Genomic DNA, 57,051 nt, shown 5'->3' with positions numbered 1-57,051 from the left:
TGTACATCAGTAAGTCCTTAATGGATGTTTTCTCACCCCCTATACAAAAACCACCCTCACGGATGGTTATAGTCTGAAATCTTCAATTGATGCGTCCATTTCATCTTGTTCGATACCTATGTAACGAAGTGTCACGGACGGTGCGGAGTGATTAAAGAGTTTCTGCAGCATGGCAACGTCTTTGTTCTGTTTGTAGTGATGGTAGCCGAATGTCTTCCTCATGGTATGAGTCCCGATCTCTTCCACCCCGACCTTCTCAGCAGCAGCGTTCAGGATTCGATATGCCTGTACCCTCGAAATTGCTTTGTCACCCTTCCTAGATGGGAATAACCATGCTTCATCGTCCATCCTCTCAATATACTCGTCAATGCACTCACGCAAAGCCCCGTTGATTCTAAATCTCTTGTCTTTGTCTGTCTTACTCTCTTTGATGGTGATGTGTGTTTGATTGCGTACATTCTTAACCTTCAAGGTGAGCTCATCACTTACACGTAATCCTGTATTGATCCCAAGGACAAACAGAAACCAGTCACGAAGCGATTGTTTTCTGAGTACCTTCTTCATCTCGTCGATCTGCTTTTTGTCTCGAATTGGCTGTACGAGTTCCATATATATACCCCTTTTTCATACGTTTTGTTACATTCAATGTAACTCGATCATACGATATGTAACATTTATAAGCAACAAAAATTTCCAAAACTGATAAAACCCTTATATATCAAGGGCTGGCGTCATTTTCCTGAATGTTACTCTTTTCTTATTGTGTTACATTCAAGATGTGACGCGCTTTTGAAATCGCATTCGGTAGAATCCCTATTTCTCTACGATCTAAGCCCAAAACAGCCTTAAAACGCCCCAATTTATCGGAATCGGTGAAAAACAAATTACTCCAAACAGATGTGTTCTTTTGCTACTTTTGACCTCTTATCCGATCACCACCCTGCAAAATAGAAAAGGCAACCCCCTCGGGTCGCCCAATAGCCGCTCATGTATCCTTGCTCAAACTTTGCAAATGCTCCTTCGCCATCTTCTCTGTCTCCGCTTCAAACTCATGCCCACACCATACCCAACCACCTTGTCTCGTCTTGCTCTTATACAAGTATCCCCAGATGCCATTCACTCCAATCATTGCCCCAACTCGCTCCCACAATGCGCCGTCTGATAATCCTTCTACTTCGAAAATACTCTCTTCAAGTTTGGCCATGGCTTGATAGAAATTTTGTGCTTCCACTCGATGACCGCGAAAGTACCAACGATCATGGCGATTCTTGTGGATGAACAGGTAGCCTGCTGCATTTCCTACCCGCACCATTGTCCGGGAATACCTCTCCCAATGCTGCCGCTCGTACACACCCATAAATTGGACTTTCAAAGCACGATCCCACGCTGCTCCAATTGTCCTGTCATATACGTGTGAAGCAGCTCCATCCGCTCGAATGCTTCCCGGTGCTCCCCCTTTTCATTCAGATACCGGCACATGTGTAGCGTTACCTCTTCAAGCTCCGCAAACTTGCCATGTCGCTTATAAATCTTGACCGCATTATCGAGATGCCGTTTGCCTTTCTCCTCATCTTCACGGTGAAAATAGACAAACGACAGAACACGGTGGACTTGCCCCATAGTAGGGGAAGTATCCGAGAGACTCATTCTTGCTTTTTCAGCGTAAGCCCAGGATTCATCAATTTCGCCATTCTCAGAACAGATGAGCGCGATGTCAGCGAAGACTTCACCAGCTTTTGATTTGTCACCGATCTGCTCATACTGCTCTGCAAGGTTCAACAGTTTTTGGACACTCACTTTCCAATCGCTCTTCTCACGCTGCAGCATGATCAAACGATGTTTCATTTCTCGTTTCTGTTCGGCATTCGCTTGTTCTTGCAGAAGCACGGTTGCTTTCATTGCATATTCTTCTGCTTGCTCAAACTTCTTTTGCCGATCATAAACCTCTGCCAAGCGGAGAAAAGTCTTCCCTCGATCTTCACCGTTATACGGATTGAGCAACAATGCCTTCTCGTAATACTCGGCCGCCTCCGCAACCTTTCCGACCCGCTCATGGAGACTGGCTAACTGAATGAGAATCTTCGCTTGATTATCTGCGTCGATCTCTTCTACCTTTTGTAATTCATTCCAAGCCCGGTTCGTGTGGAAAAGAGCGATTGGATATTCATTTTTCAACTCCGCGACTTTCCCAAGCAGCAACAACACTTCAACGTGTAAATGATCGTTCCGTTCCGTGAAGCAGATTTGATCCAACTGTTGTAAGACCTTTTCAGCTTCAAGGACATTACCTAACTCAACGAGGCAGCGTGTAAGTTCCAACAGCAACGATTCTCTTTGTATTCTGTGCTGTTGACTTTCCAAGAGGTCATTCAACAACGGGACGGCTGTTTGGAACTCATTCCCTCGAATCATTCCCATTGCCAACTTGTACTTACTTGAAAACTCAAGATCCAGATTCACCTCTTGTAAGAGATGTTCAAGAGGAACATCGAGTCTAGTTGCCAGCGCAACCAGAGTTTTGTAAGAAGGTCGCGCCCTGTCACTTTCAATTTGGGAGATAAGCGATGGAGTACATAAGCCAGAAGCAAGCTCAATTTGAGTGATTCCTTTTTTAAGTCGTATTTCTCGAATTCTTTGCCCAAGAGACGATATGTTCAAATTCAACACTCCCATCTTCGTCATTGCGACTTGATTATAGAAGTGTTCGTTTGATTACATCAATTCTTGATGTAAAGTATTAACCGATAGAGAGTTACAGAAATTTGTATACTTCATTGCTGATTTATGACAAGATCTGTATAATATTCAATAAAGTCCAGTAAATTGGGTGATATAGATGAATGAATCATTAGGTCAAAGACTACGGAGACTTAGAAAAGAACGAAACTTATCACAAACCGACCTTGGGAATCTGGTTGGGGTAACGATCTCGTGGATTAGTACAATTGAACAGGATCGTGCAATGCCATCTGCAGATCTTCTAAATAAGATTGCTGATGCCTTTTTGATTCCAATAAAAGAATTGCTTCAAGATGAAGACAAAAACATGGAATTGCACGCCCGGATCAAACTTGTTGAGCTGCTTATAGAAAAGAATCAGCCAGCCGAAGCAGAGGAACTGATCGTTAAGCTACAGAATGAATTGGTTTCCGAATATGATAAGTTAAGATTATCGGTTTTTCTTGCTGACTGTAAATATCAACAAGGACGTTTTCAAGAAGCTCTGTCTATTTTGCAACCAATGATTCAGAGTCTTGAGTCTTCCAATTTTCACGACGCAAATTTACTGGCATGGATCAGAAACAAGATCGGCAACAATTATACCGAATTGCAAGAAACCGAAGAAGCACTTTACAACTACAAACGCGCCTACGATTATATAAACCGGTTCATTGAATTTGATCATCTCGCTGCCTACATTTCATTCAATGTAGGGTTAACCTTACGAAAAAAAGGGTGTATTCGTGAATCCCTCCCGTACATTGAAAAGGCAGGGGCGTATTACGAAAAAATCAATGACATAAGAAAACTAGCCGATGCATTATATGTATTAGGTATTGCGTACAAAAACACAGATGACTTTCAAAGGGCATCTGAATTCTTTGATCAGGCAAAGACCTTATATCAAACTCTGAACAACAATTCATTGTTTAGTCGTGTTCAGGTGACAATGGCTGCATCTATCACCTACAAAGAGAATCCAGACCAAGCAATTCAGGATCTAATTCAGTGTGCAAACCAATTTGAATTGGACAATTATCATGCAGGAGTGGTTTTTGTTTATGCTAAAATTGCAGAAATCCATCTGCTTACCGAACAAGTTGAAGAAGCGTATGAGTATCTTTGCCAAGCGCAACACATAGCATCATCAATTGAAATATCTACAACGCTTGAATTAGGGGAACTATATGCTGTTTTCGCAAAATACCACTACAAAATTCAGAATTATATTCAAGCCCAAGAACTCGCTATAAAATCTTCTAACATATTTGCTATAATAGGTTTTGTGAGAGATCAAGCTGCTGCCCTCCAAATTGCCGTTGACGCCTGTCGTAAGATCGGGAATTTAGAAGAAGCTCTTGACTTGCAAAGCAAAAGAAGTGATCTTTTTGAATCCTTAGCAAGGGAGTAGAGAGTCGAAATGAAAAAGATCCTGGCACTATTAGTGTTATGTGCATTTGTTGTTCTCGTCAGCAATGGAAGTAATCTTTCAAACGTTGCAGCAGACCTCGACCCAAAGCCACACGGGATTATTTCTAATTCTTGAACTTGAAGTAGTAATCTTGCACCCCTATGGGTGCATTTTTTGTTTCCTATGAAATCGCCATTTCATTTGATAACAGTAGAACTGTCTCTCATACCCTATCTCAGAGCCCCGTATATGCCCTGTATCGCATTATTGAGTGGAGGGGCTATACTTTGTCAGGGGTGAATTTAAAAATCGAATACAAGGCAAAAATTGGTCATCTTCGATGCGAGCTGCTGCTGGGCATATGTCAGTATGCTGAAAATCTTGACCGTAGCTACTGAATCTATATTTACCGCGCCAGATATGAAAAAAGGAATGGCATTTTGCCACTCCCCTACTCCCATAGAGTTGAAAGGTCAATCCTTTCATCATTTGTATCTTCATTCTGATTTCGAACTCGTTCATTGACTTGCTGATTGATCCTTTGAAATTCGATTATTTGCTTCAATTTTCTTTCTGGATTACCAAAGTATTCATCATATGCCCGATTATTGGCTTCTGCTTCTTTTAGCATACGATCAATAAATTTCTTTCCTGCTTCAGTTTGACGTATGGCTTCGATCCGCTTTTCTGCATGGCTTATCTGCTTCTCATCGTCAGTCTGTAGATAATACTCAAAATCCTTAACACTTAGTTTAGCATCCCGATCATACCAATTGTGTTCTGGCTCATCATCCTTCTCTTCGCTGTTGATAGTTTCAAATTGTGAACTTTCCGCCTTGATATTTCCCGAATTTACAGAGTATTTATTTTTCTCTCTTCGAGGCAATCCTTCATCGTTAATGAAAAACTTCCCTTGTATTATCTGTATCAGTCCCTCTGTCTCCATTTCAGAAATAATATTTTTGGCATGAGTAACAGAGCAAATAAGTACATCAGCAAGCTCATAATACGAAATGCTTCGCTTAGTTTTTGTAATATAACAGAGGATCATGTACTTCTCGGAATTGTCAGTCATCCGAGAGTATGCAACTGGAATTTTTTCATAACCATCAACTTTTGGAAAAGAAATGTCGAGCCGCTTGTCTTTTTTTAAATCAAGATAAGTACATACGATGTGGCCTCTCGTAATCAGGCATTCCAAGGCTTGCAGGATATAGTTTCGATTGTCTTGACCTTTCTTGACAAACTTTATTTCCGATTCAATCAAACTTAGGTTAGTCTTTGTTGTATCTGTAAGATAAGTCCTCCCTTGGTATAGATGAGCATACAAGTACAACGCATGAGAGGATAGCTTATCTGTACCGTAAAACGAATTTGGAATAGGGACTATAATATTGTTTGCTCATGATGTGTTTTTCCTTTCCTAAAAAAACAAGACTCCAATTCTTTGTAGTAGTTTTCTTTGCTAATAGTTTTCTTTGTTAACAGTATATATTAGGGTGATATTTTACCGAAAAATTATCTCAACTGGTACTATAGACACCGCTAATAATTGCGAAAAGGGTTATTTCCCACCTCTTCGATGAATGACATCAATCCCTTCCTAGATATGACTTGGTGAATCATATGATACAACAGATATATAGATTTGTAAAATATCACTTTATGTATAGTCAATAGTTTTTTATTCGACTTTTTATTCCCTCTCAAAAACAAAAAGCAGGTCAGATTGACCCGCATTCTGGACTATAATCTTATGTTTTTTAACGGCGAAAATATATTATGCTGCCGTTTCACGTCCGCACTGGTCATCTGGATATATTTCCTGACCATCGACATGTCCGTGTGACCCAGAATCTTTTGCAAACTAAACGGGTCGCCTCCATTGAGGATATAAAACAAGGCTCCCGTATGCCGAAAAGTATGAGGAGATACTCGTTTATTTCGAATACCAGCCAGTTCCCCGTATTCCGACAATCTCCTCCTCCACGAATTAGGCAAAATCGAAGTTCCACTATACGACAGAAATAATAACTCTTCCGCAAAGTCCTCTGATTCACTCATGTAATCTGCTAATAGCTTGCTTGTGGGACAGTCCTTAGCACGTCGAGATTTTGTTTCATGGGCTTCGAGCTTAATTTATATTGACATTGCTTCGCTTGAGGGCGACAAGCTCCGATATTCGAGCCATCGTGTCCAATAGCGTGCAGATCATCACGAAGTCACGAAATCCTGCAAATGTTGAAGTGTCTACCTTATCGAGAAGTGCCTTGACCTCTGCGGTGGTAAACGATTCAAGCGTGTCTTCTTCGGTTTTAAGCAGCTTGATTTTTTCATGTAACGGTGATTGAATGTAGCCTTCTACAAAGGCGAAGCGTATAAACGCCCTCATTGTTCTGATCCTCACGTTTGCCGTTACAGGGGAAAGACCCTTGTCATGGATCATCCAGTCGATATAGGCTCTGAACAGATCGGCAGTGATGTCTTCCTTGGCGATGTCACCGCCTAAGTACTCAAACAGGTATCTAAAATGTACCTCATAGTCTTCTAGGGTTACCTGTGCCAAGCCCTCCGTCCTTTTCTGCGACATTTATCTTTCGAACATTTCGACCAGCGATAACTCTCCCACGAAAGAACGGTCATTTGTGGTGGTGGGAGTTCTTGCAACCTTGCGTTTCGTCTTCGCTCCAAACATTAAAATAACCCCCTATGATTGTCATAGAGAGTTACGAACAGACCCGATTTAGCGATTGGACACACCCGAACACCCAAATAGGTCACACTCGGACTGCATCAAATTCGCGTAAAATACTAGTGTGTTTTCCAAGTCAAGAAAAACGCGATACCTAGCAAGTTCCCTTGCCCTACTTACATTTTTGGCGGAAGCACGTGGGAATCGAACCCACCCAGCCGGGTCCACCGGCCGCGCTCGGTTTTGAAGACCGGGAGAGACACCAGTACTCCATCTGCTTCCATATGAGAATAGAATCATTATAACCTAAGATCGGCTGACTTCAAACCCCTTTTTTGCTGGTATGTTTAACAAAGGGGAGGAAAACAGAAACACCCCTCCCCGCCAAAATCACCAAAAACTACGCCTCTTCACCCGGCCACGTCACCTTCGGCTCGACGATCTTCCCATCCTTCAGCGTATACTGCCCCAAGCTGCCTTGCTTCGCTTGAATCACAATATAGTGCAGTTCCTCCGTCGAGTTGTTCCGCCACGCCCGCACACCTTCTGTGCCCACGCGAATCGCAGTCCCTTCGCGAACGTCAATCACTTCGCCATCGATCAAAAACTGCCCTTGCCCTTTGATAAAAATATAAAGCTCTTCATTCTCCACATGCTTATGCGAATACGGAATTCCCGTGCCGGGGAACATCTTTCCGAAGCTGACTTCCATTCCGGTCAACCCGAGCAGGTCGTTCAAAAACAGCTTACCCGGGAACTGATACGGGCCGACTTCGAATTTATACTTCCCCAGCTCCGTAAACGGACCGGCATCGACCAGTGTATAGTGGGTGCCTTTTTTCGCTTCCAGTTCGTTAGACATGTGCGAAACGCTCCTTTGTCGTACGAGAATGTTGGAACCAGCAACAGAATAGCATACCCGCTTCCCCGCATCTGTAACTCAGCTGACGAAACTCCGGTCCTTCCGCCCCTGCATATCCTGCATCAGCTTCTTCCAGTCCACCCAGTTCACAATCGCCACCGCGGCCAGCACGATCACGCCGCCCAGCGCTGACAGCACGGTGAACGACTCGCCCATCCACAGCGCGCCGACGATCATCGCGACGACCGGCGACACGTAGCTCCATGTCGAGGCGAGCAGCGGGCTGGTTTTCGCGGTCAACAGATAATATAGCCCCCAGCCCAAGATTGAACCGACAAAAATTAAGAACAGCAGCGACCCGAAGGCGCCCCACGGGTCGGTCACCTCTGTGAACGACTCTCCGCGCACCGCCGCTGCGAGCAGCAGACCTGCGCTGCCAAACAGCATCTGAAACCCGTTCGCCACCCAGGGCGACACGCCCGCGGCAAACAGCTTCCGCGTCTCCAGCGCGCCCCACGCGCAGACCGTCTGGGACAGAGCTGCGATCACGACAGCCGTCACCACGATGCTGCTCGTCTCCACCGTCCCTTTGCCAACGATCAAATACACGCCCAAGATCCCCAGCAGCAGTCCGCTCAGCTGCGTCAGATGCAACTTTTGCCGCAACTGCAGTGCCCCGAGCAGACACACCATCATCGGCGTTCCGGCGTTGATCAGTGCGGCCAGGTTGGACGGAATATACTGTTCTGCCCAGTACATGACACCGAACAACACTGTGGTCTGGCACACCCCCACTTTCGCCATCTGCCAATACAGGTGCGTCTGCCGCGGAAATTTGTGCTTGCGCCACGCCAAAAACGCCAGCACCAACAACCCAGCACACGAAAACCGTAGCCCTGCAAACAATAAAGGCGGCCCGCCTGCAACAATCCCTACTTTTATCGCCAGAAAGGTCGTGCCAAAGATCAAACAGATCAGGACATAGAAAAACACATACATCCCATTTCACCCCAAACCGTTATAGTGTGTTATACTGACACCAAGGAAATTACCACGGAACACACCATAACAGTCAACGGCATTTTAGAACACTTCAGGAGGCTCCCACTATGCAGATCGAGCTGCAGCGTCAAACTGGCCTGTCTTATGTGCAACAGATCAAATCGGCCATCGCCGAGCGCATCCGCTCCGGCTTGTTAGAAGAGGGCAGCACCCTGCCATCTGTCCGCCAGCTCGCCAAACAGCTCTCCGTCAGCCTGATGACCGTCGTCCAAGCGTATGACGAGCTTGAAAAAAGCGGATTGATCGAACGCATCCAAGGCAAGGGCACCTATGTAAAAACACACCTCACCACCCTTTTTGAACATCCATCAGACGACTCTCCCCTCGGGCACGAGAAGCAGAACGCAAACTCATCGCGCCAACGCCAAGCCCATGCCAACTACCAGTGGCAGTTCGCCGTCACCGACTACCTGCCCCGCGCTCAAGTCTGGAACTTCGAACCGCACGGCCCGTTTCCCGGCGGCATCAACCTGTCGACGGCAATCATCGATCCGGACTTGCTGCCACACGCCGAGCTCAACAAGGAGCTGGAAAAAGCCCTCCGCGAGTCTCCGCATCTCCTGACCCGCTACGGACCGATCGAGGGAGATCTCGAACTTCGCACGGAGATGGCCCGCTACCACAAGGAGCGCGGCATGAACGTCACCGCCGAGGACGTTCTGATCACCAGCGGCGTGCAGCAAGGCATCGACCTCGTCGCGCGCTGTTTTGTCGGCAAAGGCGATGTCGTCATCGTTGAAGCCCCGACCTACCCTTCTGCGCTCGATGTCTTTCGCGGACGCGGGGCGACGATCATCCCGGTCCCGGTGGACAGCGAAGGGATGCGCCTCGACATCCTGACCGCGCTGTGCGACGTGCATCCGCCGAAGATCATCTACACCATCCCGACCTATCACAACCCGACCGGCACGGTGATGAGCCTGCGCCGCCGTCAGCAACTGCTGGAGATCGCGGAGAGCTACCACAGCCTGATCATCGAAGACAACCCGTGGGGCGACTTGAGCTTTGAAGCTTCACCTCCGCCGCCCTCGCTGATGCAGCTGGAAACGGACGGCCATGTCATCCATCTGAGCGGGTTCAGCAAAACGATCGGTCCCGGCTGTCGCATCGCCTGCCTGCTCGCCAAAGGCACCGTCCTCAAACGGTTGATCGGCGCGAAATCGACGGTCGACTTAGGCTCCCCGCTGCTCACTCAGCGCGCGGTGCTGGCCTACCTCCGCTCCAAACACGCCAAAACGTTTCCGAAGCAGCTCTCCCAAGCCCTGCTCACGAAGCTCCAAGCCGTGCTCACCGCTTTGGAGCAGTATGCCCCGCCAGGCGTACGCTGGACGGTGCCGCTCGGCGGGGTCAACATCTGGATCACGTTGCCGGAACGCCTGCGCGCCGAAGACCTGCTCGCCGCCTCCCGCGCCCAAGGTATCTCCTTCCTGCTCGGGTCGGCCTGCTATCCGGGCGAGCCGGAGTTCAACCACCTGCGCATCTCCTTTGCCAACGCCAAAAAAGAGGAGCTGCATCGCGCCGTGCGTACACTTTGCGAGACGATCTCCTCTCTCTTGCAACAGCCGCGTGATCGTTGGGGACAGGAACCAATCCTCTGATCCTGTCTCAACCACTCTCGCACAACTGTGATTCATTTCTTGACCGTTGCCAAACGTCAGCTTTCCACCTCTGCATCCCTGCCAGAATCGCAGGCTCCATGCAACTCGATCTTACATATCGTTCGCTACCTTTGGCCTGATTTTACTCCGCAATCACCGTCAGCAGCTCTTCAACGCCTTTTCTCGGACGGGCTTCCGGCATGTGGTCCGGGTAGCCGACATGGAGACTGCCGACGATCTTTTCGCCCGGTTGGACGCCGAGCGCTTCACGAAACGCCGGCTGGTGCAGCAAGCCGTAGGTCTCCCAGACCATGCCGATGCCTTGCTCCCACGCGAGCAGGCTGAAGTTGTGGATCAGACAGGCGGTCGATGCGTAGTCCTCTTCCCGCGTCGCCAGCTGCGTGTCCTCTTTCATCAGCACGGCGACAAACATCGGCACGCCCATCAGCTTGTCGTAAATCTTCTGCCCGATCGCCTGTTTCTTCTCCGGATCGGTCTCGCGCTTCTCGTTCACCGCGCGGGCAACCTCGGCGAGTTTCTTGCGACCTTCACCGTGGACGATCACAAAGCGCCATGGCTGGGTCATCTTGTGGTTCGGCACCCACACTGCCGTATCGAGCATCTCTTTGACCAGTTCCAGCGACACCGGGCGGTCTTCAAAACGGTGGATCGAACGTCTTGCTTTCATCAACTGCGCCAATTGCATGTATGATTCCTCCAATATAATGAGAATGATTATCATTGTCGTAACAACAGTATATCACCGTACGCTGGAAAAAAGAAAGAGCTCACGAGCGAACTCGTGAGCTTTTTCCTCACTTTATGCTTTTTTCCGGGCCAACAGGTAGCAGACCACCGCGCCGACTTCGGCCACCGCGATGATCACGCCCATCGGAATGGCCGTCTCGCTGCCGCCGATGCCGACCAAAGGCGCGACCAGCCCGCCGATGATAAACGTCAGCACCCCGAGCAGCGCCGAAGCGGTGCCGGCCGCATGGCCCTGGTCCTGCATCGCCAGCGAAAAACTGGTCGTGTTCACGATCCCGACACTGGCGACGACAAAGAACAACGGCACCAGCACCGCCCACAGGCCAGCCTCCATCAGCAAGGCGGCCAGCAGAACCATGCCGCCGAGGAAAGCCAAGGCAAGCCCCGTGACCAGCAACTTCGTATCGCTGACCCGGCCGGACAGCCGACCGGTCACCTGCCCGGCGATGATGATCCCCAGCCCGTTCATGGCAAAGATCAAGCTAAAAGTTTGCGGCGTCACGCCATAGATGTCCTGCAGGACAAAAGGCGACCCGGAGATGTAGGCAAACATCGCCGCCGTCACCAGCCCGGAAGCCAGTGCGTAGCCCATAAAGACGCGGTTCTTCGCCAGCTCGCGGAACGTTTTCATCGTGCTCTGAAACCCGCCCGTCACACGGCGATCCGGCGCCAGCGTCTCCGGCATCCCGAACAGGACCAGCACCAGCATCACCACGCCGATCAACCCGAGGACGAGGAACACGCCTTCCCACGAGGTAAAGCGCATCAGCTGCCCGCCAAAGATCGGAGCCAGAATCGGCGCCGCTCCGTTGATCAGCATCAGGAGCGAGAAAAACTTGGTCAGCTCCGTCCCCGAATACATATCGCGCACGATCGCCCGCGAGATCACAATCCCCGCCGCCCCGGCCACGCCTTGGATGAACCGCAAGATCACCAGCACCCCTACCGATGTCGCCATCGCGCAAGCAAACGACGAGAGCGCATAGACCAACAGCCCGATCAGCAGCGGCAGGCGCCGCCCGCGCACATCGCTGACCGGCCCTGCGACCAGCTGTCCCAGCGCCAGACCGAGCAGACACGCCGTCAAGCTCAGCTGCACCATTGATGCGCTGGTGCTCAGATCATCGGCCAGCGCGGGCAGTGCAGGCAGATACATGTCGAGCGACAATGGTCCAAACGCCGACAGCGACCCCAAGATCACCGCCATCCAATACCTACGCGTCCGTGCAGGTGAGGCCACAATCTCCGTACCTTTCATCTCCAACAACTCCATCTTCAAAATACTTGTTGCAACAACTATTCGCTAAAATACGCATAATACCTTTCTCGCTATTCTACACAATACCACTCCCGAAAAGAGTAACCGCCCTGACAAATGATCAAAAAGAGTTCTCGACCCGCACGAGGTGAGAACTCTTTTCAGCCGCCTTGCTTCCCTACAGCCACTTCATGTAATGATAATGCGTGTGGCCGTCCGGGAAGTTTTCGATCTTGCCGAATACTTCATAGCCGTGCTTCTTGTAAAACTCGGGCGCTTGAAAGGAGATCGTGTCCAGTTCGATCAGACGCGCGCCTTTCTCCCTCGCCAACCGCTCCATCTCCTGCAAGAGACGGCTGCCCTGCCCTTGACCGCGCAAGTTTTCATGCAGCCAGAGGATCTCGATCTTCAATCTCCGCCAGTACAGCATGCCGACCAGACCGCCGACGACCGCGCCGGCTTCATCGCGCAGCACCAGCGAGAAATTTTCTTCCGGTGCCTGCAGGTCTTCCGGCGCGATATTTTGCTTGTTGAAATCGACCAGATTGCGGATCACCTCGCGGGCCGCCTCTTGATTCCACTCTGTCTCCAACTTCAAAGTCATCGTTCGCTCACTCCCCATGGTTTGATTTGGCGATCGCTGCGGAGCTCTCTTCGATCGAATGCACTTGGCGCTTCGCCCTTTGGGACATTGATTAAACATAAATTTAGCTAAAAGTAAACCAACCGCTTGTTCCCGATTCAATTGTAGCTCTATTATAAGCTGTACTGATTGTTCCGACAATCAATTTTTCCAGAAAAAAACACCGCCTCGTTCTGCAGGCGGTGTTAGGGGTTATTGCTGCTTTTTCTTGCGGTTCGGGGTGAGGTCGGGCTTCAGCGCCTGCACCATGTTGTCCCAGATCGTCATGTCCTCTTCGCCGGGCACCGACATGTCATACGGGACGTTGACGTCTTGGCCCATCATCACATCTTCGGTCGGAAACCGGCTCTTGCCGTTCTGTTGCTCTGCCATTGTATGCAACCTCCTTACGTGAGCAATTCCTTCACTAGGATCGCCCAAGAGGCACTCGTTTGATTCGCCTGACCACTTTTCGGTATAATCACTTGTGGAGAGTTACCCCATGATGGGAATGGAGGAGCAAGATGAAAAGAAAAAACACCTTGTCGCTGCTGCTGATGCTGGTGATGGCGCTTGTGATCGTCGGATGCGGCGGCACGACCGAGCCGAAACAAGAAGAAAAAAACGGCCAAAGCGCAACACCGACCACGCTCAGCGTCGGTCTGATCCCGGCAGAGACGAAGATTTCGGCGGAAACGCTGGAAAAATTCCGCGCCTACTTAGAACAAGAGACCGGCCTGAAAGTGACGATGAACAACTATCCGGACTACAACGGCGTCGTCGAGGCGCTCAACTTTAACAAGCTTGATGTGGCCTACCTCGGTCCGCTGACGTACGTCATCGCCCACAAAAAAGGCGGCGCTCAAGCGATCGTGGCAAAAACGGCAAAAGGCGTGCCGTTCTATTATTCGTACATCCTGGTACATAAAGACTCGAAATACAACACGCTGGAAGACCTGATCGCCGACAAGCAAAACGTCGATTTTGCGTTTGGCGATCCGAACTCGACCTCCGGCTCGCTGATCCCGGGCATGGAATTGAAAGCGCGCGGCGTCTACCGCGGCAAGCAAGACTCCGATTTCAAAAGCATCACCTTCACCATGGCGCATGATGTGACGGCGCTGTCGATTCAGAACAAAAAAGTGACCGCCGGTGCGATCGACTCCGCCTATTTTGACAAGCTGGTCGAAAAAGGTACCGTTGACGGCACCCAGTTTAAGAAGATCTGGCAGTCGGAAAAACTGTTCCAATACCCGTTTGTCGTGAAAAAAGACATGGATGCAGCGACGATCGAAAAGCTGCAGACCGCTTTCCTGAACCTGAAAGACAAAGAGATTCTCGATGCCTTCGCAGCGGACGGCTTTGTAAAAGCAACACATCAAGACTACGAAGCGATCGAAAAAGCGGCCGAGGCGGATGGCCGTCTCAAATAAACGGTTGCACGGTATCGGCCGCGAATAATCGGACGGTGATTTCAAATGTCCTACTTTTGGCGGAAAAGAGTGCGGCGAATGGTGTCATTCGCCGTGCTCTTCGCGCTTCTTGTGTGGAGCATGTTCGCCACGGGCGTCGACCTCAGGCAGTTGCTGGGGCTTGGCAGCACGTGGAGCTTTATCGCCGGCCAGTGGTTCCCGCCGCAGTGGGATGTCCTGCAGGAGGCGCTGAAACAATCGCTGTTGACCTTGCAGATCGCCTTCGTCGGGACGACGTTCGGCTTGCTGTTTGCACTGCCCTTGTCCTTTGTGGCGGCGCGCAATACGCCGCTGCCACAGGCGGTGCACGGGCTGGTGCGCACGTTTCTGAGCTTTCTGCGCTCCGTACCGGAGATCGTCTGGGGCTTGATTCTGGTGCCGACGATCGGGCTGGGCCCGTTTGGCGGCGTGCTGGCGATCATGCTGCACAACATCGGGGTGCTTGGCAAACTGATCGCCGAAATGATCGAAGCGTCCGACAAAGAGCCGCAGCAAGCGATCATCGCCACCGGAGGCAACCGCTTGCACGTGTTGGGACTGGCGATTCTCCCGGATATTATCCCGCACATCTTTTCACAATACTTTTATCGGATGGAAGTGGCGACCCGCACCTCGCTTGTGCTCGGCTTCATCGGCGCAGGGGGGCTTGGCAACATGCTGTTTATCGATTTTAAAGTGTTTGCCTACCAGGCGGTGGCCGTGGAAGTTCTTGTGATCATGCTGCTCGTCATTCTGATCGATACGGTCGGCAGCTTTGTCCGCAGACGCATGCTGTAGTTTTTTGAAGGAGAAAGGAGCGGACCCTCCATGACCGCGAAACGCTATTTTACGGTGCAGGAAGCGAATGCGCTGGTGCCGGAACTGGAGTCTCTGCTGCGCGAACTGCAAGGAATGAAGCGCGAGATTCAGCGCCGCCACCAACAGCTGCAAGAGGCGAAGCTTCAATTTGCCGGCAATGTGTCGGCGAGCGGGGATGCGTTTTTCGCAGAAGAGGCGGAGCTGGAATTCCTGCTCTTCAGCGCCAACTCGCTTTTGGGTCAGATCCAAGGCACCGGCGTGGAGATCAAAGACATCGACACCGGGCTGTGCGACTTCTATGCACTGCGCGGCGGCGAAGAAGTTCTCTTGTGCTGGCGGCTGGGCGAGGCGGAGATTCGCTATTGGCACGGACTTTATGAAGGCTTTATCGGCAGACGGCCGATCGATTTTTAACATGTACAAAACAGCCGGGACTCCGCAGAGGAGCCCGGCTGTTTCTTTATCCGCGCACAGTTTTGATCTTCAGTTTGGTGATGCGCCCGACCGGCACTTTCAGTTGCGCGAGGCGCAGCCCTTCGTGTTTCAGATCGTCGACGATCAGATGGCGAAAATATACATAGTCCACTTCCAGCGTATCTTTTTGCCCGTCCAGCAAGTCCTGCAGCCCGCTGCGCAGTGCCTCGTCGAGAAACAGTTCCAGCTTGAGCTCTTTGATCTTCGTCTTCCCGCTTGTCTCAGCCACGAAACACCCTCCTTTTTCACATACCTACTCCATACCGAAACAAAAAAGACCGCCGGGATCGGCAGTCTGTAGGTTCAGATCAGGAATGATTATAAGGTGCGCTTGCTTTCCAAGAGCAGGGTGACCGGGCCGTCATTGACCAGCTCGACGTCCATCATGGCGCCAAACACGCCCGTTTCCACCTGTACGCCATGCTGGCGTAACTTGTCATTCAACGCTTCATATAATTGATTTGCATCATCGGGCTTGGCCGCCTCCATAAAGTTGGGACGGCGCCCTTTGCGGCAATCTCCATACAAGGTGAACTGCGAGACGGACAGCAAAGCGCCGCCGATGTCGAGCAAGGACAGGTTCATCTTGCCTGCTTCGTCTTCGAACACACGCAGATTGACCACTTTGTCGACTAAGTACTCAACATCTGCCATCGTGTCGTCGTGCGTGACGCCGACGAGCAAGACGAAGCCGCGTCCGATGCTGCCCGTCACTTGACCGTCGACCGTGACTTGGCCGCGGGAGACCCGCTGGACTACGATTCTCATCAGATAACGCCTCCTGCTGCTACTGCATGATCCGGCGCACGGTGTAGATGTCTTTGATCCGCTTGATCCGCTCGACGACCGTATGCAGGTGGTCGACGTTGCGGATGTTGATCGTCAGCGAGATCGTCGCCATCTTGCGCTTGTCGGCACGGCCGGAGACGGCGGTGATGTCGGTCTTCGATTCGGCGACGGCCATCATCACTTCGTTGATCAGGCCGCGGCGGTCGAGCGCCGTGATCTCGATCTCCACGCTGTAGGAGACGGTCGGTGCGCTTTCCCACTCCACCTCGATCAGGCGGTTGTCTTCATTTTCCTCCACTGCATGCAAATTCGGACAGTTTGTGCGGTGCACGGAGACCCCGCGCCCTTTGGTCACAAACCCCTGAATCTCGTCGCCCGGCACCGGGTTGCAGCAGCGGGAGAAGCGGATCAGCATGTTGTCGATGCCTTTGACTTGCACGCCGAGGTTGCTCTTCTTTTTCTTCTTCGGCTCCTGTTTGACTTCCGGGATCTTCGCGACTTCCGCCGGCGGCGTTTCGCGCTTGATCTTCTCAACGATGCGGGTGATCACCTGATGCGCCGAGAACCCGCCGTAGCCGACAGCGGCCAGCATGTCGTCAACTTTCGGGAAGTTGAACTTGTTCGCCACTTCTTCGAGGTTCTTGTCGGTCATCCACTCGAGGTTGATGTTATGCTTCTTCGCCTCTTTTTCGACGTTTTCACGCCCTTTGGCGACGTTCTCCTCGCGCTTCTCCTTCTTGAACCACTGGCGGATCTTCGACTTGGCCTGCGAGGACTTGACGACTTTGATCCAGTCGAAGCTCGGCCCGTAGGAGTGCTTGCTGGTCAGCACCTCGACGATGTCGCCCGTCTTCAGCTTGTAGTCGAGCGGCACGATCTTGCCGTTGATCTTCGCGCCGATCGTGCGGTTGCCGATGTCGGTGTGAATGCGGTAGGCAAAATCGATCGGCACCGAGCCTGCAGGCAGCTGAATGACGTCGCCTTTCGGGGTGAAGACAAACACTTCGTCGGCGAACAGGTCGAACTTCAGCGTCTCCATAAACTCCTGCGCGTCTTTGAAATCCTGCTGCCACTCCAGGATCTCGCGGAACCAGGCCAGCTTTTGCTGGAACGAAGCGTCTTTCGCCTGGGCGATGTTGCCCTGCCCGCCACCTTCCTTGTCTTTCTCCTTGGCGGAGGGGCCTTGCGCGTTCGCCTGCTCTTTGTACAGCCAGTGCGCCGCGATGCCGTATTCGGCGGTGCGGTGCATCTCCCACGTGCGGATCTGGATCTCCAGCGGTTCGCCGCGCGGGCCGATGACGGTGGTGTGCAGAGACTGGTACATGTTCGCTTTCGGCATGGCGATAAAGTCTTTGAAACGGCCCGGCATCGGCTTCCACATCGTGTGCACGATGCCTAGAATCGCATAGCAGTCTTTGATCGAATCGACGATGATCCGCACTGCCAGCAGGTCGTAGATCTCATTAAATTGTTTGTTAAAGTTGACCATTTTGCGGTAGATCGAATACAGGTGCTTGGCGCGCCCGGAGATCTCCGCTTTCAGTTCGAGCTCGCCAAACTTTTCTCTGAGGCCGTCGATGACTTCCTGCACGTATTCTTCGCGCTCTTTGCGCTTTTTCGCCATCAGGTTGACGATGCGGTAGTACTGCTGCGGGTTCATGTAGCGCAGTGCAATGTCTTCGAGCTCCCACTTCATCGTGGAGATCCCGAGACGGTGTGCGAGCGGCGCATAGATCTCCAACGTCTCCGTCGCCGTCTTGACTTGCTTCTCGACCGGCTGGTGCTTCAGCGTGCGCATGTTATGCAGCCGGTCGGCCAGCTTGATCAGGATGACGCGGATGTCCTTGGCCATCGCCATGAACATCTTGCGCAGGTTCTCCGCCTGCGCCTCTTCTTTGGAGTTGAACTTGATGCGCTCCAGCTTGGTGACGCCGTCGACCAGCGTCGCCACTTCCGGGCCGAATTGCCCGACGAGCGTCTCCTCGGTGACGTGCGTGTCTTCCACCACGTCATGCAGCAGGGCTGCCGAGAGCGTCACCGCATCCAGTTCGAGATCGGCCAAGATCTCGGCAACAGCAACCGGATGCATGATGTACGGTTCGCCCGAGGAACGGGTCTGACCCCGGTGAGCTTCTTCGGACATATCAAAGGCGCGGCGAACCATCGCCACATCTGCTGGAGATAGATATTTGCTGATCTTCTCGATCAAGCGCCCGATGCCCACCAGATCAACCACCCCCGTTGCTACTTTGTCCGGACTAGTACTGGACGAGTGAGAAGACGTCATACCCGTTCAGCTTCTCCCGTCCGTTGAGATACGACAGCTCAACCAGGAAACACACGCCGACCACTTGCGCGCCGAGGCTTTCCACCAGTTTGATTGTCGCTCCGATCGTCCCTCCTGTCGCGAGAAGGTCGTCGGCGATGATCACGCGCTGACCCGGCTGCACTGCGTCTTTGTGGATTTCCAGCGAGTCTTTGCCATACTCCAGCGAGTAGTCGGCCGAGATGGTCTCATGCGGCAGTTTGCCCGGCTTGCGGATCGGCACGAAGCCTTTGGACAGCGCGTACGCCATCGGTGCTGCCAGCACGAAGCCGCGGGATTCCGGGCCTGCGATGATGTCGGCGTTGCGCTCCGCTGCAAATTTCGAAAACTCGTCGATCGCCGCGCGGAACGCTTCGCCGTCTTTGAGCAGGGTGGTGATATCTTTAAACCGGATCCCCGGGGACGGGAAATCGGAAATCACGCGAATTTTATCTTTGTAGTTCATGTAGTTTGTCCTCCTACGCTCGCACGGCCAAACGCTCGGCGAGCCAATGTCTCATAGTGTCGGAAGAAGCGGAAAGCAGCAGATCGCCGACTTGTTTCAGCGCCTGCACCCGCTTCTCTTGCTCCTGATAGTGCTGCGATTCGGTTAAGGCGCGCTTCGGAGCGTCCATTATCACATAATACGTGTCATCCTCGCGATTCGCAAACCCTAATTCGGTAAATACGTGCAGAATGTGTGTCAGGCTGACCGGATTTAATGGCCCCTGCATCACCGACAACAGCCCGTCGACCGTTCCCTGTCCCTGTTGGCGCAGCACGCGGAAGACGTACGCAAACGCTTCACGCTCCGGCAGCCCGTCGAACAGGGACTGACGCAGCCAGTCGCGGTCGGCGTCCCCTTGGATCAAATGGATCCGCTGCGAGGGGATCAGAACCTGCAAGGACTGGGCGAACGTTTCGATGTGCGCGGGCAAGTCGTAATAGACGACGTTGTCGGTTGGCTCGTCTTCGCCTGCGATGTGGCGCCAGTCGCCCGAAGGTTCCACATGGTAGAGGCGATACTTGCCTTCATTCCAAGGATACCCAAACAGGCGTTTTTCGATCTCTTCCACGTTGCGTTTTTGGAAGCAGAGCACCGTCAATTCTTCCTTGCGCACTTCGAGCCAGGCGAACTTGTCCCGGCAGCCGCGGGCATCGAACGACTGCAAGGGGCTTGGCTTCCAGTCGCCGAGCACCATCTGCAGGCTCTGCCGGCCGCGCCACTCGTTGACGGCAAGCTCACCGGCCAGATCGATCGCGGCCAGCGCGTCGAGCAGATGCTGCTCGTCGCTGCGGCGGAAGGCGATGCAGTCGAGCTGACGTCCGTTTTGCCGCACGCGCAGTTGCAGGTGCGCTGCGTCTTTGCCGACCACCCGCGTGCTTTCCAGCGCCAGCCCCCGCACGGCGAAGCGCGGCGACGGGTTGCCGAAGCCAAACGGCGCCAACGCTTGGATCTGCTCGACGAGGCGCAGGTCGACGTCGCGCAGATCGACTTCCATGTCGATGTCGAGCGCCGGCGTCATGTCGTCTTCGGTCAGCACTTCCTGCGCGATCTCGTTCAGGCGGGCGCGCAGTTCGTCGAGCTTCTCTTCTGGCAGGGACAAGCCCGCCGCCATCTTGTGACCGCCGTAGTGGTCGAGCAGGTCGGCACAGCGGGTCAGCGCCGCGTAGAGGTCAAATCCGGCGATGCTGCGGGCGGACGCTTTGCACTTCTCATCGCTGACCGAGAAGATGAGCGTCGGACGGTGGTAGCGCTCGACGATGCGCGAGGCGACGATGCCGATCACGCCTTCGTTCCAGCCCCGGTTGGCGACGACCAGCACGCGGCCGTCCAGCCAGTGCGGATTGGCTTCGATCAGCTCGACCGCCTCTTCAAAGATCGTCTCGCACAGCGCTTGGCGCTCTTGGTTGCGCTCCTCCAGAAACTGCGCCAGCTCGCCCGCCTTGACCGGATCTTCCGTCGTCAACAGCTCGACGGCGTATGTTGCCGAATCGAGCCGTCCGCTGGCATTGATGCGCGGGCCGAAGGAAAAGCCGATGTGCCCGGCGGTGACCTTCTTGTCGGTCAGCCCGGTCGCTTCGATCAGCGCTTTGATGCCCATGCGCGGCGACTCGTTCATTTTCTCCAGACCGAACAAAGTGATCAGGCGGTTCTCATCCTGCAGCGGTGCCAAGTCGGCCACCGTGCCCAAGGCCGCCAGATCCAAAAACTCATCGGGCAAACGCCCGTACAGCGCCTGCACCAGCTTGAACACGACGCCGACACCTGCCAGCATCGAATCCGGATAGGTGCAGCCCGGCTGCTTCGGGTTCAAGATCGCATACGCGTCCGGCAGCACTTCAGGCGGCGTATGGTGGTCGGTGACGATCAGGTCCAGCCCAAGCTGATTGGCCAGCGCCACCTGCTCGACCGCCGAGATTCCGTTGTCGACGGTGATCACCAGCCGATAGCCTTTTTCCTTCGCCTGCTCGATCGCCGGACCGTTCAGCCCGTACCCTTCCGAAAAGCGGTCGGGGATATAGTAATCGACTTGAGCGCCAAGCGACCGCAAGGCGAGATACAAGACGGAAGTGGCCGTCGCGCCGTCCGCGTCATAGTCGCCGTAGACCATCACCGGCTCCTGTTCATCGATCGCCCGGCGAATCCGCTCCACCGTCTTGTCCATATCTTTCATCAAATAAGGATCGTAAAAGCCGCTGAGACCCGGGTACAAAAAACGCTGTGCAGTCTCTGTCGACCGAATGCCGCGGCGCCACAGAAGTCTCGCCAGAATCGGGGGCACGCCAAGCGCCTCCGCCAAATTCTGCACCTCTGTATCTGCCGCCTCCGACACGACCCAGCGTTTCGTCTGTTGCATATTGAAAATCCTCTCTATATGACGATATACATAATTTTTATTATAGCAAGAAAGCCGCCGGGTTCTCCACCCTGCGGCTTTCTTTTTCTGCAGAAAACTACGCTTTTTTCAGTTCGCGGCTCTTCCAGGCCACCCACAGCTGGGAAGCGATAAAGATGGAGGAGTACGCGCCGGTCACGAGACCGATCAGCAGGGCCAGCGAGAAGTGCTTGATCGCAGCGCCGCCGAGCAGGTACAGCATGCCGGCCGAGAAGATTACCGTGAGGACGGTGTTGATCGAGCGCGCCATCGTCTGCCAGATCGAATCGTTGACGAGGTGCTCGAGATCGGAGACCGTCTTGACCTTGTAATGCTTCAAGTTCTCGCGGATGCGGTCGAAGATGACGATCGTATCGTGGATCGAATAACCGACGATCGTCAGGATCGCTGCGATGAACGTGATGTCGATCTCAAAGCGGAACAGCGCGAAGAGCGAGACGACGACCAGCACGACCTGCAGCACGGAGACGACGCCTGCGATCGCAAAGCGGTATTCGAAGCGGACCGCCATGTACAGGATGATCCCAAGCGAAGCGTACAGAATCGCGTAGATCGCTTTCTGCGCCAGCTCGCGCGCCACGACCGGGTCGATCGAGGAGATCTGCGGGCTGGCGTCCTTGTAGGTCTTGTTCAGGTATTCGTTGATCAAGTTCTCTTCTTCCGGCGAGATCTTCTTCGCGATGCGTACGACCGCACCGTAGTTCTCGATCTCTTGAACACCGGAGACCTCAATCGTCTCCAAGTTCGCTTCGAACTGCTCGGCGATCTCTTTTTCGGTAAATGCTTGTCCAACGTTAAACTGCACGCGGGAGCCCGCTTCGAAGTCGGTGCCGAGGTTCAGACCCATCAGCAGCATGATCAGGACCCCGGCGAGCGAGATCAGGATGGAGAAGCCGAAGTACCATTTGCGGTTCTTTACGATATCAAATTTCACTTCGCAGCCCCTCCCTTCGCTTCTCTCGGCGCACCGTACCACCATTTGTTCTTAATGATGTTGGAGCGGACGAGCAATTGCATCAGCAGGCGGGAGATCAGCACAGCGGTGATGAACGTCGCCAGGACGGAAATGATGTGCGCCACAGCAAAGCTCTTGATCTGGCCGGTGCCGAACCAGTACATCAGGATACCGGCGATGATCGAAGTGATGTTGGCGTCGATGATCGTCGGCATCGAGCGCTTCTGCCCCATGATAACAGCAGAGAGCGTGGATTTGCCGTTGCGGAATTCGTCTTTCATCCGCTCTGTTGCGATGATGTTGACGTCGACCGCCATCCCGATACCAAGCACCAGCGCCGCCAGACCCGGCAGGGTCAGCGTGATGCCCATGAATTTGACCGTCGCGAACAGCAGATATGCGTACATGACCAAGGCGATCATCGCGATCAGACCCGGGAGACGGTACCAGCCCACCATGAACACAAAAATCAGGATGAACGCAATGCCGCCGGCCATCAGCGTCGTGCCGAGAGAGCCTTCGCCGAGGGACGGCGATACGCCGAACGAGGAGATCTCTTTCAGCGGGAACGGCAGGGAGCCTGCGTTGAGCAGGTTCGCCAGTTCGATCGCTTCTTTGGCGTCCTTCTGACCGTTGATGACCGCCTTGCCGTCATAGATGACGACTTGGATAGTCGGAGCGGTGATAATCTTGCCGTCCAGCTCGATTGCGACTGGTTGGCCAAGGTAGGTTTCTGTGATTTTTTTGAACTTGTCCGGATTTTTAAACTCGACCGCCACCTGCGGAGCGCCGGTGTTCTGGTCGGAAACATACTTCGCATTCGGCTTCAAGTCGCTGCCGTTTGCCAGCTCGGTGGTGCCGTCGGGAGCCAGGAAGCGGAGCTGAGCGGTCTGCACAAGCAGCTTTTTTGCTTCATTCTGGTCGAACACGCCCGCGAGTTGAACGCGGATGCGGTTCGCCCCTTCTTTTTGAATGTTCGGCTCGGATACGCCTTCTTTGTCGATGCGGCGCTCGATCGCTTTGATCGTCGAGATGACGCCTTCATCCGTTACTTTTTCCCCACTTGGTGAATCCTGCACTTCATACAGAACGTCAAAGCCGCCTTGCAGATCGAGTCCGAGCGTGATGCCATTCCAGATTCCCTTATAAGTCGGAACCGCGAGGGCAAAAAACAGGACCACGATCAAAAGGAAGCCAACGAAACGACTCCACTTGATCATGACAATCCTCCTAAATAGTCGTTGAATTAGCTCATCTTAGTATATCTCCTAAGCGATTAATAGGTCAATGAAGAAAGGATCCAATCAAAAAGGGGCCTACAGAATGTCGGCCCCGTTAATGTTTAAGCGAAAGCGGGCATCCAGCATCTTCGCCGCCCGCTGGCACATCAGCATTCGTTCCATAAAAATTTCAAAATACTCCATCACAGATGAGATGCTGTTGTCGATCTCAATCTTCAGCGTCACTTCGCGCGGCTCGGCGCTGACGTGGAGAAACGAGGATGTCGCCGCGTAGTTGACCCGGTCGTGAATGTCGAACTGGGACACGTCGCGCCGTCTGACCCGCGTGCGGTGCACGTCCGACTTATCGGCGAGGATCAGCGCCGCCGCCACCGTGTTCACCGCTTCGCCGTACTGCTCCTCGTGATTGCCAACCGCGCCGACGATACAGGCGATCTCGTCATACGGCATCCCGATGCCTTCCAAGATATGAAAGCACATGATCGCACCGGCCTTGCCGTGGTCGTGGCGGCCCGTGATGTTGCCGATATCGTGGATGTAGCCGGCGATCGCCGCCAGTTCCCGTTCGCGCTCCGAGTAGCCGAGGTGCTCCATCACATGCTCGGCGATCTTCGACACCAAGGTCACATGGCGAAATCCGTGTTCGGTGAAGCCCATCGCTTTCAGAAATTTGTCGGCCGATACGATATATTGCTGAATCTGCGGCAGCTGTTTGACTTCGGCCAGCGTAATTCTCCGCTCGTTCTTCGTTTCCTGCATCCGTTTCGAACCCTCCCATCGCGCTTGAAGTACCTGATTATTGTGCGCGGTGGGAGGATTTTCTATGCTTGGTCGCCTTTTAAGGTGCGCACCATCAGCCAGTTCATGAACGTGTGCGCTTTGAGCGACAAGACGTCGTTGACCAGCTGATGCAAGGGAGGAAGGCCGCGCTTGTACTTGCCGGACACACACTCCCAGACATCCTCGCCGGTCACCTGTTCGTAGCCGTGCAGGTTCAACTCTTCCGCTTTGCTGATACAAAGCTTGCGCACAACCTCATTCAATTCCGCTTCCTCCATGATAGGCGCTGTGTGCTCGGTCTGCTCTTCCATCATCTGTGCGCCCTCCTCCCTCTTGATCTGTGCGTGAACAATTCGTGACCGGGTCCCGCAAATCCTCTTTTTGGACTACTCCCTGCATGTCCGGCATAGAAGTGAAGAAGAAGACAACCTGTACGGAGAAGGAGAGGGACCCCTTGAGCAAACAATCCTTTTTAAAAGGAGCTGTCATCCTCGTCGCTGCCAGTCTCGTGACCCGCGTCCTCGGCTTTGTCTACAAGATCTTCCTCTCCCGGTTGATCGGAGCCGAGGGCATCGGTTTGTTTTATACTGTGTTCCCGATCTTGATGTTCCTGATCACGCTGACGACGGCCGGTCTGCCGATCGCGATCTCCAAGCTGGTCGCCGAAGCGCTGGTCGAGGAAGATACGCGGCGCGTCAAGCGGATCGTCACCGTATCAATGAAGGCGGTGATCACGCTGTCGGTCATCTTCACCGCCTTGATGCTCGTCTTGGCGCCTTGGATCACCACCAACGTCCTGACCGACCCCCGCGCCTACTACACGCTGCTCGCCATGGCGCCGATCATCGTGATCATCGCCATCTCCTCGATCCTGCGGGGCTACTTCCAAGGCCTGCAGAACATGACGCCCAACGCGGTCGGCTCGATTCTCGAGCAGATCGCCCGCATCGGCGCGGTGCTGGTCTTCGCCACCTATCTGCTCCCGTACGGCCTCGAATATGCAGCCGCCGGGGCGATGATCGGCATGGTGATCGGAGAACTGGTCGGCCTGCTCTATCTGGTCTATGTCTACTACTCCCGCTATTCGCTGCGCAAGATGCCGCACGTCCCCTCGAACAAGCCGCTGGAACCGTTTCGCAAGATGCTCTCCTCAGTGCTGGAGATCGCGATGCCGGTCACGTTGTCACGCATCGTCGGTTCGATCGCCTATACGCTGGAGCCGATCCTCGTCACTCGCTGTCTGGTGATGACCGGGCTCTCCGCCGCCGTTGCGACCACGCTGTACGGGCAGTACTCCGGGATGGCGATCTCGCTGCTGGTGCTGCCGACCGTCTTCACCTACTCGCTGCAGACCACGCTCGTCCCCTCGATCTCCGAAGCGGTGGCGGCGGGCGATCAGTTGGTCGTGCAGCGCAGGCTCTATCAGGCCTTTCGCTTGACCGCCTTGATCGGCTTCCCGACCTCGGCGATTCTCACCTTGTATGCGACCGAACTGTCCCACGCGATCTTTAATGACAAAGCAGTGGGGCCGATCCTCGCGATCATGGCGCCCGTCGGCTTCCTGCTCTACCTGCAAGGGCCGCTCTCCGGGATCTTGCAGGGGCTGAACCGGGCCGGGGTGGCGATGCGCAACTCGATCGTCGGCTCGATCCTGAAACTCGGGATCATCTATTACCTCGTCTCCAATCCGGCGTACGGCATCGCAGGCGTCGCCTGGTCGGTCGTCATCTCGGTTGCCGTCGTCACCATCCTGCATTTCTTGTCGGTGACTCGCTTGCTCGGCTTTTACGTCAACCTCGTCGAGACCGTGAAAATTCTCATCTCCACCTCGCTGCTCAGCGTCTGGCTGCTCGAATTCCGCAGCTTCACGCACCTCAGCGACGTCTGGCTGGTCACCTATGGCACGATCTCCGGGTTCGCCCTGTACTTCTTCGTCTTGAACATGATGGGCGTGGTGACGCTGCACACCGTCTCCAGACTGCCCAAAGTCGGCAAGCCGCTCGCCGGGATTTTGCGGCTCGTGCCATTTTTCCGCTAGCGAAAAACCGTCTCAGGAGCTGAGACGGTTTTCTTCAACTGTCCTCGAACGTATCGACGAACAGCGCTCCCTGGTTGTCGATCGAGCAGTAGAACACTCTTCTCAATTCGTGGTACCCGGCTTTCTGCAGCTCGTTTTTCAGCCAGAATCGGGTCTTGCCGATCCGCTCCAGATTCTCATCCATCACATTCCCGTCCACGATCAGCGGCATCGGCAGCCCGGTACGCGGCACCGACAGGCCGATGTCCTCCGGGGTCAACGGCCGTTTTTCCGCTTTCGGGAACACGCTGAGCTTGCCGCTCGTCTCCAGGATGGCAAATTCCACATCGGAGACGGACGCCACATCTTTTTCGCGCAGCTGGGTCATCAGGTCGCTGATCGAGTATCTGGTGCGGCGCATTTCATCATCGCGGATCTTGCCGTTGGCGATCAGCAAGGTCGGCTGCCCCTCGAACAGGTTGCGCATCGTGAGCGATTTTAACGTCAGCCACGACATGCCGATCTGCAGCATGACGAGCGTGCCGATGACCAGCACCCCCTCGCCGATCTTAATCTGATGGTCCATCAGGGACGTCGCTGAGACTTCGGCGATCATGACCGAGATGACGAGGTCGAATATCGAGAGCTTACCGATCTCCCGCTTGCCCATCAGGCGCATCGAGATGAGGGTGACAAAGTAAAACAACGTAATGCGCAAGAGCAGCCCCCAGATCTGTTCCAACCCTGTTCCTCCTTTCGCACATACGTACTCTGTTGCTAGTATGAACAAAAGCATCCCCTCCATACCCGGAGGGGATGCTCTTTATGCTTTCTGCTGTTGCTCCAGCCAGCTGGAGGAAAGCCGCAAAAACATCTCGGCGATGCGCGAGACCAGCTGTTGTCCTTCGGAGACGTCATCGGGGAAGACGATCACATCCGCCCGCGAGACGACGCGCACCAGCACGTTGTCGCCGACTTTGAACTTGTGGCAGGAGATCGCTTTTTGCAGACGTTCCTGAATGCGCAGCGCCTCATCCCGGCTCACCCGCGGCACGAGCAGCATAAATTCATCGCCGCCGTAGCGCGCCGCGATCTCATCGTGGCGCACGTTTTCTTTGATCAAGACTGCCACTTCGCGCAAGACCATGTTGCCGACTTCGAAGCCAAAGGTCCGGTTGATTTTCGTGAACTCGGCGATGTTCAGGAAGATCATGGCGAACGATTCGCCGCTCTCCCGGCTCTGGGTCATCAGCTCTTCGACCAGCTTGATCCGCAAGTAGTGGTAGGTGTACAGGCCGGTCAGCTTGTCGACGAACAGATGGGTGTCAAGATCGGGCGTGTAGATGGCGACCTTGTCCCGACCGCGCTGCTTGGCGCCCCAGTACATCGCCTGGTCCGCTTTTTCCAGCAGTTCTTTCTCGTTCTGATCGTGGTCCGGATAGCTCGCCACACCGACGGAGACGGTCACGCCCTGTACGGTATAGCCTTGGTATTGAAACTTATGAAAATGCAATTCGCTGCGAATGCCTTCGACGATGCCTTCCGCTTCGACCAGCGGCACGTCGAGCAAAAGCGCAAACTCTTCGCCGCCGTAGCGGGCCACCACGCCCTGCTTGCCGACATTCTTCTGGATCACCTGCGCGACTTGGCGCAGCACTTCATCACCGACGACATGGCCGTACGTATCGTTGTATTTCTTGAAATGGTCGATGTCGAGGATCGCGATCGACATCGGCCGAACTTCCGCCTTGGCCAGCTCAAAGCGGCGGGACAGCTCCTGATAGAAATAGCGGTAGTTGTAAAGCCCTGTACCCGGGTCGCGGAGCGACGCCTCCTGCAGCTCCCGGTAGAGCGATGCGTTTTCGATCAGCACGCCGACCTGGGCGGCGAGGACGGTGATCAGCTCGATCTGCTCTTCGGTAAACGCGTAGGTGCGCGCACCGTAACAGGTCAGGACGCCGACCACCTTGTCGCGCGCTTTCAGCGGCACGGCGAGGAACGACTTGAACTCTTCGTATTTCTCGGTGATCCGCTTGTCTTTCAACGTGTTCGGCACCGACTCAACCTGCTTGCTTTTCACAGCGAGCGAAGTGATGCTGCCTGCAGACAGGCAATATCCTTCCTGGGGCATCAGTTCCGGGTGTTGCTTGCCGTCGATCCAGACCGGCTTCACCCGCTCATCTTCGATCACCCACAGGGCGGCCGACACGGACGGGGTCAGTTTGCGCACCGATTCGGTGATCGTGCGCGAGATATTTTGCAGATCGAATTCGCTCTGCAGACGGTGCACCACTTCATGCGCCTTGTGGGTCAATTTGATCTTGCGGTACAGCTTCATGACCTGCCCGAACAGCACGAGCGGGATCATCATCAGGAGCAGCGAAGGCGCATCCCCGTCAAACGCCAGAATAAACACGGCAAAGGGAAGGCAGATCAGGAAGTTCATCGAGTCGGAAACAAAAATTCTCAGGAAATCGCGCGGCGTCACTTCGTCGCGGCGAAGGATAAAAAAGATCTGGACGAGAAGATGGTTCATCAGCATATACGTCAGCGTCATCGGCAGCAAGATCAAGTAATCGAGCGTTTCGCCCAATCCGGTCAGCCGGGTTGCACCGCCGCCGAGCCACAAGAACACGCCATACGCGGCAAACGCGCTGACAGCATGCTGCGCACCGTTAAACAAATGGAGCAGCGTACCTCGGAACCTGCGCTTGATCAGCGGCGCTACGACCACCGCGATGGTGAGGAGCGGAGCGGCCACGTGCGGGCCGAACAACATCATCGTGGCCAGCGTGACCCCATACGTCAGCGACCCGTAGCCGCTCCCAAGCGGAATCTGGATCGACTCCACGAGCAGGTAGAGCAGGAGCAAAAGGATCAATTGCGGACGGAGAAACGAATCATAGTGGTCAAAAGCTGCTGTCAGGAACAAATATGCGGCAAGAGCGAGCACTGCATACTGATACAGTTTCACCGCTGTCAATCTCACATTCAACCACTCCTCCATCACCCGATACAAAAACTGTAGGTAAGATAGTTCACTAAAAGTTCGAAGAATCCTTCTCGTTCTGCTAAAGGAATTTTCACAAGCGTTAAAAAAGCCCCCGCTGGGAGACGGGGGCTTTGCCGAGTGCTGCGAAAGCTGCTGGCTGTACGGCTGTGAAGAATCTTCATCCGATGCTGAGACTCTTGCTGCGACTTCGGTCACTTTCCATCATGTCCGCTGGTACAAGCGAATATACATAGAACGACAAAATGGGACTAGGAGGTGCACGTCTTATGAAAAGCAAACCGCTCGCGGAGTATGCGCCGAATTTTTGGGGCATGCCCGTGCTGTATGGTCTGATCGCATCGTTTATCACCGCATTTGCTTCGATCCTGATCACGACGTTCGTCATGGGCTGGACTTCGGTCGCCGAAGCCAATCTCTCCTCGATCACCTATGTGCTGAACATGGTGTCGGTACTGGTCGGCTCAATGCTTGCCGCACGCCAGGCCGGCAATCGCGGCTGGTATTTCGGCGGCTTGACCGGCCTGTCGTATGCGGTGATCATCACCCTGCTCGGCCTCGTTGTCGTCACCGGTCCGGTGTTCAGCATGAACACGGTGTTCCAGGACCTGCTGATGATGCTCGTTGGCGGATTCGGTGGGATGATCGGCGTCAACCTGCGCAAGTAACTTAGCAGGTAATATGAACAAAGCCCCCTCGAACTGCGAGGAGGCTTTTTATGTATCGGCCGGTATTAGTCTTCCTTGACGATGTGGTTGACCGCAGAGCGCTCAAACGTCATCTTGGTGTCGCCAACGTTCAGGACGACCGTCTTTTCATCGATCGCCGCCACGGTGGCGTGCAGGCCGCCGATGGTGATTACGCGGTCGCCGCTCTTAATTGCGTTGAGCATGCCTGTGCGCTCGCGCTGACGCTTTTGCTGCGGGCGGATGATGAACAGCCAGAACACCACAAAGATCAACAGAATCGGTGCTAATTGTCCCAAGAGTTCCATTTTGTCTTATCCCTCCAATCTATCTATCATTACATATTATAGCCGTAAGACTCATAAAATGCATGCTTGTACTCTAAAAGTCTGTCTTCGTCGATCGCTTTTCGAATATTGTCCATCATCGTGACGAGGAAATGGACGTTGTGAATCGAGGTCAGGCGGATGCCGAACGTCTCGTCGCATTTGATCAGATGGCGAATGTACGCCCGGGAGTAGTTCTTGCAGGTGTAGCAGTCGCAGTTCGGATCGAGCGGGCCGTAATCGCGGGCATAGTTGGCATTGCGCACGACCACTTTGCCGACCGACGTCATGCAGGTGCCGTTTCGGGCGATGCGGGTCGGCAGCACGCAGTCGAACATGTCGATGCCGCGGATGACGCCTTCGAACAGGTCGTCCGGGGAGCCGACGCCCATCAGGTAGCGCGGTTTGTTTTTCGGCATCAGCGGCGTGGTGAACTCCAGCACTTCGTTCATGATCTCTTTCGGCTCGCCGACCGACAAGCCGCCGACCGCATAGCCCGGAAAATCGAGTTCGAGCAGCTCTTCGGCGCTCTGTCTGCGCAGCTCTTTGTCCATCCCGCCCTGGATGATCCCAAACAGAGCCTGCTCATCGGGACGCTTGTGCGCCGCGATGCAGCGTTTCGCCCAACGCGTGGTGCGCTCCAGCGAATCTTTCAGGTATTGGCGGTCGGCCGGGTACGGCGGGCACTCGTCGAACGCCATGATGATGTCGGCTCCGAGGTCGTTTTCGATCTCGATCGCTTTCTCCGGGGACAGGAACAGCTTCTCGCCGCTGAGATGATTGCGGAACTGTACGCCTTCCTCGGTGATCTTGCGCAGGTCGGACAAGGAAAAGACCTGGAAGCCGCCGCTGTCGGTGAGGATCGGGCGGTCCCAGTTCATGAACTTGTGCAGGCCGCCCGCCTCTTTGACGATGTCGTGGCCGGGACGCAGCCACAAGTGGTATGTATTGCTCAAGATGATCTGCGCGCCGATCTGCTTCAGCTCTTCCGGGCTCAAGGTCTTGACGGTCGCCAACGTGCCGACCGGCATGAAGATCGGCGTTTCGATCACGCCGTGCGGGGTGTGCAAGCGCCCGCGGCGCGCACCTGTATGTTTTTCCGTTTTCAAAAGTTCAAAGCGGATTGCTGCCATGCTGACTTGTTCCTCCTCAATAAATGAACATCGCGTCGCCAAACGAGAAGAAGCGGTACTCTTCCCGCACAGCTTCCGCATACGCGCGAAGCACCGCTTCGCGTCCGGCGAGCGCCGATACGAGCATCACCAGCGACGACTTCGGCAGGTGGAAGTTGGTGACCAGCGCGTCGACCACGGTGAATTCGACGCCCGGATAGATAAAAATGTCGGTCCAGCCGCTCGCTTCCCTGATCTCGCCCTTTTGGCCGGCCGTCTCCAGCGTCCGGCAGGCGGTGGTGCCGACGGCGATGACGCGATGGCCCGCCGCTTTCGTCTCGCGGATCAGATCGGCCGTCACCTGCGGCAGGTGGTACCACTCGGCGTGCATCTTGTGCTCATCGAGCGTATCTGCCGACACCGGCCGGAACGTGCCAAGACCGACATGCAAGGTCACAAAACCGATCCGAACGCCTTTTGCAGCGATCTGCTCGAGGAACTCGCTTGTAAAATGCAGGCCTGCCGTCGGAGCGGCTGCCGAGCCGCGGTGTTTGGAGAACACCGTCTGGTAGCGCTCCTGGTCTTCGAGCTGTTCGGTGATGTACGGGGGCAGGGGCATCTGGCCGAGCCGGTCGAGAATCTCGTAGAACATTCCCTCATACGAAAAGCGGACAATTCGTCCGCCTTCTTCTGTCGTATCCAGCACATCTGCTGTGAGCAGACCGTCACCAAACGAGACCTGAGCGCCGACGCGCAGCTTCTTGCCGGGGCGCACCAGCACTTCCCAGACGTTAGGCTCCAGCTCTTTCAACAGCAAAAACTCGACCTTGGCGCCCGTGTCGGATTTTACCCCGTACAGGCGCGCCGGCAGCACCCGCGTGTCGTTGAGAATCAGCGCATCCCCCGGCTGTAAAAATTCGATCAGGTCGGAGAAGCGGTGATGGCCGATCTCCCCCGTCCGCTTGTTCAGCGCCATCAAACGGGATGCGGTGCGCTCAAGCAGCGGATGCTGGGCGATCAGCTTCTCTGGCAAATGAAAATCAAATTCTTCAACACGCATGATGTGGTTCACCTTTCAAATCTATTTCGAACACCTATGTATTCGCTTATTGCTTTTCAGTCAGGGTAACCCCTTGATAATAGTGTTTCAAAATCTTGTCATACGTATACCCGTTGACTGCAGCACCGTGTGCGCCCCACTGCGACATGCCAAGCGCGTGGCCCCAGCCGTTGCCGTGGAAGATGTAGGACTGAGTCTTGGTGACAACGCGGCTTTTGCCACCGGCTCCGAGCAGGACGAACTGGTCGTTCGACCCGTTGATCGACGTCGTCGCCGTCCCTGACGCGGTGACCACGTGCAGCTCTTGGCCTTGCAGCTTGGCGTTCGGGTACTCGCTCTTCACGCCGCTGGCGCTTTGCACCGTATACGTGCCTTGCTGCTCAATCGTGGCCCGCGTACTCCACAGGTCGTTGAACAGGTAGCGGTAATAGTCGGCGTTGGTCACGGTGACCGGCTTGCCGTTGGCGCTGACCTCCAGCATATGATCGCCCTGGCCCCACTTGGTGACGCGCAGATCGTAGACCGGCCCGCTGACGGTCGGATAGCCGCTGGCCTGGTTTTGGTTGATCATGTTCATCATCTCATTGGGCGTGAACGGACCTTTTTGCCAGTTGTAGGTGTTGTATTCGATCTCTTCGTCGAGGATCACGACCCGCGTGCCTTTTGACGCAGTGGTAAGCGTGCTCGCGTAGTAGTTCGGCACCGGGCGCACCGCCTGCGCGTCGGCGTTGACGACGCCGGTGGCGAATCCGGCCGCATTGGTGCCGTCTTTCGTCACGCCGCTCGCCCGCATCCAGCCGATCTGACCGCTCGGCAACTGTACGCGGTAGGTCAGAGGCTCGCGGCGGGTCGATTCGGCGTCCCACGGGCTCGGCACCGCTTTCAGGTAGTCGATGCCCTGGCTGCCCCAGATCTCCGCCACATCGCCCGAGAAGCCGCCGTGGTTGGAGGAATAGAGCGTCTCGACATAGGCGCCGTTTTTCATCAGCACCTGGCCCATCGTCTCGTTGACCGCCTGGTTGGTGTCGGTCGCCTCGCGCGTGAAACCGCGATAAGCCTGATCCCAGACGTCATCGGAGATGTCGGCGACGCCCCAGCGGTTACTGCCCATCTTGCGCACCGCATACGTTCTGGCGGCGACCGCCTGCGCCTTGAGCGCTTCCATCGGCCAGCCGGACGCCATCTCCTGCGGCAGAACGCCGTACAGGTAGTCATCGAGGCCGACGTAGTTGATCACGTGCGGCTTCTCATTGTAGCCTTGGATCAGGATCGCGCCGCGGTATTCGCGCGCCTTCTCCGCCACTTTTGTCACCGCAGGTGTGCCGATCGGCAAGAAAGCAGACTCCTGCTTCGCCGAGTTCTGGATGAAGTGCGGGATCTCCATGCCGGAGTACGCGCTCTTCTTGATCAGCAGATAGTCGGCCGGCGCATAGTCGGCTTTGGCATAGCCGCCGCCGAGCTTCGTGTTTACGCTGTCCAGCTCCGCCTGTGACGCTTCATTGCCGATCCAGACCTCCCAAGTGCCATCCTTGCGCACGAGCGGGTACGCTTCGTGTCCTTTGGCGCGCAGGTCGTTCACCTTGGCTTCAGCGGCGCTTTGGCTGACCTGCTTGCCGGCGGTGAGGCGCAGGTAGCCGCGCACTTTCGCCGCGCCGATCGATGCCAGCTTGGTGCGGGCCGCATCCGCCTGCGTGCGGTACTCATAATACCCGTTGATCACCTGATACTGCTTCTGGCCGGAGACGGTCTCGACCAGAATGTCGTACGACATGCCCATGCCATCGATGCGGTTCGCGGCCGTCTGCGCTTCCCCAAGGGTCGCGTAGCTGCCGACGAGGACATAATAGTTGTCCAATGAAGCCTTCACCGCGCCGGTGGATGAATAGCGCGCCGCAAACTTGCCTCCCGTATAAAAGCCAGCCTGCAGGCCGCTGCGGCCTTGCAGAGTGACGGTGTCGGTCGTCGTGTTAAAAGAGCTCGTTTTCATCATCAGACCCACGCGAATCGGGGTCGAACCGCTCACCGCTTGAGCGGTTTGTATCATCGGCGTCTGAATCAGGGCGCCGGCCATCGTGACCGCGACCAGACAGACGGAGACCTTTTTCCAAGCAGCAGATACTCTTGAGGTGCGCATGATCGTCTCCTTTTCTGAAAAAATAAATCTTGGGATGCATGTAAGGTACTATACTTCTCTATATGGCTCAGTTTTCCTGCCTTCTTCTACAAAACCGGTCACCATTCGTCAAAAGCAGACAGGTACTATGAAAACAGGATTAATTTGTTTTAGAAATGATGGACACTAGGGGTTCTCAACGTCTATAATACTAATGAAAAATCTAAAATTTCAGGGAGACGGTACTGCATGCGATTAGCCCCTGTATCACTGAGTCTGGTTGAGTCGATCCTCGCCAAGCCGGTCCTCGATGAAAAAGGTATGATCCTCGTCGGTGCTGGGGTCAAGCTTTCCGAGCGCATGATCACGCGTTTAAAACAGCTTGGAGTCTCCAGCCTTTATATTGAAGATAAGCGCACTGACGACATTGTGATCGTCGATGCGGTGTCTGACGAGACGCGTCGAAGCGCAGTCAACACCGTCTACAATTCAATGCTGCAAATGATTGACTCGGAACGGGGCGCACGACGCGCTTCCCGCCCGCAGATCGGCCGCGAGATTTCCAAGGTATTCCAAGACATCCTCGCCGATTTGAAAGCCAACCGAACAGGCTTGATCAACCTGGCGAGCATTTTCACGGTAGACGGGTACCTTTATCATCATTCGGTGAACGTCGCCATTCTGGCGACCGCTTTAGGTCTGGCCAAAGGGTATGGCCAGAAGGAGATCACCGAGCTCGGCGTTGGCGCCTTGCTGCATGACATCGGGTGCACCAAGGTTCCGCAAGAAATTTTGAACAAGCCCGGCCGCTATTCGGATCTCGAGTTTGAGTTGATGAAGAAACATGCGGAATGGGGATATGAGATGCTGCGCGAGCAAGACGGCATCTCGCTTCTGTCGGCCCATGTCGCGTACCAGCACCATGAGCGCAATGACGGCTCGGGGTATCCGCGCGGCTTGAAGGGTGACGAGATCCACGAGTATTCGAAGATCGTCGGCATGTGCGACGTGTATGAAGCGTTGACTTCGAAGCGTTTCCACCGCGAAGCGTTCTTGCCGCATGAAGCGTTGGAGTTCATCTTGGGCGGGAGCACGGCGCTGTTCGATCTGTCGCTGGTGCGCCTGTTCGCGAAAAACGTCGCCGTCTATCCGATCGGCATGACGGTCAAGCTGAACACCGACGAAACGGCAGTCGTCGTCAGCCTCAACCCGGAGTATCCGCAGCGCCCGGTCGTCCGCCTGCTCACCGATGAGACAGGCCGTCGTCTGGACAGCCCGTACGACATCGACCTCACCAAAGAGCTGACCATGATGATCGTCAGCTACAACGAGTAGCACAAAACCCCGAAGCTCACCAGCTCCGGGGTTTTGTTATGCGTTCTATCTGCGTGCAAAGACGTTCCGCACAGGTCGAATCGACATCTCAGTCTTTGCCCTTTTCTTTGTGATTGTCTTTATTGTTGCCGTGGCCGTTGTTCTGCTTGTCGTGGTCTTTGCCTTTTGGCCTGTCGTTCTCCTTGTCATCGGAGGGCTTGTGGTTTTGCGGCGTGACCTTTTTGGTGTTTTGCTCACGATCGGACGGCTTGTCAGACCGGGAAGAGCTGTTGCCGTTGCCGTTGCCGTTGCCGTTGCCGTTGCCGTTGCCGTTGCCCTTCTTGTCATCATTCCCGTTGTTCTGCTTGCCGTCCTCTTTCTTTTGCTGGCCGGGCGGCGTTTTCTTGTCTTGCTCGCGGTTGCCGGAGTTACCCGGCGTCACGCCTTTGTTCTCATGAGGATTCTTTTCCGCCGCCGCTTTTTTCTCGTTGACGCTGCGGTGCCAATCGTCCAGTTGCTGGCCGCCCTTGATTTCATGCAGCAAGTCTGCCAGTTGCTGGCCGCGTTTGTCAACGATTTTCGAAACCGACTGGTTCTTGAACTCGTCAAGCTCCACTTCGATCCCGCTCTGCACAGCAGCCACGTACAAAGCATATTTGCCCGGAGACAAACCCGCGTTCTGCGCCGCTTCCCGCACTTCGCGGGACACGACGATGCCTTCCACCTCAACTTCCGCCCCGGTGTCCTGCGCCAACGTCTCCACTTTGGCGACCAGTTCGCTCTCCACCTGGTGCAAGTCGAGGTCCGCATGTTGTTTGTCATCCGCAACAGCCGGAGATGCAGTGATGATCACTTCCGTCCGCTCGTCGAGGTATCCTTGCGTGCGTGCGATTTCGGCGAGTTTGCCGACCGCCTCTTCGACCGACAGCCCTTTGAGCTTCAGTCCTTTCAGCACCCGTTCACCTTCCTCGTTCAGCGGAACGGCTGTGACCACCTGTTTGTGATTGTCAATCGAAAGTTCGATACTCGGATTGATGTCAACCGTTACGTACGCATACGCAACCGGCTCCGAAAAAAGTGAAGTGCTGGCCCAGACACTAACAGCAAGCAGCACCGAAGCGGCCACCACACCGGTCTTCTTCCAGGTCGTGTTCCAAGATTTCTTGTACCAAGGGAGCGGCGCGGCTTTCCCGGCGCGCACACCTGTCTGCAGCGCCTCTTCCGGCACCTCGATCTCCTGGCCCACAGTCAATCCGTCAGCCCAAGGAACGTGTAAAAATCGGCGGTCTTTGGTCATGACGATGACTTTCCCGTTTGCTGCTTGCATGACAATCCCTTTCTGCTGCATCAACGGCCCCCCTTTCCATAAGAAAATCATTCCCACAACAGTTACAAGATATAGTCTTGCAGCATTTCGAAATCTCCGATCAGGATTAAGGAAACGGCGATGATATATTTACGCTGGCGCTCGATCGTCTTCCGGCTGACGTTGACATGGTTCATCAAGGCTTTCAGCGGCAAGGATTTCTTCGTCATCAGGTATTCGCAAAACTCCTGGTGCGAAGCGATCACCTTCGCCACTTTCATCGCATTTTCACGCGCGTCCTGATGTTTTGGCGACAGATCGACCAACTCTTCCATCGAGATCTCAAACTGCATCAACAGCTCGGTAAAATGCAGTATCTCATCCCGCCTGGCGTCACTTTCCACCAGCTTCTGGTGCTCTTCGACAGACTTTTGCACTTCGACGTAGTTGATCACGTTCTCCTCTTCATCTTCCACTTCGAAGTCGGAAAACGGAACGTCGCGCTGCTTCGCCTGCTTGGAGCGGAAATAGTCGATCAACCGCCGCTTGATCACCGTGTCGGCAAAACCGAGAAAACTGGTGCCACGGCTTAAATCATAGCGTTCGATCGCTTCGTTAAACGCTGCAAGCGCAATGCTGAATTCGTCGTCTTGCCCACGGCGAATGTACCGTCCCGTTGCCTGGGAGGCGCTCTTCGCTACGAAAGGAATGTACACCCGTAGCAACTGGTTGCGAGCCTCTTCATCCCCGCTGCGTGCCTTCATCAACAACTGATTGAGATCTGATGTCTCCTCCGATTTCTTGCGTCGGAACGGTAAGATTCCCACCCATTCCACCTCGCTTGCTATAGGATTCGTACACCCGGTTAGCGTTTTGGGGCATTAAACGAGATTCGGGCAAATTTTTGTCAGAATATCACTCCGGCGGGATCAGGCCAAAATGGTGATACCCGTGCGGGGTGACGACTCTCCCTCTCGGTGTACGTTGGATAAACCCGATCTGAAGCAGATAAGGCTCGTAAACGTCTTCAATCGTATCAGGTTCTTCGCCGATCGTCGCCGAGATCGTGTCCAGTCCGACCGGGCCGCCGCCAAACTTCTCAATGATCGTCAAGAGCAGCTTATGGTCGACTTCATCGAGGCCCTTCTTGTCGACTTGGATCAGCTTCAAGGCATGGTCGGCCAGCTCTGCCGTGATCACACCGTCGCCCTGCACCATCGCAAAGTCGCGCACCCGCTTCAAAAGCCGGTTGGCGATCCGCGGTGTGCCCCGCGACCGTGTGGCCATCTCCCGCGCGCCGTCGGGCACGATCGGCACGCCGAGAATCTCAGCGGTGCGGACGATGATCTTCTGCAGATCTTCATTGTCGTAATACTCCAGATGGCAGACGACGCCAAAGCGGTCGCGCAGCGGCAGGGACAGCATCCCCGCCCGCGTCGTCGCACCGACGAGGGTAAACGGCGGCAGGTCAAGGCGCACGGAGCGCGCCGCCGGCCCTTTTCCGATGATGATGTCGAGCGCATAATCCTCCATCGCCGGATACAGGACTTCCTCTACGCTTTTGTTCAAGCGGTGGATCTCGTCGATAAACAGCACATCGCCTTCTTGCAAATTGGTCAAAAGTGCCGCCAGATCGCCCGGGCGTTCAATCGCCGGGCCGGATGTGACGCGCACGTGTACGCCAAGCTCATTGGCGATGATGTTGGAAAGCGTCGTCTTGCCAAGGCCGGGGGGACCGTACAGCAGGACATGATCGAGCGCTTCCCGGCGCATCTTCGCCGCTTCGATATAGACTTTCATGTTTTCACGCACCTTGCGCTGCCCGATCATCTCGTGCAGATAGCGGGGGCGCAGCGTCTCCTGATCGCTGTCTTCCTGCAAGGGTTGAGATGTGACGAACCGATCTTCCACGAAATACCTCTCCTTATTGGCGCATCATTTGCTTCAGAGCGAGCTTGATCAGGCTTTCAAGTGGAACACCTTCAGTTATCTCTTCCGCAAGGCTTCGGACAACCTCATGCGCTTCTTTTTCAGTATAGCCGAGACTGGTCAACGCTTCATGCAACTCGGCTCCTAGTCCTTTAGATGCAGGCGCTGCCTTCACCGCGCCTTTTCCGCTGGACAGCGGCGGCACGGGCAGCAGGGTGGCCAGATCGTCCAGCTTCTCCTTGAGATCAAGGATCAGGCGTTGGGCCGTTTTCTTGCCGATGCCCGGCAGTTTGGTCAGGAAATTGACATCTTCGGAGCGAACGGCAAACACAAACTGGTCCGGAGTGCCTGCGCCGAGGATCGATAGTGCAACTTTCGGCCCAATGCCGTTCACATTGATCAGCCGGTTGAACAGCTCTTTCTCTTCTTTCGTGCGGAACCCGTATAAAAGATGCGCGTCCTCCCGAACATGATGGTGAGTGAACAGGCGCAAGGTTTCGCCTTCTTTCATTTGAAACGCGGTGGTGCCGGTCACGAACACGCGGTACCCGACACCGTTCACGTTGATCACCACATGGTCGAGCTCCGCATAGGCGACGACGCCTTCAACAAATGCGATCACGGCTTCAACTTCCTTTCGGCAAGGCTTTGCAGGGGAGCGGTGTGCGCGTGGGTGATCGCGATCGCCAAGCCGTCTGCCGCATCGTCCGGCTTGGGGATTTTGGCGAGCCCAAGCAGCATGCGCACCATCTCCTGAATCTGTTTCTTTTCGGCTTTTCCGTAGCCGACGACCGACTGCTTCACTTGCATCGGGGTATATTCTGCGACTGCGAGACCGGCCTCGCGTGCTGCGAGCAGCACCACGCCGCGCGCTTGGGCCACATCGAGCGCAGTCGTTACGCTCTTGGCAAAGAAAATCTGTTCGACCGCCATCGCATCGGGCTGATGCCGCTGGATGATCTCGCGAATGGCGCCGTAGATCTCGACCAGCCGATCGGGAATCGGCGTGTTGGGCTTCGTCTCCACACACCCGTACTCCACAGGTTTCAATCGGTTGCCGATCAAATCGACCACGCCGTATCCGGTTCGACCGTATCCGGGGTCGATTCCAAGTATCCGCATGCTGGCAATTCCTCCTTAGACGTTCGGTAGGAATGTATTCGATGCCGAACATACATTTCCTTTTTAACATAGATCCCGCGAGAAAGCCATGGCAGTTACAGGTAGACATAATGTAGCTTCCCTCCCGACTCCAGCTGTCATAAATCGTTCACTTTCGACGTAAGATGAGGAGGAACAGGGGAAATGCTGCAACTCCCTCCAAAAATGCTGCTTTGCTGTATATATGCAGGGCAGGCTTTTCCTAGAATTTCCCGAAAAAACATCTTAATAATCTGAAACCTTTTACATGTCCGATTCGTCTATTTATATAACGAACTCGATGATGTGAAAGGGGCGATGGTGTCTTGGTTTCCGGAGTGATCGCGCTTGTTCTGTTGGTAGGTACATTAGGGTTTGGACTGACGATGATCGCGTCGGTAGAGAACGAAAACGCTGGAGAAGACTCAGACCAGGGCACCAACGTCAACGTTCAATAGCAGCAGGTACATGGCAAAAAGGCACAGTCCGCTACGGGCTGTGCCTTTCGTTTTTCAGTTCCGCATAGCGCTTCTCCTCTTGGAGCGCCGCCCATTCGAGGCGCGGCAGCAGCGCTTTTTTGTTGCCGTTCTTGCCAAAATCATACCATTCGCGTATCACCAGCGACGGGTAGGTCATCAAAGCGTGGAGCAGGCGCCGGTTGTCTTCGCACAGCGGGTACGTGCCTTCATACGCCTCCACCATCTCCTGAAACAGCCCTGGCGCGTGTCCGTTCAGATATAAGGCATGATTCAGCAATTGGTACAGGTCATGCGCCCGCACATCGAATCCGGCGAGGTCAAAGTCGATGATCGCCGCCGACCCGCCCTGCCAGATGAAGTTGTGCGGCGCCGGGTCGCGGTGGCAGAGCGCCCCGCGCCGCGTGTCCCGCTCCAGCGCCCGCAAGAAGCTCGGCCCCTGCAGATCGCGCACCGCCTGGCGCGCCCGCTCAGCAAACGGACGCCACAGATCGCGCAAGGCGATCGTGCGCAGCGTCGCGTCCTGCGCGCGCTCCAGCCGGTGGCGGTACTTTTCCCACAGCGGCGGCACGCGCAGATAAAACGACTTTTCCACCTGCCGGGCGGTCGGCACGCGATGCAGGCGGGCCAGCGCCGCCGCAGCCGCGTGGCGCTCTCTGCGATCGTGCAGCGAAAGATGCCGGCCGGCAAGCCACGGCTGCAACGTCCACAGCGCGCCGCGATCGCTCATGTAGGCGCTGTTTTCTTTCGTCTTGACATAGGGGGCGATCTCCACGCCGCTTCGCACGACCACTTCGAGCGCAGTGCCGAGCGCGTCGAGCCGCTTTTTCATGCCTTCGCCTTCATAGCGTTTGAGAATCATCGCGCCGCCGCTGGTGCGCACGCCGGTCACGGTGCGCAGTTTGACCGCGTGGGAAAACGTGAGTCCATACGCCCGCTCCAACTTCGCGAGCAGGCTGTCTGTCAGCACAGTCCCATCCCGGCACCCCCTCTCCATAAAAAAGGGAAGCCAAGACGGGCTTCCCTTTCCCTGCGATCAGTCTTCTTCGCGATAGAACGTCTTGGGCATCATGCCGCCCGGATGGCCCACGCCATGGCCGTGCATCATCTGCATGTGTTGATGCATCATCAGTTCGTGGTGCACGTTGCCGTACATCAGGCCCAGATGGCCGTGATGCTTGTGGCCGCCGCAATGGCAGACTCTTTTCTTGGGGCAGCACTTGTGCTTTCTCTTCTTGCACTTATGCTTCTTATAAGAAACCGGAATGTACATGATCATCGGGTGGTGATGCACAGGCTGCTGCATTTGCACTTGCTGGACTTGCACCATTTCCTCATGCGGTGCATAGTTCATGTGCGGAGCGTATTGAATGTTCATTTCAATCGGGGATACTTGCGGTTGGGGCTGAGCCATCGGGGGCTGCATGATCGGTTGTTCCACAGGCGCCATCTCCTTTGGTAGAGTCAACACTTCTTTGGGCATCAGGGGCTGTTCAAAAATCGGTGCGGTCAGCTGTTCCTTGCTCATCGGCATCTGCACCATGGGTTGCTGGATGATCGGAGCAGTCAGTTGTTCTTTGCTCATCGGTGCTGTCAACTGCTCTTTGCTCATCGGAGCGGTGTTGCTTTTTGGCTTGAGACCGGCAGAGGGGATATTGAGAACTTGACCAGGGTAGATCAGATCTGGGTTCGACACTTGCGGGTTCGCAGCTTTCAACTGGTCAAGGGTGACGCCTACTTGCTTCGCGATTTTGAACATGCTGTCGCCTTGTTTGACGACGTATTTCCACAGGCCATCCCATTTCGGGACGGACGGATACGACGGCCCCCCGATCGGCGCCATGTCAGGGCCAGGTCTCTCCGGCTCTTCTGCCACTGGCCCCATACCGGGCGGCACCACATCGGTGCCCGGACCTTCATACTCCGGCACGCCCGGCAGCAGCGGGACGTTGACCTGCTGGCCAACCTCCAACACATCGGGATTGGCAAGCTGCGGATTCGCAGCGATCATCGCATCGAGGGTGATGCCGTGCATCTTGGCGATTTTCCAGAGGGAGTCTCCCTTTTGGACGGTGTGCAGCTTCAAACCGGTCGACCTCCTTAGTCATATGTCACTGGCAGTATATGCGCCCGCTCCCTATGTGTCCGTGAGATTGGAAAATTGGGCGGAGCTGCCCGCGCAAGCAAACAGGCGCCCCGCACCGGGACGCCTGATTAGGAGTCTTTCAGAAAATCCTGCAGCCGCCCGGGATCAAACACGGTGATCTCCCCGCGCACCACATCTAGTAGGTTCGCTTTTTTCAGCTGGCTCATCATCCGGTTGACCCCTTCCCGCGTCGAGCCGATCATCTTGGCCAGCTCCTGATGGGACAAGTTGATGTCGAGCACGATTCCCGCTGGCGTCACCCGCCCGTAATCGTCGGTCAGCCGCTGCAAGGTCGAGATCAGCGCCCCCCATTTGTCCTGCAGGGCGAGGTCGCGCATCTGCGCCTGTGTCTGCAGCAGACGTTCACCCAACAGCCGGATGATCGCGATCGCCAAGTCCGGATTCTTCCGCACCAGCGCTTCCAGCTCCGCATTGGGAATCATCCAGACTTCCGAGTCTTCCATCGCTTTGGCGGTCGCCGGGTAGGGCTGGTCCAAAAACAGCATCGCCGCCCCGATCGGCTCCCCGTCCTGCCGGATGTAGACGATCATCTCTTTGCCGTCGGTGGTCGACTTGGTCAAACGCACCTTGCCGGAGCGCACGACGTACATCGCCGAAAACGGGTCACCTTCCCAAAAGATCGTCTCGCCGCGCGACACCTTTTTCAGCCGCGTCACGCTGTAGATCAACTGCAAAAACTCTTCTGACAGATCGCGGAACAAACGCACGCCGCGCAATTCTTTCCACATCCCAAGACCTCCACAACATTCAGAAAAATAAGGGCTGTTCTTCCCTGTAAGCTTTCGAGTATACTTAAAAGATAAATTTAGCTGTTCTATTGAGGTGAATGATTGTGAACTGGATGCTGACGATCTATCGCCGCTATGACGCCGCGATCTGGATTCGCGCCATCGGATCGGTGCTGAACACGATGTCTTCCTTCATGCTCCGTCCGTTTCTCGCGCTGTATCTCTATGACAAACTGCAAGGGGACTTGCTGGTCACCACGCTGATCGTGGCACTTCAGCCGGCGTCTTCGATGATCGCCTCGCTCTATGCGGGCGGACTGTCCGACCGCTACGGCCGCAAACCGCTGATGCTCGGCTCCCTGTGCATCGCGGTGCTGACCTATGTCGGGTTCGCCTTTGTCGAATCACTGTTGTTGTTTGCCATCCTCTCGGTCATCAACGGCATCGGTTCGTCCTTGTTCGCGCCGGCCGCCAGTGCGCAGATCGCCGACATCGTGCCGGAGGAAAAGCGCGCCGAAGTGTTCGCGCTGATGCACACCTGCTTTAATATAGGCGTTGCGATTGGGCCGGCGATCGGCGTCCTGATGTACAAGATGAATCCGAGCTACGTCTTTTTGTTCTCCGCCGCGACCATGACGATCTTCGCTCTTTTGATTTTGACGAAAATCCCGGAAACCCTGCCGGAAGAAGTGCGCGAAAAAACGCGCAGCAACGGCACCCAGGGCAAACAGCCGATGCCGAAGCTGCGATTTCGCGAGCACAAGATGCTCTGGTGGATGACGCTGGGCATTCTGCCGTTTACGTTTATGTATTCGCAAGTCGAGATCATTTTGCCACAGCATCTGAAAACGAACTTCACTAACTATGTAGAAACGTTTGCCCTTCTGATGACCTTTAACGGCATTCTCGTCATGTGCTTCCAGATCCTCACCGCCCGTCTGGCGGAGAAGTATCCGATGCAGCGCGTCGTGCTCTACGGGCTTCTGCTCTGCTCGGTTACCGCGCTCGGCTACGGCTGGTCGGGGTCGCTGGCTCTCTTGCTCCTGTCCGAACTGATCTTCACCTTCGGTGAGATGCTGTTCATGCCGCAGTCGCAAAAGGCGATCGCGACACTCGCACCCGTGGAGTTTCGCGCCCGCTATTTTGCCATCTACGGGCTGAACTGGAACTTGACGCGCACATTAGGCCCGTTCATTGGCGCTTTTGGCTTCGGTCACCTCGGCGGGTCGTATTGGTTTACGCTGATCGCCGTGCTGCTGGTCCTGTCGGCCCTGTTTATGCACCGCTTGATTTCCCGCTCTGTGCTTGGCACGCCGTCGAAACCGAACGCCCTTAAACTGAATATTTAATCTTTCGTAAATCCTCTATCCAATTCAACTCGTCTTCTTGTATACTACTCAGAATACACGGGGGTGAGGAGAATGAAGTTTGTGTACGGGATTCTGGGCCGCTATGACACAGCGATCTGGATTCGCGTGATCGGCACGATCTTAACGACATTTGGCAGTTTTATGATTCGTCCTTTTCTCGCTTTATATCTATTTGATAAATTGGAAGGCAACTTACTCCTCACCGCAGTCATCGTCGGTCTGCAGCCTCTGACCGGCATGATCGCCGGCATTTACTCGGGCAACCTCGCCGACCGCTACGGCCGCAAGCCGATGATGGTGGCGGCGCTGGTGACGCAAGCCGGGACGATGATCGGCTACATCTTCGCCGACTCGGTGCTGACGTTTGCCATGCTTACGATCATCAACGGCCTTGGGCAGTCGATGTTCTGGCCGGCGGCATCAGCGCAGATCACCGACCTGGTGCCGGAAGAGAAGCGCTCGGAAGTGTTCGCGCTGATGCACACCGCGCTGAACGTCGGCGCGGCCACCGGCCCTTTGATCGGCGTGATGATCTACAAGGTCGACCCGGCGATCGCCTTTGGCATCTGTGCGCTGGCAGAGCTGATCTACCTTGTGCTGTTGATCTGGAAAGTTCCGGAGACGCTTCCGAAAGAGATGCGTGCGAACAACGCCAAGGCAGCGGCCGGCGAACCTGGCGCGCGACCGGAGTTTAAGCCGCGCAAGCATATGATCCTGATCTGGCTGACGTTGGCGATGGTGCCTTGTGCGATGCTCTACTCGCAGGTGGAGATCATCCTGCCTCAGCATATGAAAACGAACTTCGACGATTACCTCACTACGTTTGCCACCCTGCTGGCGATCAATGGCACGATGGTCGTCTGCACGCAGATCCTGATCGCCAAGTTTGCCGACCGCTTCCCGGTGCGCAACGTCATATTGATCGCGTTTCTGTTCCTCGCCTGTACCGCGTTTGGCTACGGCTGGGCAAAGACGTTCTGGGTGCTGGTGCTCGCAGAGATCTCCTTTACGATCGGCGAGATGTTGAACGGGCCGCAGATTCAAAAGGCGATCTCGATCCTGTCGCCGCCGGAACTGCGCGGACGTTATTTTGCGATCTTCGGCGCACACTACAGTGTGACCGGGACGCTCGCTCCGACCATCGGGGCACTGACGTTCGCCAAATATGGCGGTGAGGCGTGGTTCTCGATCATCGGCGTGCTGCTGATCATCGCCGCCATCGCCCACTATCAACTGCTCGGCCGGGCGCTGGGCAAAACAAAACCGCATGAACAGACCGCCGGAGCGGCCGTCTAACACAAAAAGTTGAGTCCATCAGGACTCAACTTTTTTGTAGATCAGAGAGACAATGCCGAGAAACACCGCATAGAACAGCACGACCAGCATCAGGTTCTGCCAGGAGCTCATCGCCTGCTCCCCCATCGTGACAAACACGATCATCGTCGGCAGCTTGCCAAGCGCGGTCGCCCCCAGATAGACCCGAAGCGGCACGCGGGCGATCGCCGAGTACACATTGACTGCGACGGCCGGGATGATCGGGATCAGCCGGGCGAACAGGATCGCCAGAAACGCGTTGCGCGCAAACAGCCTGGTAAAACGCTCGATCTTTTCATAGCGGTGCAGCCATTTGCCCGCCTGCTCCGCAAACACGTAACGCGCAAACAGAAACATCAGCAGCGCTGCCGTCGTCGAGGCGCCCCAAGTCAGCAGCCCGCCCAGCAAGGTGCCGTACATCGCGCCGATCAGCGCGCCGACCAGTCCAAATGGCACAGCAGGCACCAGCGCAAACAACACGGCGATCAGAAACACGGCGAGGGGTTCGTCTTTGGCACCGCTGAATAAATCGGACAGATCGTGCTGGTAGACGACGACCAGCACGACGAGCAGAACGACGATGAGCAGGATGGCCAGCTTTTTCGTCAGTGCTTTCACCGCATGATTCTTTGTTGTCATCGGCTATAGTGCCCGCACCATGCCGCCGTCAATCAAGAGCGAGGAGCCGGTAACATATGTGTTCGCTTGCGAGCCGAGGAACACCGCGACTTTGGCGAACTCTTCCGGCGTGCCGTAGCGGCCGAGCGGAATGTTCTGCTCATGCAGATTGCGCACCTGCTCCACCGTCCTGCCCTGCGCTTGCGCGCGGGCAGCGTCCAGTTCGCGCACCCGGTCGGTGTCGATCCGGCCCGGCGCAATCGTGTTGATCAAAATGTTGTCGACTGCCAGCTCTACGGCCAGCGTCTTCGCCAAGCCTTGAATGCCGGCCCGAAACGTGTTGGACAAAATCAGACCTTCGATCGGCTGTTTGATCGAAGTCGAAGTAATATTCAAGATGCGCCCGCCGCCGCGCTTGCGCAAATGCGGCAAAGCGGCGCGAATCAGCCGAACCACGTTGAGCAGGTTTGACTGAAACGCGCGTTCCCAGATCTCATCTTCAAAATCATCAAAAGTCCCGCCGGGCGGCCCTCCCGCATTGGTGACCAGCACATCCAGTCCTCCAAAGCGAGCAATCGTCCGCTCCATCAAGCTGTCGATGTCGGCACGGTTGGAAGCGTCAGCCACACAGCATTCGATCTCGCCACCCGTCGCTTCGCGAATCTCGGCTGCCGCTTGCAGCAGTGACGCTTCGGAACGGGCTGCGATCATCACCTGCGCGCCTTCGCGGGCGAATTCGGCTGCGACCGCTTTGCCCAATCCTTTGCTCGCCGCCATGACCAGGACGACTTTCTTATGGAGCCCTACATCCATCGGAACACTCCTCCTTTTTCCGGTACACCTCCCATCATTCCACAATTCGCTGTTTTTTTCCTGTCGAACGCTGAAAGATTATCGCCGATTATTGCCGAGGAAATAATTCCTTGTCACTTGTGCTCGCTGACTTCGATGCTGCCGCGATGCGTCTCCACTTCCACCAGATGCTCGCCATCGCCTTTTTTGACGATGATGTTTTGCACAAAGCCATGGGACTGCACGGGAATCGCATTGCCATGCACTTTGCCGGCCGACGTGTGCATATGGAACGTGGCGTTTGTCTCCTGCGGCACATTCAGTTCGATGCCGCCGTTGTGGGTGCTGACCTTCCACGTTCCGTTTACTCCGGCTTTCGTTTGGACGCGAACGGAACCGTTGTGCGTATGCAAGGTGACATCTTTGCCGCACTCGCGGACGACGATCTTGCCGTTGTGCGTTTCCGCTTTCAGATCGCCGGCCACTTGCTCCACACAGATCGAGCCATTGCGGGAGAGCAGGCGCAAGGAGCCGTCGATGTGTTTCGACTCCACGCTGCCATGGCGGGTATCCAGCTCCACATCACCTGAAACGGTGTCGAGGAAGATGTTGCCGTGATGGGTCTCCGCCCGGACGAATGTTGCCGCAACATGCTGCAGTTTGATCGAGCCGTTATGGGACAGCACGTTCACATCGCCGGTGATCGCTGTGAGTTCGAGCGCACCGTTGTGCGAATGCGCAAACACTTTTCCGGCAAAGTCGCGGACGGAAATCGACCCGTTATGACTTTCCAGACTGGCCTGGGTCAGCGCTTGGGGCACGATCAGCTCGACGCTGACTTTGACGGAAGAACCGGAGTAGAATCGGGTGAACTCGCGCTGTTCGAAGAACACGCAGCCCCCGTTTTGTCCCAGCTCCCAGAAACGGTCGGCGTCTGAGATGTCTGTGATCTCTTCGGCCAGCTCGCCTTTGACAACGATGTGCACGATTGCCAGCACGTGCTCTTGATCGGCCTGTTTGACGGAGATCCGACCGTTATGTACGTGCGCCTTCAGGTGGTCGGCCAAGCCGTCCGGGGACAGGGTGACTTCTTTGGTACCTTCGAATTTCGCTCGCGAACCGAGCAAGAAGTTAAGCATGGGGAACATCCTCCTCATCATCTGTGCTTTGTTGACTTCATCGTACCATGCAGGGAAAACAAAAAGACTCGGTCTAGAGACCGAGTCTTCGTCCAACCGGAGGCGTTTTGTAGTCCGCTTAGAATGCCGGAACGATCGCGCCTTTGTATTTGTCGTTGATGAACTTCTTCACATCTTCGGAGTTCAGCGCTTTCGCCAGCTTTTGCAACGCTGCATTGTCTTTGTCTTCGGTGCGAACGGCAAGAACGTTGACGTACGGAGAGTCTTTGTCTTCAATAAACAGTGCGTCTTTGGTCGGGACGAGGTCAACTTGCAGCGCGAAGTTGGTGTTGATCACTGCGAGATCGACTTCCGGGAGCACGCGCGGGAGCATGGCAGCTTCCAGCTCGTTGAACTTGAATTTCTTGTTGTTTTCGACGATGTCTTTGAGGGTGCCGGAGATGCCAACGCCAGCTTTGAGCTTGATCAGACCGTTTTTCTCAAGCAGCGCCAGGGAACGGCCCACTTGGGTCACGTCGTTCGGCACGGCGATCGTGGCACCATCCGGCAGGTCGGACGCTTTTTTGTATTTTTTCGAGTAGGCGCCCATCGGCTCGATGTGTACGCCCGCAATGTGAGTCAGGTCGAGGTTGCGCTCTTTGGAGAAGTCTTCGAGGTACGGAATGTGCTGGAAGAAGTTCGCGTCGAGCTGCTTGTCGCCGAGCTGAACATTCGGCTGGATGTAGTCGTTAAAGGAAACGATCTCCAGATGTACGCCCTCCTTTTCCAACTGCGGTGCGACGTGTTTGAGGATCTCTTCGTGCGGTACCGGCGTTGCGCCGACTTTCAGCGTCACGACGCCGTTGCCTGCGTCGCCAGTTGCGTTCTCTTTTTTTGCGGAATCGGTGCCGCATGCCACGAGGGATGCGGAGAGCAGCAGGGTCATTGCGCCAAGGAGCAGTTTTTTCATAATAGCGTCATCCTTTTTTGTAAGAGTTTGTTGGATTCTTTATTTTCTGCTAAAGTGCGAGACGAGTTTGTCGCCGAGCACCTGAAACACTTGCACGAGCAGGATCATGATCACCGTCGCGACGACCGTCACATCCATCTGGAAGCGCTGGTAGCCGTAGCGGAGCGCCAGGTCACCGAGTCCGCCGCCTCCGATCGCGCCCGACATCGCCGAGTAGCCGACGAGTGCAACCAGCGTGATCGTCAGACCGGCGAGAATGCCGGGACGCGCTTCCGGCAGCAGGACGCGGGTGATGATCTGCCAGGTCGAAGCGCCCATCGACTGCGCCATCTCGATCACGCCGCGGTCGACTTCGCGCAGCGAGGTTTCGACCAGTCGGGCGAAGAACGGCGCGGTGCCAATCACCAGCGGCGGAATCGCGGCGGTGACGCCAAGCGAAGTGCCGACGATGAACTTCGTAAACGGAATGATCAGGATCAGCAAGATGATGAACGGGATCGAACGAAACACGTTGATCACGAGGGACAGGATCTGATACGCTAGGCGGTTTTGCATCAGTTGGCCCGGTGCGGTCAGGAAGACCAGCACGCCGAGTGGCAGCCCGATCACGGCGGTGAACAACGTGGCGATGCCCACCATATACAGCGTTTCGAGAAACGTCTTCCAGATCTCTGGCCACAACACGTTTGGAAACAGTTCGAGCAGCAGGTTTTCCATCACTGCATCACCTCCACATCAAGCCCGCGGTTTTTCATGGTGCTGACAGCCCGGTCGAGGTCTGCCGGTTCGCCGGTCAGCTCGAGCACCAGGCGTCCGTACGGGGTGTCTTTCATCCGCGAGATCGTGCCGTGCAGGATGTTGAACTGCACCGATTCCTGCTGCAGCACTTCAAACATGATCGGCTGGAACGTCACATCGCCGAGGAACGAGACTTGGACGATACGGTGCTGTCCTCGCGGCACAGCGCCGCTGACGTGCTGGCTGAGCAGTTCTGGCGGTAGTTCGAAGTCGCTGACTTGCTCGACGAACTCTTTGGTGATCTGGCGCTGCGGGCGCAGGAACACTTCGACGACCGGACCTTCTTCGACGATTTCACCGCCATCGATCACGGCGACGCGGTCGCAGATCTCTTGGATCACTCCCATCTCGTGGGTGATCAGAACGATCGTGATGCCGATCTTTTTGTTGATGTCGGCCAGCAGGCGCAGGATCGAGTGGGTCGTCATCGGGTCGAGCGCAGATGTCGCTTCGTCGCAGAGCAGTACTTTCGGGTCGTTCGCCAAGGCGCGGGCGATGCCGACGCGCTGTTTTTGGCCGCCGGAGAGTTGCGCGGGATACTTTTTCGCGTGTTCACCGAGGCCGACCAGTTCGAGCAGTTCTTTTACTTTGCGGTCGATTTCTGCCGGCCGCTTTTTGGCGAGCCGGAGCGGGAAGGCGATATTTTCATAGATTGTAGCTGATGACAGCAGGTTAAAATGCTGAAAGATCATGCCGATGCTCTGGCGTGCGTGTTGCAGTTCCCGTGCGTTCAGGCGGGTCAAATCGACGCCGTCGATCTCCACGGTGCCTTCGGTCGGCCGCTCCAGCAGGTTGATGCAGCGAATCAGCGTGGATTTGCCTGCACCGCTGTGGCCGATGATGCCGAAGATCTCCCCTTTCGCGATCGTCAAGTCGATTCGCTTGAGTGCGGTGACCGCGCTTTTTTTCACATAGTAGTCTTTGCGAAGGTTCTGCAGTTTGATCATGGGCGTCTCCCCTCCTTCTCGTTCTATGATTTGTCACTTGTCTGTTTTTGAGCAATAAAAAATGCCCTTCCGCAAACGAAGGACACAAGGCGATCAACTCTTGCGTCTTTCATCTGCCGAAACGTATGAACGCTTCGCAGGAATTGGCACCATTTCAGTTCATTGCCACACGAACTGACGGTTGCCGGGTTTCACAGGGCCAGACCCTCCACCTCTCTTGATGAAAGCACGAAAAGTATTCAGTTATCAGATCGGAATTGTTGGTGATGTGATGGACTACGAAATGGAGTATACCATTTTGTTCGTTTTTGCGTCAATACCCATTTTTTTTACGAGCTCTCCAATCTTTGCGCAGTGTAGGGGTCTGGCAGATCGGTGACAATAGTCTCGCGGGTAAAACACCGCTAAATTGACTTGCTGAGGAGGCTGACATCTTGAAAAAGTTTTCTGCACTCGCAGGCGCACTTTTGCTGTCGTCATCCCTGCTCGCTGGTTGTACGCCGAATGCGGCACCTGACAACAATGCGAACAACCGCACCGGCACCTACAATACGGACCGCGCAGGCCGTATCATGGACAACAGCGGTGTCGGCGTACGCAACTCGCGTGTTGACCAAGACCGGCTGGGCGTTCGTGACAATCTGGGTCCGGACCGCCGTCCGAACGTGCTGACCAACGATGTGCGGGACCGCATGGGTGTCCGTGATCAAGCCGGTCGTGACACCGCGTATCGCAACCTGCGGGTCGACCGCTCGCTGGAAGCCCGCGTCGAAGCGATCCCGGGCATTCGTGACGCGAAAGTGCTGACGAACGGCAATGTCGCGTATGTCGGCATCAACCAAGGCACCAACCTTGGCGGCGGCAACCGCGCCGGCATCCGTAGCGATGTGCCTCCGACTGCCGGCCATCAAGCGAACCGCAATGCGATCACCAATCGTGCCAACAACGTATCACAATACGGCGGCACGATGAGCGACCGCGATTTCGGTACGACCGGTCTGACGCCGCAAACCCCGCTGACGCCGCAAACTGGCACCTACGGCACCACTGGCACCGGTACGTACGGCACCGGGACCGGCAGCAGCCTGTTTGGCACCGGGATCGGGACTGGCATGGGCACCTACGGCACCGGCCGCGGTTACGGTCCTAGCACTTATGGGACTGGCACCTACGGCACCGGAAACACCTACGGTGTTGGCACCTATGGGACTGGCACCTATGGCACCGGCATGGGCACCTACAGCAATGGCAATTATGGCAATGGCGGCGTGACCGGTACGGACGGCACGCGCGGTGCAGGACGCACCGGCGCCGGCTTGTTCGGCACGTCCGGCAACAACCGCGTTGGCACCTACACCAATAACACTGGCACCAACATTGGCACCAACAATAATGCCGGCATGAATCGTACTGGCACCTACGCGAACAACACCGATGTCTCCAACGACATCAAAGATCGTGTCATCTCGGCAGTCAAACAAGGCAATCCGTCGATCACCACGGTTTACGTTTCGGCAAACCCGGCTCTGTACAACCGTATGGACGCCTTTGTCCGCGATGCAGCATCCGGACATCCGCTGCGCGGACTCGGCGATCTGGGTGACATGTTCCGCCGCCTGTTCCCGACGACTGGCACCGCCGGCTTCGGCGCAGGCACGAACACGAACACCGGCACGACCACTGGCACGACCACTGGCCGCACCATGGGCAACACCGGCGGCACCACATCCGGGGTTACCAACCGCTAAGCAATATCAGGCCTCGTCTTCGGACGAGGTCTTTCTATTGACCTTGCAAAGGGTTTGAAAAAAACCTCTGCTCAACGAGCAGAGGCCGATAGCTGACTCTTACATCAAATCGCGGCGTTCGAGTTGGAAATCACCGAGGTGCTGATCCTGATAGTTCATCGTAAACGAAATGCTCTCCGCATCTGTCTCCGAGAACTCGCGAGCTAAGATGCGGGCGATGTCTGTCGTCTCGTCCATATCCATGTCGCTCCAGAATTCGACGCGGCCGGAAACGTTGTTGCCGATCTCATCGACGGAGACGAGGCCCAGCGTGCGGTGCTCATCGTCGTGCAGCTGATACTTGGTATGCTCACCGTCCTGGAAGACGACAGAGAGATGGAACGGCTCGTCCTCGACCTCTGCCGCGGCGTAGTAGCCCGGATCTTCCTCGTAGTAGACGTCGTCAGCTGCGAACAGTTCCTCGTCTTCGCAGTCTTCGTCATCCGCCATCTCGAAGGCATCGTCGTCATACAGCTCATCGTCTTCGGTCAGCATAATCTCCGCGTCGTCTTCCAAGATCACGTCCATCGGTTCCATCTCCACGACCGAAGAGATGTCGCCATACATCATGACCACGGAGCTTTCTTGGACATTGAGCGCCGAACTGAGATGCTGCACATAGATGCGCACTTCGTCTGTAACATGCTCAAGTTCGTTTTCCTCAACGCGACGGGTGTCGATCTGCATCGTGCCGGTCAAACTGTCGCCTTCACGGTAGACGAGGTACAGGTCGCCAGCCCATTCCCCGTTGTAGTAGATGCTCGTCGTCTCCCCGCCATTGGTGCGCAGTTCAGGCTTCATTACAACGTCCATTAGATCTCCTCCCTTTTGACAAAGAGTCGTTTTTAGTATGGCACCGCGTTGGCAAAACTCACTTGGTAAAGATAGCAAAAATGGCCCCTTGTCGTTTCGTTAAAAAGTTGAAGTAATTACTAAAATGAAGTTGCTGCTTGTTTTTTCGTTTAGGATCTAAAAATATTTTTCCAAATTCTTCCCTTGCCCGGTCTGCACAAGAACACATCTGGTATTTTTCTGAATTTTACATTTTTAATAATGTAATTGATATTACGATAATATGCTGATACTTTATACACATCTGAAAGATCAACTTCTAAGGAGGTTTATGTGAATGATGAAAAAGACTGTAGGAATTTTCCTCGGCACTGCGCTGATGGCAGCCACCTTGACTGGCGTTGCCAGCGCGGCAAAAGAAGTGTTACCTGAAAGCGTAGCCTCGTTCATGCAGCCCGTGAAGGGGATGATCGGATTGGACTCGATCACCTGCTCGTCGGCAGTCAACACCCAGATCATCTTGACCAAAGGGGAGGCATGGGCGACGTCTGACACATCTGCGATGATGGACTACGTCTATGCAAAAGTCAGTATCTACAATCCGGACGGTTCGTTTGTCAACTCCGGCACCGACGCGCAATACTACACCACCCACGCCGGAGCATCTGCTGCTGATACCAGCGCTTGGGTTTTTGACGACTATGCCAAAGGCAGCCACCGCTATGAAAAGACGGGCTACAACACCGTCACCCATACCACGACAAAAAACTTCTAAGAGACAGGAGTCCAAAGCCATGACAAAAACGATCAAAGCCGTACTGTGCACAATCATCCTGGCAGCAGGTTTGACCGGGGCAGCAAGCGCTGCCACGAAAGAAGACCTCCCGAATCAAATCGTCGAGACGATGCGCTCCCTTTCCGGCATCAGCACCGACGCCACGCCGACCGTTACCTCGCGCGTCACTGCATCCACCAACTGGAACTTCACCGCCAAAGCGACTGCCACTTCCGATTCCACCGCAATTGAAGATTGGATCTATGCAAAAGCACGCATTTACAGTTCGAAAGGCGTGTTGCTTGGACAAGCGGAGGACGACCAGGATTATTCCAATCATGCCGGAGCGTCCGTGTCTTTGAGCAGCATCGGGACAGGTGCAGACTATGCGCTTGGCAATCATACGTACATTGCTGCCGGCTACAAAACGGTCTACCATGAAACGAAGGATTACTATTGATGCTGATACTGGGAGATGAAGAGGCTGCGTACAGTCTCTTCCTTTCCTTTTTTCAAAAGGAGGTACCGCGATGAAGAAAAAGACGGGACTTTGGTTATTCGCAGCTTTGCTGGCGGCGGTAAGTGTTTCGATTTTCCTGCTCGATCCACCGCAAGATGAACCGCTGTACGCCGATATCCAGCCCGACTCCGGGAAAGGCAGCAATACGATCTCCTATGGCCTGTACGAGCCGGACGGACAGATCATCGACAACGGGACGGTCATAACGCCGGGGTCGGGCAATCGGATCACCAAAGTGTTAAGCCTCAGCCACTTCCTTGAAGTCGACCGCAAATATGGGCTGGTGGTTTTGGAGGACTTCAAGCAAGTTCCGTTTACGATTGACGGCAAGACCCAGACCTTTTATACGTTTGACATGACACCGAACCAAACGGTCAATGTCAAGATTGAGACAACCGTTCAAGAAGGTGCCCAAGAACTCGATTATCTCGTCATCCCAAAGCCCGAATACATGGTCAAAGATCAGGACATCGAAAAAGCGTCTGTGCTGCAAGAAGCGCTTCCCTTGCGCTTTCCGATCCATCGCCGCCAGAACAGCGCGTTGGACTACGCAACGCCGGTCCGTACGTTTACCTCCGGCCCGAACGATAACGTCTTTATCAGCAGCAAAGCTGAGGAATTGAAGATCCTCTTCCAATCTCCAGACGATGAACCTGCCTATCTGTCGGTAGGAAATATACAGAAGCAAGACGTGGATTATGCGCTCGTCGCCTTTATGAACTGGGAGCAAGTTCCTGTGGATGACCAACATCCTGTTCTCTATGCCAAAGTAAAGCCCGGCGAACGTATCGTATATCCGTTGCAATTCCCCGACACTCAGACTGAACAGAGCTATCAGATCTTCGCCTTTCCCAAACCGTTTCAAGTGGATCGCCAAGACTATCCCAGCCAGCATCTGTATGGCACCTTGCGAACCATTGTGCAGCCGTAACGAAAAAGACCCGATCTCAGTGAGATCGGGTCTTTCTGTGCTCCACAAAAACTGAATAGCGAATCGTAGTGAGTGTTGGACTTACTTAGGATAAGCCCTCGACCGATTAGTACTGGTCAGCTGCACGCCTCGCGGCGCTTCCACCTCCAGCCTATCAACCTTGTCTTCTACAAGGGGTCTTACCACGTTGACCGTGTGGGAAGTCTTATCTTGAGGTGGGCTTCGCG

Annotated in this window: 56 protein-coding genes, 1 tRNA gene, 1 rRNA gene and 1 riboswitch; of the genes, 14 read left to right on the top strand and 44 right to left on the bottom strand. The window is 55.1% G+C overall.

Translation table 11 applies throughout. The annotated features are described in order from the left end of the window. Positions 1-66: 66 nt before the first annotated feature. The 3 genes from EV586_RS11995 to EV586_RS11985 form a co-directional block, all read right to left on the bottom strand. A complete protein-coding gene (locus tag EV586_RS11995; protein WP_132945358.1) occupies positions 67-609 on the bottom strand; it encodes a site-specific integrase in 543 nt (180 codons plus the stop codon). 376 nt (positions 610-985) lie between these two features. Further along, a complete protein-coding gene (locus EV586_RS11990) occupies positions 986-1,312 on the bottom strand; it encodes a hypothetical protein (protein ID WP_132945357.1) in 327 nt (108 codons plus the stop codon). A 56-nt stretch (positions 1,313-1,368) separates the two neighbouring features. Next, complete coding sequence (locus EV586_RS11985; protein WP_165898558.1) at positions 1,369-2,658, bottom strand: helix-turn-helix domain-containing protein; 1,290 nt, start codon at positions 2,656-2,658, stop codon at positions 1,369-1,371. Between the two features lie 178 nt (positions 2,659-2,836). On the opposite strand from EV586_RS11985, the gene EV586_RS11980 reads away from it, so the two are divergent. Continuing rightward, positions 2,837-4,132, top strand: coding sequence for a helix-turn-helix transcriptional regulator (locus tag EV586_RS11980; protein WP_132945355.1), 1,296 nt, complete (start codon positions 2,837-2,839; stop codon positions 4,130-4,132). A gap of 451 nt (positions 4,133-4,583) precedes the next feature. On the opposite strand, the gene EV586_RS11975 is transcribed toward EV586_RS11980, so the two are convergent. The 6 genes from EV586_RS11975 to EV586_RS11955 all read right to left on the bottom strand — a co-directional run bounded on the left by EV586_RS11975 (position 4,584) and on the right by EV586_RS11955 (position 8,685). Then, positions 4,584-5,399 (bottom strand): hypothetical protein, encoded by an 816-nt coding sequence (locus EV586_RS11975; RefSeq protein ID WP_132945354.1) that lies wholly within the window; start codon positions 5,397-5,399, stop codon positions 4,584-4,586. 479 nt (positions 5,400-5,878) lie between these two features. Further along, the gene (locus EV586_RS21500; protein ID WP_243653029.1) at positions 5,879-6,196 is read right to left on the bottom strand and encodes a tyrosine-type recombinase/integrase; all 318 of its coding nucleotides are present in this window, start codon (positions 6,194-6,196) and stop codon (positions 5,879-5,881) included. Positions 6,197-6,266: 70 nt separating this feature from the next. Next, complete coding sequence (locus tag EV586_RS21495) at positions 6,267-6,698, bottom strand: tyrosine-type recombinase/integrase (protein ID WP_243653028.1); 432 nt, start codon at positions 6,696-6,698, stop codon at positions 6,267-6,269. Positions 6,699-7,009: 311 nt separating this feature from the next. Beyond that, positions 7,010-7,106, bottom strand: a tRNA-Sec gene (locus tag EV586_RS11965). A 118-nt stretch (positions 7,107-7,224) separates the two neighbouring features. Continuing rightward, positions 7,225-7,686, bottom strand: a complete 462-nt coding sequence (locus EV586_RS11960) for a cupin domain-containing protein (RefSeq protein ID WP_132945353.1) — start codon at positions 7,684-7,686, stop codon at positions 7,225-7,227. Between the two features lie 78 nt (positions 7,687-7,764). Beyond that, a complete protein-coding gene (locus EV586_RS11955; protein WP_132945352.1) occupies positions 7,765-8,685 on the bottom strand; it encodes a DMT family transporter in 921 nt (306 codons plus the stop codon). Positions 8,686-8,795: 110 nt separating this feature from the next. On the opposite strand from EV586_RS11955, the gene pdxR reads away from it, so the two are divergent. After that, the gene (gene pdxR / locus EV586_RS11950) at positions 8,796-10,346 is read left to right on the top strand and encodes a MocR-like pyridoxine biosynthesis transcription factor PdxR (RefSeq protein ID WP_132945351.1); all 1,551 of its coding nucleotides are present in this window, start codon (positions 8,796-8,798) and stop codon (positions 10,344-10,346) included. Between the two features lie 142 nt (positions 10,347-10,488). On the opposite strand, the gene EV586_RS11945 is transcribed toward pdxR, so the two are convergent. The 4 genes from EV586_RS11945 to EV586_RS11930 all read right to left on the bottom strand — a co-directional run bounded on the left by EV586_RS11945 (position 10,489) and on the right by EV586_RS11930 (position 13,387). Further along, on the bottom strand, positions 10,489-11,052 hold the full coding sequence (locus EV586_RS11945; protein ID WP_132945350.1) for a nitroreductase family protein: 564 nt from the start codon (positions 11,050-11,052) through the stop codon (positions 10,489-10,491). Between the two features lie 114 nt (positions 11,053-11,166). Further along, entirely contained in the window at positions 11,167-12,372 is a 1,206-nt protein-coding gene (locus tag EV586_RS11940) for a Bcr/CflA family multidrug efflux MFS transporter (protein WP_132945349.1), read from the bottom strand. Between the two features lie 178 nt (positions 12,373-12,550). Then, positions 12,551-12,976, bottom strand: coding sequence for a GNAT family N-acetyltransferase (locus EV586_RS11935; RefSeq protein ID WP_165898557.1), 426 nt, complete (start codon positions 12,974-12,976; stop codon positions 12,551-12,553). Between the two features lie 231 nt (positions 12,977-13,207). Continuing rightward, entirely contained in the window at positions 13,208-13,387 is a 180-nt protein-coding gene (locus tag EV586_RS11930) for a hypothetical protein (RefSeq protein WP_132945347.1), read from the bottom strand. Between the two features lie 131 nt (positions 13,388-13,518). Between EV586_RS11930 and phnD the strand changes: the two genes are divergently transcribed. Genes phnD through EV586_RS11915 form a run of 3 tightly spaced genes read left to right on the top strand, consistent with a single transcriptional unit; the run spans position 13,519 to position 15,678 of the window. Then, positions 13,519-14,427, top strand: a complete 909-nt coding sequence (phnD, locus tag EV586_RS11925) for a phosphate/phosphite/phosphonate ABC transporter substrate-binding protein (protein WP_132945346.1) — start codon at positions 13,519-13,521, stop codon at positions 14,425-14,427. Positions 14,428-14,472: 45 nt separating this feature from the next. Beyond that, positions 14,473-15,243, top strand: coding sequence for a phosphonate ABC transporter, permease protein PhnE (gene phnE / locus EV586_RS11920; RefSeq protein ID WP_132945345.1), 771 nt, complete (start codon positions 14,473-14,475; stop codon positions 15,241-15,243). A 30-nt stretch (positions 15,244-15,273) separates the two neighbouring features. Continuing rightward, complete coding sequence (locus tag EV586_RS11915) at positions 15,274-15,678, top strand: DUF2203 domain-containing protein (protein WP_132945344.1); 405 nt, start codon at positions 15,274-15,276, stop codon at positions 15,676-15,678. A 46-nt stretch (positions 15,679-15,724) separates the two neighbouring features. Here the strand turns inward: EV586_RS11915 and EV586_RS11910 are convergent, their stop codons facing one another. The 9 genes from EV586_RS11910 to EV586_RS11870 form a co-directional block, all read right to left on the bottom strand. Beyond that, positions 15,725-15,967 carry a hypothetical protein gene (locus EV586_RS11910; RefSeq protein ID WP_132945343.1) on the bottom strand — a complete coding sequence of 81 codons (243 nt, stop codon included), beginning with the start codon at positions 15,965-15,967 and terminating at the stop codon, positions 15,725-15,727. Positions 15,968-16,056: 89 nt separating this feature from the next. After that, positions 16,057-16,506, bottom strand: a complete 450-nt coding sequence (gene dtd / locus EV586_RS11905) for a D-aminoacyl-tRNA deacylase (protein WP_132945342.1) — start codon at positions 16,504-16,506, stop codon at positions 16,057-16,059. A gap of 19 nt (positions 16,507-16,525) precedes the next feature. Continuing rightward, complete coding sequence (locus tag EV586_RS11900) at positions 16,526-18,751, bottom strand: RelA/SpoT family protein (protein WP_279388293.1); 2,226 nt, start codon at positions 18,749-18,751, stop codon at positions 16,526-16,528. 34 nt (positions 18,752-18,785) lie between these two features. Next, complete coding sequence (locus EV586_RS11895) at positions 18,786-19,298, bottom strand: adenine phosphoribosyltransferase (protein WP_132945340.1); 513 nt, start codon at positions 19,296-19,298, stop codon at positions 18,786-18,788. Between the two features lie 13 nt (positions 19,299-19,311). After that, complete coding sequence (gene recJ, locus EV586_RS11890) at positions 19,312-21,693, bottom strand: single-stranded-DNA-specific exonuclease RecJ (RefSeq protein ID WP_132945339.1); 2,382 nt, start codon at positions 21,691-21,693, stop codon at positions 19,312-19,314. Between the two features lie 97 nt (positions 21,694-21,790). Continuing rightward, the gene (gene secF, locus EV586_RS11885) at positions 21,791-22,666 is read right to left on the bottom strand and encodes a protein translocase subunit SecF (RefSeq protein WP_243653026.1); all 876 of its coding nucleotides are present in this window, start codon (positions 22,664-22,666) and stop codon (positions 21,791-21,793) included. Further along, the gene (gene secD, locus EV586_RS11880) at positions 22,663-23,907 is read right to left on the bottom strand and encodes a protein translocase subunit SecD (RefSeq protein ID WP_132945337.1); all 1,245 of its coding nucleotides are present in this window, start codon (positions 23,905-23,907) and stop codon (positions 22,663-22,665) included. Before secD ends, secF begins: the two co-directional genes overlap by 4 nt. 96 nt (positions 23,908-24,003) lie before the next feature. Beyond that, positions 24,004-24,687: an HD domain-containing protein gene (locus tag EV586_RS11875; protein ID WP_132945336.1), complete on the bottom strand. Its 684-nt coding sequence runs from the start codon at positions 24,685-24,687 to the stop codon at positions 24,004-24,006. Between the two features lie 62 nt (positions 24,688-24,749). Beyond that, positions 24,750-24,986 (bottom strand): post-transcriptional regulator, encoded by a 237-nt coding sequence (locus EV586_RS11870; RefSeq protein WP_132945664.1) that lies wholly within the window; start codon positions 24,984-24,986, stop codon positions 24,750-24,752. Positions 24,987-25,162: 176 nt separating this feature from the next. Here EV586_RS11870 and spoVB point away from each other — a divergent pair, with 176 nt between their 5' ends. Beyond that, positions 25,163-26,746, top strand: coding sequence for a stage V sporulation protein B (spoVB, locus tag EV586_RS11865; protein ID WP_165898556.1), 1,584 nt, complete (start codon positions 25,163-25,165; stop codon positions 26,744-26,746). Positions 26,747-26,780: 34 nt separating this feature from the next. Here the strand turns inward: spoVB and EV586_RS11860 are convergent, their stop codons facing one another. Next, positions 26,781-27,467: a DUF421 domain-containing protein gene (locus EV586_RS11860; RefSeq protein ID WP_243653025.1), complete on the bottom strand. Its 687-nt coding sequence runs from the start codon at positions 27,465-27,467 to the stop codon at positions 26,781-26,783. Between the two features lie 81 nt (positions 27,468-27,548). Next, positions 27,549-29,714: a sensor domain-containing diguanylate cyclase gene (locus EV586_RS11855; protein WP_165898555.1), complete on the bottom strand. Its 2,166-nt coding sequence runs from the start codon at positions 29,712-29,714 to the stop codon at positions 27,549-27,551. 290 nt (positions 29,715-30,004) lie between these two features. Between EV586_RS11855 and EV586_RS11850 the strand changes: the two genes are divergently transcribed. Continuing rightward, the gene (locus EV586_RS11850; protein ID WP_165898554.1) at positions 30,005-30,403 is read left to right on the top strand and encodes a TIGR04086 family membrane protein; all 399 of its coding nucleotides are present in this window, start codon (positions 30,005-30,007) and stop codon (positions 30,401-30,403) included. Positions 30,404-30,468: 65 nt separating this feature from the next. Here EV586_RS11850 and yajC read toward each other — a convergent pair whose 3' ends face one another. Genes yajC through EV586_RS11830 form a run of 4 tightly spaced genes read right to left on the bottom strand, consistent with a single transcriptional unit; the run spans position 30,469 to position 35,053 of the window. After that, positions 30,469-30,729, bottom strand: coding sequence for a preprotein translocase subunit YajC (gene yajC, locus EV586_RS11845; protein ID WP_132945332.1), 261 nt, complete (start codon positions 30,727-30,729; stop codon positions 30,469-30,471). Between the two features lie 29 nt (positions 30,730-30,758). Then, a complete protein-coding gene (gene tgt, locus EV586_RS11840; protein WP_132945331.1) occupies positions 30,759-31,880 on the bottom strand; it encodes a tRNA guanosine(34) transglycosylase Tgt in 1,122 nt (373 codons plus the stop codon). Between the two features lie 16 nt (positions 31,881-31,896). Next, positions 31,897-32,919 (bottom strand): tRNA preQ1(34) S-adenosylmethionine ribosyltransferase-isomerase QueA, encoded by a 1,023-nt coding sequence (gene queA / locus EV586_RS11835; protein WP_132945330.1) that lies wholly within the window; start codon positions 32,917-32,919, stop codon positions 31,897-31,899. Between the two features lie 46 nt (positions 32,920-32,965). Further along, complete coding sequence (locus EV586_RS11830; RefSeq protein ID WP_132945329.1) at positions 32,966-35,053, bottom strand: SpoIID/LytB domain-containing protein; 2,088 nt, start codon at positions 35,051-35,053, stop codon at positions 32,966-32,968. 228 nt (positions 35,054-35,281) lie between these two features. On the opposite strand from EV586_RS11830, the gene EV586_RS11825 reads away from it, so the two are divergent. Beyond that, positions 35,282-36,367: an HD-GYP domain-containing protein gene (locus EV586_RS11825; protein ID WP_132945328.1), complete on the top strand. Its 1,086-nt coding sequence runs from the start codon at positions 35,282-35,284 to the stop codon at positions 36,365-36,367. An 88-nt stretch (positions 36,368-36,455) separates the two neighbouring features. On the opposite strand, the gene EV586_RS11820 is transcribed toward EV586_RS11825, so the two are convergent. From EV586_RS11820 to EV586_RS11785, 8 genes are all read right to left on the bottom strand, one after another. Further along, positions 36,456-37,694: an anti-sigma factor domain-containing protein gene (locus EV586_RS11820; protein WP_132945327.1), complete on the bottom strand. Its 1,239-nt coding sequence runs from the start codon at positions 37,692-37,694 to the stop codon at positions 36,456-36,458. Positions 37,695-37,735: 41 nt separating this feature from the next. Then, positions 37,736-38,479 (bottom strand): RNA polymerase sigma factor SigI, encoded by a 744-nt coding sequence (gene sigI, locus EV586_RS11815; protein ID WP_132945326.1) that lies wholly within the window; start codon positions 38,477-38,479, stop codon positions 37,736-37,738. An 88-nt stretch (positions 38,480-38,567) separates the two neighbouring features. Then, positions 38,568-39,563 carry a Holliday junction branch migration DNA helicase RuvB gene (gene ruvB, locus EV586_RS11810; RefSeq protein ID WP_132945325.1) on the bottom strand — a complete coding sequence of 332 codons (996 nt, stop codon included), beginning with the start codon at positions 39,561-39,563 and terminating at the stop codon, positions 38,568-38,570. 13 nt (positions 39,564-39,576) lie between these two features. Beyond that, positions 39,577-40,203, bottom strand: coding sequence for a Holliday junction branch migration protein RuvA (gene ruvA / locus EV586_RS11805; protein WP_132945324.1), 627 nt, complete (start codon positions 40,201-40,203; stop codon positions 39,577-39,579). After that, on the bottom strand, positions 40,200-40,703 hold the full coding sequence (gene ruvC / locus EV586_RS11800) for a crossover junction endodeoxyribonuclease RuvC (RefSeq protein ID WP_132945323.1): 504 nt from the start codon (positions 40,701-40,703) through the stop codon (positions 40,200-40,202). The genes ruvA and ruvC overlap by 4 nt, the downstream gene beginning before the upstream one ends. Before the next feature lie 507 nt (positions 40,704-41,210). Beyond that, positions 41,211-42,167, bottom strand: a complete 957-nt coding sequence (locus EV586_RS11795; protein ID WP_165898553.1) for a phosphotransferase — start codon at positions 42,165-42,167, stop codon at positions 41,211-41,213. 66 nt (positions 42,168-42,233) lie between these two features. Beyond that, positions 42,234-43,283 (bottom strand): LysM peptidoglycan-binding domain-containing protein, encoded by a 1,050-nt coding sequence (safA, locus tag EV586_RS11790; protein WP_132945321.1) that lies wholly within the window; start codon positions 43,281-43,283, stop codon positions 42,234-42,236. A 128-nt stretch (positions 43,284-43,411) separates the two neighbouring features. Then, entirely contained in the window at positions 43,412-44,092 is a 681-nt protein-coding gene (locus tag EV586_RS11785) for a Crp/Fnr family transcriptional regulator (protein ID WP_132945320.1), read from the bottom strand. A 98-nt stretch (positions 44,093-44,190) separates the two neighbouring features. Here EV586_RS11785 and EV586_RS11780 point away from each other — a divergent pair, with 98 nt between their 5' ends. Beyond that, positions 44,191-45,441 (top strand): MDR family MFS transporter, encoded by a 1,251-nt coding sequence (locus EV586_RS11780; protein WP_481937761.1) that lies wholly within the window; start codon positions 44,191-44,193, stop codon positions 45,439-45,441. Between the two features lie 72 nt (positions 45,442-45,513). Beyond that, positions 45,514-46,758, top strand: coding sequence for an MDR family MFS transporter (locus EV586_RS11775; protein ID WP_132945319.1), 1,245 nt, complete (start codon positions 45,514-45,516; stop codon positions 46,756-46,758). Between the two features lie 18 nt (positions 46,759-46,776). Here EV586_RS11775 and EV586_RS11770 read toward each other — a convergent pair whose 3' ends face one another. The 6 genes from EV586_RS11770 to EV586_RS11745 all read right to left on the bottom strand — a co-directional run bounded on the left by EV586_RS11770 (position 46,777) and on the right by EV586_RS11745 (position 52,019). Next, positions 46,777-47,415: a TVP38/TMEM64 family protein gene (locus tag EV586_RS11770; protein WP_132945318.1), complete on the bottom strand. Its 639-nt coding sequence runs from the start codon at positions 47,413-47,415 to the stop codon at positions 46,777-46,779. A gap of 3 nt (positions 47,416-47,418) precedes the next feature. After that, a complete protein-coding gene (locus EV586_RS11765; RefSeq protein WP_132945317.1) occupies positions 47,419-48,207 on the bottom strand; it encodes an SDR family oxidoreductase in 789 nt (262 codons plus the stop codon). Between the two features lie 113 nt (positions 48,208-48,320). Next, positions 48,321-49,325, bottom strand: a complete 1,005-nt coding sequence (locus EV586_RS11760) for a DUF4097 family beta strand repeat-containing protein (RefSeq protein ID WP_165898552.1) — start codon at positions 49,323-49,325, stop codon at positions 48,321-48,323. A 118-nt stretch (positions 49,326-49,443) separates the two neighbouring features. Continuing rightward, a complete protein-coding gene (locus tag EV586_RS11755; protein ID WP_132945315.1) occupies positions 49,444-50,274 on the bottom strand; it encodes a MetQ/NlpA family ABC transporter substrate-binding protein in 831 nt (276 codons plus the stop codon). A gap of 39 nt (positions 50,275-50,313) precedes the next feature. Beyond that, the gene (locus EV586_RS11750; protein ID WP_132945314.1) at positions 50,314-50,991 is read right to left on the bottom strand and encodes a methionine ABC transporter permease; all 678 of its coding nucleotides are present in this window, start codon (positions 50,989-50,991) and stop codon (positions 50,314-50,316) included. Beyond that, positions 50,991-52,019 carry a methionine ABC transporter ATP-binding protein gene (locus EV586_RS11745; protein ID WP_132945313.1) on the bottom strand — a complete coding sequence of 343 codons (1,029 nt, stop codon included), beginning with the start codon at positions 52,017-52,019 and terminating at the stop codon, positions 50,991-50,993. The genes EV586_RS11750 and EV586_RS11745 overlap by 1 nt, the downstream gene beginning before the upstream one ends. Before the next feature lie 106 nt (positions 52,020-52,125). Next, positions 52,126-52,246: riboswitch (SAM riboswitch) on the bottom strand. 207 nt (positions 52,247-52,453) lie between these two features. On the opposite strand from EV586_RS11745, the gene EV586_RS11740 reads away from it, so the two are divergent. Next, positions 52,454-53,767, top strand: coding sequence for a YhcN/YlaJ family sporulation lipoprotein (locus EV586_RS11740; RefSeq protein WP_132945312.1), 1,314 nt, complete (start codon positions 52,454-52,456; stop codon positions 53,765-53,767). A gap of 99 nt (positions 53,768-53,866) precedes the next feature. Here EV586_RS11740 and EV586_RS11735 read toward each other — a convergent pair whose 3' ends face one another. Next, on the bottom strand, positions 53,867-54,619 hold the full coding sequence (locus EV586_RS11735) for a hypothetical protein (protein ID WP_132945311.1): 753 nt from the start codon (positions 54,617-54,619) through the stop codon (positions 53,867-53,869). Positions 54,620-54,935: 316 nt separating this feature from the next. Between EV586_RS11735 and EV586_RS11730 the strand changes: the two genes are divergently transcribed. The 3 genes from EV586_RS11730 (at position 54,936) to EV586_RS11720 (ending at position 56,824) form a co-directional block, all read left to right on the top strand. Beyond that, on the top strand, positions 54,936-55,373 hold the full coding sequence (locus EV586_RS11730; RefSeq protein ID WP_132945310.1) for a hypothetical protein: 438 nt from the start codon (positions 54,936-54,938) through the stop codon (positions 55,371-55,373). Positions 55,374-55,392: 19 nt separating this feature from the next. Then, positions 55,393-55,833 (top strand): hypothetical protein, encoded by a 441-nt coding sequence (locus EV586_RS11725; protein ID WP_132945309.1) that lies wholly within the window; start codon positions 55,393-55,395, stop codon positions 55,831-55,833. A 70-nt stretch (positions 55,834-55,903) separates the two neighbouring features. After that, the gene (locus EV586_RS11720; RefSeq protein WP_132945308.1) at positions 55,904-56,824 is read left to right on the top strand and encodes a hypothetical protein; all 921 of its coding nucleotides are present in this window, start codon (positions 55,904-55,906) and stop codon (positions 56,822-56,824) included. Positions 56,825-56,910: 86 nt separating this feature from the next. On the opposite strand, the gene EV586_RS11715 is transcribed toward EV586_RS11720, so the two are convergent. Beyond that, positions 56,911-57,051: ribosomal RNA gene (locus tag EV586_RS11715) — 23S ribosomal RNA — on the bottom strand; the annotation flags it as partial.

Source organism: Tumebacillus sp. BK434, assembly GCF_004340785.1.
Taxonomy (GTDB): domain Bacteria; phylum Bacillota; class Bacilli; order Tumebacillales; family Tumebacillaceae; genus Tumebacillus_A.
This window is presented reverse-complemented; position numbering and strand designations above follow the sequence as displayed.

What these genes read in the sequence shown, in the direction of transcription:
- EV586_RS11995 (WP_132945358.1), bottom strand. Translation starts at nt 609, where the DNA reads ATGGAACTCGTACAGCCAATTCGAGACAAAAAGCAGATCGACGAGATG.
- EV586_RS11990 (WP_132945357.1), bottom strand. Translation starts at nt 1,312, where the DNA reads ATGGTGCGGGTAGGAAATGCAGCAGGCTACCTGTTCATCCACAAGAAT.
- EV586_RS11980 (WP_132945355.1), top strand. Translation starts at nt 2,837, where the DNA reads ATGAATGAATCATTAGGTCAAAGACTACGGAGACTTAGAAAAGAACGA.
- EV586_RS21500 (WP_243653029.1), bottom strand. Translation starts at nt 6,196, where the DNA reads ATGAGTGAATCAGAGGACTTTGCGGAAGAGTTATTATTTCTGTCGTAT.
- EV586_RS11960 (WP_132945353.1), bottom strand. Translation starts at nt 7,686, where the DNA reads ATGTCTAACGAACTGGAAGCGAAAAAAGGCACCCACTATACACTGGTC.
- EV586_RS11955 (WP_132945352.1), bottom strand. Translation starts at nt 8,685, where the DNA reads ATGTATGTGTTTTTCTATGTCCTGATCTGTTTGATCTTTGGCACGACC.
- pdxR (WP_132945351.1), top strand. Translation starts at nt 8,796, where the DNA reads ATGCAGATCGAGCTGCAGCGTCAAACTGGCCTGTCTTATGTGCAACAG.
- EV586_RS11945 (WP_132945350.1), bottom strand. Translation starts at nt 11,052, where the DNA reads ATGCAATTGGCGCAGTTGATGAAAGCAAGACGTTCGATCCACCGTTTT.
- EV586_RS11940 (WP_132945349.1), bottom strand. Translation starts at nt 12,372, where the DNA reads ATGAAAGGTACGGAGATTGTGGCCTCACCTGCACGGACGCGTAGGTAT.
- EV586_RS11935 (WP_165898557.1), bottom strand. Translation starts at nt 12,976, where the DNA reads ATGACTTTGAAGTTGGAGACAGAGTGGAATCAAGAGGCGGCCCGCGAG.
- EV586_RS11930 (WP_132945347.1), bottom strand. Translation starts at nt 13,387, where the DNA reads ATGGCAGAGCAACAGAACGGCAAGAGCCGGTTTCCGACCGAAGATGTG.
- phnD (WP_132945346.1), top strand. Translation starts at nt 13,519, where the DNA reads ATGAAAAGAAAAAACACCTTGTCGCTGCTGCTGATGCTGGTGATGGCG.
- phnE (WP_132945345.1), top strand. Translation starts at nt 14,473, where the DNA reads ATGTCCTACTTTTGGCGGAAAAGAGTGCGGCGAATGGTGTCATTCGCC.
- EV586_RS11915 (WP_132945344.1), top strand. Translation starts at nt 15,274, where the DNA reads ATGACCGCGAAACGCTATTTTACGGTGCAGGAAGCGAATGCGCTGGTG.
- dtd (WP_132945342.1), bottom strand. Translation starts at nt 16,506, where the DNA reads ATGAGAATCGTAGTCCAGCGGGTCTCCCGCGGCCAAGTCACGGTCGAC.
- EV586_RS11895 (WP_132945340.1), bottom strand. Translation starts at nt 19,298, where the DNA reads ATGAACTACAAAGATAAAATTCGCGTGATTTCCGATTTCCCGTCCCCG.
- recJ (WP_132945339.1), bottom strand. Translation starts at nt 21,693, where the DNA reads ATGCAACAGACGAAACGCTGGGTCGTGTCGGAGGCGGCAGATACAGAG.
- secD (WP_132945337.1), bottom strand. Translation starts at nt 23,907, where the DNA reads ATGATCAAGTGGAGTCGTTTCGTTGGCTTCCTTTTGATCGTGGTCCTG.
- EV586_RS11875 (WP_132945336.1), bottom strand. Translation starts at nt 24,687, where the DNA reads ATGCAGGAAACGAAGAACGAGCGGAGAATTACGCTGGCCGAAGTCAAA.
- EV586_RS11870 (WP_132945664.1), bottom strand. Translation starts at nt 24,986, where the DNA reads ATGGAGGAAGCGGAATTGAATGAGGTTGTGCGCAAGCTTTGTATCAGC.
- EV586_RS11850 (WP_165898554.1), top strand. Translation starts at nt 30,005, where the DNA reads ATGAAAAGCAAACCGCTCGCGGAGTATGCGCCGAATTTTTGGGGCATG.
- yajC (WP_132945332.1), bottom strand. Translation starts at nt 30,729, where the DNA reads ATGGAACTCTTGGGACAATTAGCACCGATTCTGTTGATCTTTGTGGTG.
- tgt (WP_132945331.1), bottom strand. Translation starts at nt 31,880, where the DNA reads ATGGCAGCAATCCGCTTTGAACTTTTGAAAACGGAAAAACATACAGGT.
- queA (WP_132945330.1), bottom strand. Translation starts at nt 32,919, where the DNA reads ATGCGTGTTGAAGAATTTGATTTTCATTTGCCAGAGAAGCTGATCGCC.
- EV586_RS11830 (WP_132945329.1), bottom strand. Translation starts at nt 35,053, where the DNA reads ATGCGCACCTCAAGAGTATCTGCTGCTTGGAAAAAGGTCTCCGTCTGT.
- EV586_RS11825 (WP_132945328.1), top strand. Translation starts at nt 35,282, where the DNA reads ATGCGATTAGCCCCTGTATCACTGAGTCTGGTTGAGTCGATCCTCGCC.
- EV586_RS11820 (WP_132945327.1), bottom strand. Translation starts at nt 37,694, where the DNA reads ATGCAGCAGAAAGGGATTGTCATGCAAGCAGCAAACGGGAAAGTCATC.
- ruvC (WP_132945323.1), bottom strand. Translation starts at nt 40,703, where the DNA reads ATGCGGATACTTGGAATCGACCCCGGATACGGTCGAACCGGATACGGC.
- EV586_RS11785 (WP_132945320.1), bottom strand. Translation starts at nt 44,092, where the DNA reads ATGTGGAAAGAATTGCGCGGCGTGCGTTTGTTCCGCGATCTGTCAGAA.
- EV586_RS11780 (WP_481937761.1), top strand. Translation starts at nt 44,191, where the DNA reads ATGATTGTGAACTGGATGCTGACGATCTATCGCCGCTATGACGCCGCG.
- EV586_RS11775 (WP_132945319.1), top strand. Translation starts at nt 45,514, where the DNA reads ATGAAGTTTGTGTACGGGATTCTGGGCCGCTATGACACAGCGATCTGG.
- EV586_RS11770 (WP_132945318.1), bottom strand. Translation starts at nt 47,415, where the DNA reads ATGACAACAAAGAATCATGCGGTGAAAGCACTGACGAAAAAGCTGGCC.
- EV586_RS11765 (WP_132945317.1), bottom strand. Translation starts at nt 48,207, where the DNA reads ATGGATGTAGGGCTCCATAAGAAAGTCGTCCTGGTCATGGCGGCGAGC.
- EV586_RS11760 (WP_165898552.1), bottom strand. Translation starts at nt 49,325, where the DNA reads ATGCTTAACTTCTTGCTCGGTTCGCGAGCGAAATTCGAAGGTACCAAA.
- EV586_RS11755 (WP_132945315.1), bottom strand. Translation starts at nt 50,274, where the DNA reads ATGAAAAAACTGCTCCTTGGCGCAATGACCCTGCTGCTCTCCGCATCC.
- EV586_RS11750 (WP_132945314.1), bottom strand. Translation starts at nt 50,991, where the DNA reads ATGGAAAACCTGCTGCTCGAACTGTTTCCAAACGTGTTGTGGCCAGAG.
- EV586_RS11745 (WP_132945313.1), bottom strand. Translation starts at nt 52,019, where the DNA reads ATGATCAAACTGCAGAACCTTCGCAAAGACTACTATGTGAAAAAAAGC.
- EV586_RS11735 (WP_132945311.1), bottom strand. Translation starts at nt 54,619, where the DNA reads ATGGACGTTGTAATGAAGCCTGAACTGCGCACCAATGGCGGGGAGACG.
- EV586_RS11730 (WP_132945310.1), top strand. Translation starts at nt 54,936, where the DNA reads ATGATGAAAAAGACTGTAGGAATTTTCCTCGGCACTGCGCTGATGGCA.
- EV586_RS11725 (WP_132945309.1), top strand. Translation starts at nt 55,393, where the DNA reads ATGACAAAAACGATCAAAGCCGTACTGTGCACAATCATCCTGGCAGCA.
- EV586_RS11720 (WP_132945308.1), top strand. Translation starts at nt 55,904, where the DNA reads ATGAAGAAAAAGACGGGACTTTGGTTATTCGCAGCTTTGCTGGCGGCG.